The 57,671-nt window shown below is 71.8% G+C and carries 33 protein-coding genes and 2 pseudogenes (1 of these 35 cut by a window edge); 16 read left to right on the plus strand and 19 right to left on the minus strand.

Annotation, left to right across the window (positions count from 1 at the left end; all coding sequences use genetic code 11):
- The 8 genes and pseudogenes from AC5P1B_RS03190 to AC5P1B_RS03225 all read right to left on the minus strand — a co-directional run.
- On the minus strand, positions 1–3,042 hold the 5' portion of the coding sequence (locus tag AC5P1B_RS03190) for a MupA/Atu3671 family FMN-dependent luciferase-like monooxygenase (RefSeq protein WP_493884840.1). The gene continues 105 nt to the left of window position 1, outside the view; 3,042 of the gene's 3,147 nt are visible here — the first part of the coding sequence; its start codon is at positions 3,040–3,042; its stop codon lies beyond the left edge, outside the window.
- A gap of 3 nt (positions 3,043–3,045) precedes the next feature.
- A pseudogene (locus AC5P1B_RS03195) lies at positions 3,046–3,663 on the minus strand (AMP-binding protein); the annotation flags it as partial.
- 39 nt (positions 3,664–3,702) lie between these two features.
- Positions 3,703–5,247 (minus strand): annotated as a pseudogene (locus AC5P1B_RS03200) (condensation domain-containing protein); the annotation flags it as partial.
- Entirely contained in the window at positions 5,244–8,711 is a 3,468-nt protein-coding gene (locus tag AC5P1B_RS03205) for a non-ribosomal peptide synthetase (RefSeq protein WP_493884620.1), read from the minus strand. The gene AC5P1B_RS03205 and the pseudogene AC5P1B_RS03200, both read right to left, overlap by 4 nt.
- Positions 8,708–12,160 carry a bifunctional LLM class flavin-dependent oxidoreductase/SDR family oxidoreductase gene (locus AC5P1B_RS03210; protein WP_493884621.1) on the minus strand — a complete coding sequence of 1,151 codons (3,453 nt, stop codon included), beginning with the start codon at positions 12,158–12,160 and terminating at the stop codon, positions 8,708–8,710. Before AC5P1B_RS03210 ends, AC5P1B_RS03205 begins: the two co-directional genes overlap by 4 nt.
- The gene (locus AC5P1B_RS03215; protein WP_493884622.1) at positions 12,157–17,472 is read right to left on the minus strand and encodes a beta-ketoacyl synthase N-terminal-like domain-containing protein; all 5,316 of its coding nucleotides are present in this window, start codon (positions 17,470–17,472) and stop codon (positions 12,157–12,159) included. The genes AC5P1B_RS03210 and AC5P1B_RS03215 overlap by 4 nt, the downstream gene beginning before the upstream one ends.
- Before the next feature lie 160 nt (positions 17,473–17,632).
- The gene (locus tag AC5P1B_RS03220; RefSeq protein WP_493884623.1) at positions 17,633–17,995 is read right to left on the minus strand and encodes a GYD domain-containing protein; all 363 of its coding nucleotides are present in this window, start codon (positions 17,993–17,995) and stop codon (positions 17,633–17,635) included.
- 559 nt (positions 17,996–18,554) lie between these two features.
- The gene (locus tag AC5P1B_RS03225; protein ID WP_493884624.1) at positions 18,555–19,499 is read right to left on the minus strand and encodes a LysR family transcriptional regulator; all 945 of its coding nucleotides are present in this window, start codon (positions 19,497–19,499) and stop codon (positions 18,555–18,557) included.
- 84 nt (positions 19,500–19,583) lie between these two features.
- Between AC5P1B_RS03225 and AC5P1B_RS03230 the strand changes: the two genes are divergently transcribed.
- From AC5P1B_RS03230 to AC5P1B_RS03240, 3 genes are read left to right on the plus strand one after another with little or no spacing between them, the layout of a single operon-like run.
- On the plus strand, positions 19,584–20,288 hold the full coding sequence (locus AC5P1B_RS03230; protein ID WP_493884625.1) for a succinate dehydrogenase cytochrome b subunit: 705 nt from the start codon (positions 19,584–19,586) through the stop codon (positions 20,286–20,288).
- A gap of 58 nt (positions 20,289–20,346) precedes the next feature.
- Positions 20,347–22,323, plus strand: a complete 1,977-nt coding sequence (locus AC5P1B_RS03235; protein ID WP_493884841.1) for a fumarate reductase/succinate dehydrogenase flavoprotein subunit — start codon at positions 20,347–20,349, stop codon at positions 22,321–22,323.
- The gene (locus AC5P1B_RS03240) at positions 22,320–23,078 is read left to right on the plus strand and encodes a succinate dehydrogenase/fumarate reductase iron-sulfur subunit (RefSeq protein ID WP_493884626.1); all 759 of its coding nucleotides are present in this window, start codon (positions 22,320–22,322) and stop codon (positions 23,076–23,078) included. Before AC5P1B_RS03235 ends, AC5P1B_RS03240 begins: the two co-directional genes overlap by 4 nt.
- A gap of 389 nt (positions 23,079–23,467) precedes the next feature.
- On the opposite strand, the gene AC5P1B_RS03245 is transcribed toward AC5P1B_RS03240, so the two are convergent.
- Positions 23,468–25,714 (minus strand): FUSC family protein, encoded by a 2,247-nt coding sequence (locus AC5P1B_RS03245; RefSeq protein ID WP_493884627.1) that lies wholly within the window; start codon positions 25,712–25,714, stop codon positions 23,468–23,470.
- A 402-nt stretch (positions 25,715–26,116) separates the two neighbouring features.
- On the minus strand, positions 26,117–26,590 hold the full coding sequence (locus AC5P1B_RS03250) for a hypothetical protein (RefSeq protein WP_493884628.1): 474 nt from the start codon (positions 26,588–26,590) through the stop codon (positions 26,117–26,119).
- 446 nt (positions 26,591–27,036) lie between these two features.
- Here AC5P1B_RS03250 and AC5P1B_RS03255 point away from each other — a divergent pair, with 446 nt between their 5' ends.
- Both AC5P1B_RS03255 and AC5P1B_RS03260 read left to right on the plus strand, forming a co-directional pair.
- Complete coding sequence (locus AC5P1B_RS03255) at positions 27,037–27,192, plus strand: hypothetical protein (RefSeq protein WP_493884629.1); 156 nt, start codon at positions 27,037–27,039, stop codon at positions 27,190–27,192.
- 287 nt (positions 27,193–27,479) lie between these two features.
- On the plus strand, positions 27,480–28,988 hold the full coding sequence (locus AC5P1B_RS03260) for a UDP-N-acetylmuramoyl-L-alanyl-D-glutamate--2,6-diaminopimelate ligase (protein WP_493884630.1): 1,509 nt from the start codon (positions 27,480–27,482) through the stop codon (positions 28,986–28,988).
- Between the two features lie 172 nt (positions 28,989–29,160).
- Here the strand turns inward: AC5P1B_RS03260 and AC5P1B_RS03265 are convergent, their stop codons facing one another.
- From AC5P1B_RS03265 to iolC, 5 genes are all read right to left on the minus strand, one after another.
- Entirely contained in the window at positions 29,161–30,654 is a 1,494-nt protein-coding gene (locus AC5P1B_RS03265) for a CoA-acylating methylmalonate-semialdehyde dehydrogenase (RefSeq protein ID WP_493884631.1), read from the minus strand.
- Positions 30,655–30,849: 195 nt separating this feature from the next.
- The gene (iolD, locus tag AC5P1B_RS03270; protein WP_493884632.1) at positions 30,850–32,727 is read right to left on the minus strand and encodes a 3D-(3,5/4)-trihydroxycyclohexane-1,2-dione acylhydrolase (decyclizing); all 1,878 of its coding nucleotides are present in this window, start codon (positions 32,725–32,727) and stop codon (positions 30,850–30,852) included.
- Positions 32,724–33,653 (minus strand): 5-deoxy-glucuronate isomerase, encoded by a 930-nt coding sequence (gene iolB, locus AC5P1B_RS03275; protein ID WP_493884633.1) that lies wholly within the window; start codon positions 33,651–33,653, stop codon positions 32,724–32,726. Before iolB ends, iolD begins: the two co-directional genes overlap by 4 nt.
- Before the next feature lie 29 nt (positions 33,654–33,682).
- Positions 33,683–34,561 carry a Cgl0159 family (beta/alpha)8-fold protein gene (locus AC5P1B_RS03280; RefSeq protein WP_493884634.1) on the minus strand — a complete coding sequence of 293 codons (879 nt, stop codon included), beginning with the start codon at positions 34,559–34,561 and terminating at the stop codon, positions 33,683–33,685.
- Between the two features lie 222 nt (positions 34,562–34,783).
- Positions 34,784–35,740 carry a 5-dehydro-2-deoxygluconokinase gene (gene iolC, locus AC5P1B_RS03285; RefSeq protein ID WP_493884635.1) on the minus strand — a complete coding sequence of 319 codons (957 nt, stop codon included), beginning with the start codon at positions 35,738–35,740 and terminating at the stop codon, positions 34,784–34,786.
- Positions 35,741–36,002: 262 nt separating this feature from the next.
- Here iolC and AC5P1B_RS03290 point away from each other — a divergent pair, with 262 nt between their 5' ends.
- The 5 genes from AC5P1B_RS03290 to AC5P1B_RS03310 all read left to right on the plus strand — a co-directional run bounded on the left by AC5P1B_RS03290 (position 36,003) and on the right by AC5P1B_RS03310 (position 41,674).
- Entirely contained in the window at positions 36,003–36,929 is a 927-nt protein-coding gene (locus tag AC5P1B_RS03290; protein WP_493884636.1) for a sugar phosphate isomerase/epimerase family protein, read from the plus strand.
- 156 nt (positions 36,930–37,085) lie between these two features.
- Complete coding sequence (locus AC5P1B_RS03295) at positions 37,086–38,105, plus strand: Gfo/Idh/MocA family protein (protein ID WP_493884637.1); 1,020 nt, start codon at positions 37,086–37,088, stop codon at positions 38,103–38,105.
- 528 nt (positions 38,106–38,633) lie between these two features.
- Positions 38,634–40,115 carry a sugar porter family MFS transporter gene (locus AC5P1B_RS03300; RefSeq protein ID WP_493884638.1) on the plus strand — a complete coding sequence of 494 codons (1,482 nt, stop codon included), beginning with the start codon at positions 38,634–38,636 and terminating at the stop codon, positions 40,113–40,115.
- Positions 40,116–40,262: 147 nt separating this feature from the next.
- Positions 40,263–41,282 carry a Gfo/Idh/MocA family protein gene (locus AC5P1B_RS03305; RefSeq protein WP_493884639.1) on the plus strand — a complete coding sequence of 340 codons (1,020 nt, stop codon included), beginning with the start codon at positions 40,263–40,265 and terminating at the stop codon, positions 41,280–41,282.
- Positions 41,283–41,473: 191 nt separating this feature from the next.
- On the plus strand, positions 41,474–41,674 hold the full coding sequence (locus AC5P1B_RS03310) for a helix-turn-helix transcriptional regulator (RefSeq protein ID WP_493884640.1): 201 nt from the start codon (positions 41,474–41,476) through the stop codon (positions 41,672–41,674).
- 221 nt (positions 41,675–41,895) lie between these two features.
- Here the strand turns inward: AC5P1B_RS03310 and AC5P1B_RS03315 are convergent, their stop codons facing one another.
- Positions 41,896–44,340 carry an MMPL family transporter gene (locus AC5P1B_RS03315; RefSeq protein WP_493884842.1) on the minus strand — a complete coding sequence of 815 codons (2,445 nt, stop codon included), beginning with the start codon at positions 44,338–44,340 and terminating at the stop codon, positions 41,896–41,898.
- A gap of 245 nt (positions 44,341–44,585) precedes the next feature.
- Here AC5P1B_RS03315 and AC5P1B_RS03320 point away from each other — a divergent pair, with 245 nt between their 5' ends.
- The 4 genes from AC5P1B_RS03320 (at position 44,586) to AC5P1B_RS03335 (ending at position 49,567) form a co-directional block, all read left to right on the plus strand.
- The gene (locus AC5P1B_RS03320) at positions 44,586–45,386 is read left to right on the plus strand and encodes a TetR/AcrR family transcriptional regulator (protein WP_493884641.1); all 801 of its coding nucleotides are present in this window, start codon (positions 44,586–44,588) and stop codon (positions 45,384–45,386) included.
- A gap of 543 nt (positions 45,387–45,929) precedes the next feature.
- A complete protein-coding gene (locus tag AC5P1B_RS03325; RefSeq protein WP_493884642.1) occupies positions 45,930–46,220 on the plus strand; it encodes a heavy-metal-associated domain-containing protein in 291 nt (96 codons plus the stop codon).
- Between the two features lie 1,188 nt (positions 46,221–47,408).
- Positions 47,409–48,851: an MFS transporter gene (locus AC5P1B_RS03330; protein ID WP_493884643.1), complete on the plus strand. Its 1,443-nt coding sequence runs from the start codon at positions 47,409–47,411 to the stop codon at positions 48,849–48,851.
- A 203-nt stretch (positions 48,852–49,054) separates the two neighbouring features.
- Positions 49,055–49,567 (plus strand): TetR/AcrR family transcriptional regulator, encoded by a 513-nt coding sequence (locus AC5P1B_RS03335; protein WP_493884644.1) that lies wholly within the window; start codon positions 49,055–49,057, stop codon positions 49,565–49,567.
- Between the two features lie 164 nt (positions 49,568–49,731).
- Here the strand turns inward: AC5P1B_RS03335 and AC5P1B_RS03340 are convergent, their stop codons facing one another.
- Positions 49,732–51,021 (minus strand): citrate synthase, encoded by a 1,290-nt coding sequence (locus tag AC5P1B_RS03340; protein WP_493884645.1) that lies wholly within the window; start codon positions 51,019–51,021, stop codon positions 49,732–49,734.
- 147 nt (positions 51,022–51,168) lie between these two features.
- Positions 51,169–53,403, minus strand: coding sequence for an SF1B family DNA helicase RecD2 (gene recD2, locus AC5P1B_RS03345; protein WP_493884646.1), 2,235 nt, complete (start codon positions 53,401–53,403; stop codon positions 51,169–51,171).
- 680 nt (positions 53,404–54,083) lie between these two features.
- On the opposite strand from recD2, the gene AC5P1B_RS03350 reads away from it, so the two are divergent.
- Both AC5P1B_RS03350 and AC5P1B_RS03355 read left to right on the plus strand, forming a co-directional pair.
- Positions 54,084–55,385 (plus strand): LacI family DNA-binding transcriptional regulator, encoded by a 1,302-nt coding sequence (locus AC5P1B_RS03350; protein WP_493884647.1) that lies wholly within the window; start codon positions 54,084–54,086, stop codon positions 55,383–55,385.
- Positions 55,386–55,710: 325 nt separating this feature from the next.
- The gene (locus AC5P1B_RS03355) at positions 55,711–56,568 is read left to right on the plus strand and encodes a sugar phosphate isomerase/epimerase family protein (RefSeq protein WP_493884648.1); all 858 of its coding nucleotides are present in this window, start codon (positions 55,711–55,713) and stop codon (positions 56,566–56,568) included.
- Here AC5P1B_RS03355 and AC5P1B_RS03360 read toward each other — a convergent pair.
- The gene (locus AC5P1B_RS03360; protein WP_493884649.1) at positions 56,534–57,625 is read right to left on the minus strand and encodes an EamA family transporter; all 1,092 of its coding nucleotides are present in this window, start codon (positions 57,623–57,625) and stop codon (positions 56,534–56,536) included. The two genes, AC5P1B_RS03355 and AC5P1B_RS03360, sit on opposite strands and share 35 nt — an antisense overlap.
- Between the last annotated feature and the right edge of the window lie 46 nt (positions 57,626–57,671).

The following is a 57,671-nucleotide window of genomic DNA, read 5'->3' on the forward strand; positions in this document are numbered from 1 at the left end:
GCGCACCTCGACGGGGCGTGCCGAGAACCGGCCCCAGCCGCGTGCCGGGTCGTCCAGCGTCCAGGCCAGGTCCGCGGGCGGCACGTTGTCCTGGTGCAGGTCGGCGGCGCGGAAGAAGGTCAGGGTGCCCTCGTAGGGCTTGCTGGGCGTGTAGAGGCTGCGCTGGTCGGCGATGTAGGCGCGGATGAAACCGCGCAGCTGGGTGTCGTCGTATTCGGGCGGCAGCACCCCGTGGGCGGCGAGGACCCGGCGCAGGTACGGGATCTGCTCGTCCTCGGGGAGCGCGGCGATCTCCGCTCCCGCGTCACCCAGGTCCCGCTTGAAGATCCGCTCGAAGACGCGCACCAAGGTGGCGAGCCAGCTGGCCTGCTCCCAGTCGTCGGTGTGCTTCTGCCGCTCGGGCAGCGGCGCTGTGGTGTCGAGCAGCCCGACCAGGTCCACCCGGTGGCCCAGCTTCCGCAGCCGCGCGGCGAGTTCCATGGCGATGTGGCCGCCGAAGGAGTGGCCGACGAAGCGGTACGGGCCTTCGGGCTGGGTTTCCAGCAGTGTGTCGAGGTAGCGGTCGGCCAGCTCGGAGACGAGTGTCTCGGCCGCGATGTCGTCGGTGAACAGCGGTTGCAGGCCGTAGACGGCCAGCTCCTGGGGCAGCCTGCTGACGAGCTCGTGGAAGTAGACCAGGTTGCCGCCCGCGCCGGGCAGCAGGAACAGCGGGAACTCGCCGCCAGGCCGCAGCCGGATCAGCGACTCGCGCGCGGTGTCCACGTCGTTGACGAGGAGCCGGCCGAGCTGGGCGATGGTCGGTCCCTGGAACAGTGCGGCCAGCGAGAGCCTGCGGCCGAACTGCCGCTCCACCTCGGCCAGCAGCATCACCGCGAGCACCGAGTTGCCGCCCAACTGGAAGAAGCTGTCGTGGACGCCGATGGACTTCTGGCCAAGCACCTCCTCCCACAGCACGGCGAGCCGCATCTCGGTGACGCCGCGCGGCGCCGTCCACTCGGTGCCGGGACGGTCCGCCAGCGACGGCTCGGGCAGTGCCTTGCGGTCCACCTTGCCGTTGGGGGTGTACGGCAGTTCGGTGAGCACCTGCGTGGACGCCGGGAGCATGTAGCCGGGCAGTCGCCGGGCGAGGTGGTCGCGCAGCGCGGCGGGATCGAGCTCGGCGCCGGGGCGGGCGACCACGTAGCCGGAGATGCGCCGGTCGACGCCGTCGCCGTGCACGGTGGCCGCGGCCTGCGCCACGTCCGGGTGGGAGCCGAGCGCCGCTTCGATCTCGCCGAGCTCGATGCGGTAGCCGCGCACCTTGACCTGGTGGTCGGTGCGGCCGATGAACTCCAGGCTGCCGTCGGGGCGGTAGCGGACGAGGTCGCCGGTGCGGTACATGCGGGCACCGGTGGTGTCCGGCGCGGCGAACGGGTCGGTGACGAAGCGTTCCGCCGTCAGCTCGTCGCGGCCGAGGTATCCACGGGCGACACCGGCTCCGGCGATGTGGAGTTCGCCGGGCACACCGACGGGCACGGGGTGGCCCACCGGGTCGAGAACGTACAGCGCGGTGTTGGCGATGGGGCGGCCGATGAGCGCCGTTCCCCCGGGGTCGACGCGGTGGGTGGAGGACCAGATGGTGGTCTCGGTCGGCCCGTACATGTTCTGCACCCGGGCACCGGTCAGTTCGGTGAGCCGGGCGGCGAGTGTCGCGGGCAGTTCCTCGCCGCCGAGCAGCAGCAGCCGCAGCCGGGCCAGCGCCTCCTCGCCACCGGGCTCGGCCATGATCATGGCGGCCTGGGACGGGGTGCACTGGAGGCTGGTGACCTGGTGCTTGCCGATGAGTTCGGCGACGGAGAGCCCGGCGTCCCCACCGGCCACCGCGCCCCGCGCCGCGTCCTGGGGGCGGGTGGCGTGCTCGTCGCGCGCCTCGGCCAGCAGCGGCAGGGCGTCGAGCACCATGTCGTCGGCGACGCCGAAGTCGATGAGGCAGGCCACCTCGTCCACGCCCGCGTCGGCGATGGTGTCCAGCGTCCGCGCCACCCGCTCGGCGGTGCCGAACAGCGCGGCCGTCTCGTGGTAGCGGTCGAAGGCGTGGTCGAGGAGGGTGCGCATGTCGTCCTCGGGCAGCGCCTTGAGGTCGTCGCCGAAGCCCAGCGTCTTCGCCAGGTTGCCGATCAGGCCCAGGGACGACGCCAGGTACTCCTGGAACGGGCCCCGGACGGTCTCGCGTACGGTCTCGGGGTCGTGGCCGAGGAAGGTGTGCGCCATCAGCGTCACCCGCCCGGGTCCCTCGTGTCCGGCCTCGGCCCTGGCCTGCCGGTAGATCCCGATCTTCTCGGCGAGCTGGCCGAGGTCCTGGCCGAGCAGGTGGGTGAGGATGTTGCTGCCGGACTCGCCCGCCGCCCGGAAGGTGTCGGGGCTGCCCGCGGCCGTCACCCATATGGGCAGGTGCGGCTGGACGGGCCGGGGCAGCGGGCGGACGGTGACCGGGTCGCCGACGCCGTTGGGGCGTTCGACGCAGCCGCCCGCCCACAGCGAGCGCAGCGTCTCCACGCCGGAGAGCATGACCTCCTTGCGCTCCGCGTAGTTGTCCGGCGCGAGGACGAAGTCGTCCGCCTGCCAGCCGGAGGCGACGGAGATGCCGACCCGGCCGCCGGAGATGTTGTCGACGACGGACCACTCCTCGACCACCCGCAGCGGGTCGTGCAGCGGGAGGACCACACTGCCCGCGCGGATCGCGACGCGTTCGGTGACGGCCGCGATGGCGGCCCCGGCCACGGAGGGGTTGGGGTAGATGCCACCGAAGGCGTGGAAGTGCCGCTCGGGGGTCCACACCGCCTCGAAGCCGTTCCTGTCGGCGAACTTGGCGCCCTCAAGCAGCAGCCGGTAGGCGCCCCGGGCGGACAGCCCCTCGGTGACGGTGGCGCTGGAGAAGTAGAACAGGCTCAGATCGGCGACCTTGCCGGGCCGCCGGTCGGTGGAGGGCCCGGTAGTGGGCTCGGGGTCGGCCTGGAGCACGACCGTCGAGCCGTGGGTGAGCGTCCAGATCAGTTCGAGCACGGAGATGTCGAAGGAGACGGTGGTGACGCCCAGCCAGGTCCCGGCCGCCTCGGCGCCGAACTCCTCGGTCATCGCGGCGCAGAAGTTGACCACGTTGCGGTGCTCGACCATGACGCCCTTGGGGCGGCCGGTCGATCCTGAGGTGTAGATGACGTACGCGAGGTCCGCCGCACCGGCGGCGGGCACGTCGGCGGAGGCGGTGACGGGCTCGGTGGGGCGCTCGGTCTCAAGGTCGAGGTCGTCCAGCCGGACGACGTCCGTGCCCGGCGGGAAACCGGTCGTGGCGGCCGTGGCCGAGTCGGTGAGGACCAGCGGCGCACCGGCGTCGCGGAGGATGAAGTCGTTGCGGTCCGCGGGCGCCGCCGGGTCCAGCGGTACGTAGGCGGCACCGGACTTCAGGACCGCGAGCAGCGCGACCACCAGGTCGGGGGTGCGCGGCAGGCACAGCCCGACGAGCGTGCCCGGGCCCGCGCCGCGGGCGCGCAGCATCGCGGCGAGGCGGGTCGCGGCCGTGTCGAGCGCGGCGTAGCTGAGGGTGCGCTCGCCCTGGATGACCGCCGCCAGGTCCGGGGCGGCCGCGGTCTGCCGCTCCACGAGGGCGTGCACCGTGGACTCGGGCACCGGCAGCGCGGTGGCGTTCCACTCGGTCAGCAGCCGTTCGCGTTCGGCGCCGGTGAGCAGCGGCAGCTGGGCCAGGGCGGTCCCGGGCGCGGCGAGGGCCGCTTCGAGCAGGGTGTGCCAGTGGCCGACGAGGCGCCGGGCGGTGGCCGCGTCGAACAGGTCGGTGGCGTACTCCAGGCCGCCGTGCAGCCCGTCCTCGTCCTCTTCGGCGATGAGGGTCGTGTCGAACTTCGCGGTGCCGGTGTGCACTTCCTCCAGTTCGCTGGTCAGCCCCGGCAGGGTGAAGATGTCGTCGGCCGCGTTCTGGAAGATGAACATGTGCTGGAACAGCGGGCTGTAGCTGAGCGCGCGTTCCGGCTGGAGCACCTCGACCAGCTGCTCGAACGGCAGGTCCTGGTGGTCGAAGGCGGCCAGTGAGGTGGCGCGCACCCGGTCGACGAGGTCCCCGAACGTGGGGTCCTGGCCGGTCCCCACGCGCAGCACGACGGTGTTCACGAAGAACCCGATGAGCGGTTCGACCTCGGGCCTGGCCCGCCCCGCGACGGGTGAGCCCACCGCGAAGTCGGTGCTGCCGCTGAGCCGGGACAGCACCGCCGACCACGCGGCGAGCAGCACCATGAACGGGGTGACCCCGCGTTCCCTGGCGAACGCGCGCACCGCGTCGCGCAGTCCGACGGGCAGCCGGTACGGCTCGACCGCGCCCCGGTAGGACTGCGTGGTGGGCCGGGGCCGGTCGGCGGGCAGGTCGAGCAGCGCGGGCAGGCCCGCCAGCTCGCGCTCCCAGAACGTCACCTCGTCACCCAGCGCGGCGGGCGCCAGGTGGGTGCGCTGCCAGGCCGCGTAGTCGGCGTACTGCACCGGGAGTTCGGCGAGCCGGCCGGCTTCCGCGCCGTCCGCCTGGTCTGCTGTGGTGTACGTGCCGTACAGCGCGCACAGCTCGCGGTACAGGACGCCGAGTGACCAGCCGTCGGCGCAGATGTGGTGGACGGACAGCAGGAGATGGGCGCGGCCGGGTGTCTCGGGGACGAGGGTGGCGCGCAGCAGGGGGCCGCTGTCCAGCGCGAAGGGGCGCCTGGATTCCGCACGGGCCAGTGCCTCGACGCTCTCGCCGGGGGCGAGCCGGTGTTCCGGCAGGGGGACCTCGGACGCGTCGAGGATCTCGGCGTACGGCTGTTCGCCGCCGGAGCGCACCACGGTGCGCAGCGCCTCGTGGCGGCGTACCACCTCGGTCAGCGCGCGGCGCAGCGCGGCCACGTCCAGGTCGCCGTCCAGGGTGACGCGGCCGGAGAGCACATAGGCCGCCGCGCCCGACTCGGGCAGCATCTCGGCCATCACCCACATGCGCTGCTGGCCGTAGGACAGGGGAAGCTTGCCGGTGCGCTCGATACGGCTGACGGGCGGCCGCTCCTTGCCCCGGCCCGCGCCGAGCAGGGAGATCAGGGCGTCGCGGTGGGCCTTGAGCTCGGCGCGCAGCGCGTCGTCCAGGGCGCCGGGCGGGGCGCTGAAGCGCAGCCGCCCGCCGTCCTCCCAGAGCCGGATGTCGCGGGCCCGCAGCTCAGCGAGCAGTTCGACGGGCGTTGTCACAGCTCTCCCTCTTCCCTGGCTTCGGCGGTGCCGGAAGCGTGCGCGGTGTCGGTGGGGGCGGCGGCCCAGGTCAGCGCGTCCACGGTGCGTGCGATCCCGGCCACGGTCGGGTGGGCGAACAGCAGCTGTGCGGTGAGTTCGACGCCGTGTTCCTCGCTGAGGCGCAGCGCGGCGCGGGTCGCCGCCAGCGAGTGGCCGCCCAGGTCGAAGAAGTTGGTGTCGGCGCCGACACGTGCGATGTCGATACCGAGGACGTCGGCGACCGCGGTGGCCACCGACTTCTCGGTGGGCGTGGTGGGTGGTGCGGTGGCGGCGGCGCGCTGCTCGGGTACGGGGAGTTCCCTGCGGGCCACCTTGCCGGTGCTGGTGGTGGGCAGGGCGCTCATCGGCACGACGGTGGCGGGGACCATGTACTCGGGGAGCGTCTCCGCGCACGCCCTGCGCAGTTCCTCGGCGTCGAACCGGTCGGCGTCCGCGGGCACCACCCAGGCGATCAGCCGCCGCTGGGCGGCGTCGTCGCCGCGTGGCTCGGCGACGGCGGCGGTGACACCGGGGTGGCGCAGCAGGGCGGCCTCGATCTCGCCGAGTTCGACGCGGAACCCGCGGATCTTGACCTGGTTGTCGGTGCGGCCCAGGTACTCGATCTCGCCGTCGGCGCGGTAGCGGGCGAGGTCACCGGTGCGGTACATCCGCTCGCCCGGCCGGAACGGGTCGTCCACGAACCGCTCCGCGGTCAGATCGTCCCGGCCCAGGTAGCCGCGGGCCAGGCAGTCGCCCGCCGCGTACAGCTCGCCCGTAACCCCCGCGGGGACGGGTTCGCCGTGCGCGTCGAGCAGGTAGATCCGGGTGTTGTCGACGGGGCGGCCGATGGGTGGCAGCCGGGGCCAGCCGGAGGGCGGCCCTGTGAGGGTGTGGGCGGTGACCACGTGGGTCTCGGCGGGGCCGTACTGGTTGTGCAGCCTCGCCCCGGTGTGCTCGAAGAAGGCCCGCACCTCGTCGGTGACGTGGAGCTGCTCCCCGGCGGTGAACACGTCGCGCAGTCCGGTCGGCCAGCTGCCGCGTGCGGCGGCGACCTCGGCGAGCTGCTGGAGCGCCACGTACGGCAGGAACAGCCGGGTGACGCGCTGGTCGCGCAGGAGCGGCAGCAGCCGGGTGGCGTCGCGGCGCAGCTCGTCGTCGACGAGGACGAGGGTGGCGCCCGCCGTCCACGTGGCGAACGTCTCCTGCACGCTGACGTCGAAGTGCGGCGGCGTGAACTGGAGTACGCGGTCGTCAGCGGTGAACGGGGTGGTGCGGGCCTGCCAGGCGAGGAGGTTCGCGAGCGCGCCGTGGCGCATGGCGACGCCCTTGGGGCGGCCGGTGGAGCCCGAGGTGTGGATGGTGTACATCAGGTCGTCGCGGCCGGTCGCCGCGTCGGCGGTGGCCGTTTCCCCGGCCCACTCCAGCTCGTCGAGCCGCAGCGCCTTCGTGCCCGGGGGCGCGGCCACCTCGGTGTCGCTGAGCAGCACCTGGCAGGCGGCTTCGGTGAGGATGCCGGCGACCCGCTCGGCGGGCTGGCCCGGGTCCAGCGGTACGTAGCAGGCCCCGGCCTTGAGGATGGCCAGCATGGCCACGCAGGCGCGCGGTGAGCGCCGCGCGTGCAGGGCGACGAGTGCGCCGGGGCCCACGCCGTGGCCGCGCAGCAGCTGGGCGAGCTGCCCGGCCTGGGTGTGGAGCTCGGCGTAGCTGAGCGCGTGGTCACCCGCGACGACGGCGACCGCGTCGAGGGTCGCGGCGGCCTGCTCGGCGACGCACTGGTGCGGCGGCCGGTCCAGGTCGGTGTCCCTGGCGGTGGCGTTGCGGCCTTCCACCAGCTCGGCACGCTGCTCGGGGGCCAGGAGCGGCAGCCGGGAGACGGCGGTGCCGGGCCCGGCGAGTGCGGCGTGCGTCAACTGCTGGAAGGAGTCGGCTATGCGGCGCGCCGTTGCGGCGTCGAACAGGTCACTGGCGTACTCCAGCTGGCACGCCAGGCGGTCGCCCTGGTCCTCCACGAACAGGGTCAGGTCGAACTTGGAGGTGCCGCTGTGCAGGTCCTCCGGGGTCGCCGTGACGTCTCCCATCCGGATGTCGCGGTACGGCGTCTCGTAGTACGTGAGCATGTTCTGGAAGACGGGCGCGTGGCTGAGGGAGCGTTCCGGCTGGAGTTCGGCGACGATCCGCTGGAACGGCACGGCCCGCTGCTCGAACCCTTCGAGGAAGGTGTGCTGCACCCGGTCGAGGAGCTCGGCGAACGTGGGGTCGCCGGACAGGTCGACCCGCAGCGGCAGGGTCCCGATGAGGAAACCGACGACGGACTTCGCCTCGGGGCGCTCCCGGTCGCTGACCGGCGTGCCGATCACGAGGTCCTCGGCGTGCGCGTACCGGCCGAGGACCGCCGCCCAGCAGGCGAGCAGCACGACGTACGGGGTGACCCGGTGCGCCGTGGCCACCTCGGCGAGCCGTGCGGTGTCCCGCTCGCCGAACGTGAACCGCTCGACGGCGCCCTGGAAGGACTGCCGGGCGGGCCTGGTGCGGTCGGTGGGCAGTTCGAGCAGCGGGGGCGCGTCGGCGAGCCGCTGCCGCCAGTACGCGTTCTGCCGGTGCGCGGTGACCGGTGACAGCGCCTCGCGCTGCCACCCGGCGACGTCGGCGAACTGCACGGACAGCGGCGGCAGCGCGGCGAGTCCGGCGTCCGCCTCGTACAGCCGGAACAGTTCCTTGAAGACGACGGCCAGTGATCCGGCGTCGGCGATGATGTGGTGCACGGTGAGCACCAGGTAGGCCGAGTCAGGGCCTGTGGTGAGCAGCGTGGCGCGCAGCAGGCGGCCCTTGGACAGGTCGAACGGGGTCCGCGCCGACTCGACGGCGACCCGGGCCAGTTCGGCCTCGCGCTCCGCTTCGGGCAGGCCGCTGAGGTCGGCCCGCGTGACGGCGAGTGGCTGCGCGGGCAGTACGACCTGCTCGGGGGTGCCGTCCGCACCGGTACGGAAGGCGGTACGCAGCGCCTCGTGCCGTTCGGTGAGGCGGGTCAGGCAGGCGACGAGCAGGTCGGGCTTCAGCGGCCCTTCGAGTCGTACGCCGCCGCTGAGCACATACGTCGGCTGGTGCCCCTCCAGCTCGTCCAGCAGCCACAGCGCCTCCTGACTGGCGGCGAGCGGGAAGGCCCGCCCGTCGCGGGGCAGCGGCGTGATGGCGGTCGCTGCGTTCCGCTCGGCGCGCAGATGCGCCAGCAGCTCCGGCTTGGCCGCGCGCAGCGCGTCCCGCAGCGCGGGGGTGAGGGCGCCGCCGGGGGCGGAGACCTTCAGCTCCTCGCCTTCGAGGGTGACCCGGACGCGGGCGGCGGTGAGGGTGTCGAGGAGGGCGGCCAGTTCCGCGGCCGGTCCCCCGGGGCCCGCCGGTGGCGGCCCGGCGGGTGGGGTCTGGGTGGGGTCGGGCGTGACGGTCACAGGGTGAATTCCTCTCGCTCCTCGGCGGCGTCGTCCAACTCGTCGGCGAGCAGGGTGAGGACGTGCCCCGCGAGTTCCTCGACGGTGGGGCCCTGGAGCAGCCGTACCAGCGGGACGACGATGCCGAGTCCGGCCTTGATGCGGTTGCGCAGGTCGAGCGACATCAGCGAGTCCATGCCCATCTCGACGATGGGCTGCTGCCGGTCGATGTCCTCGGCGTTCGCGCGCAGCACGTGGGCGAGGCGCCCGGTGAGGTAGTCGGCGACGATGGCCGTCCGCTCCTCGGCGGACGCCTGCGCGCACCGCTCCAGCAGTTCCGACGCGGCGCCGTCCCCGGCGTCCGAGGCGAACTCGGCGAACTGCGCGGTCTGCTGGGCCTGCGGGAACGCGGCGAGGAGGCCGGGCCAGTCGAGCCTGGCCACGGTCACCTGCGCCGGGTCCTGGTCCAGCACCCGGTCGAAGACCTCCAGGCCCTCGGTGGGCGTCATGCTGCCGACGCCCACCCGGCTGAGCTGGTCGAGGCCGTCTTCGCGTACGGCGAGTCCGATCTCGTTCCACGGGCCGTAGCCCAAGGCGACGGCGGCCCGGCCCGCTGCCCGCCGGTGGTGGGCGAGCGCGTCGAGGAAGGAGTTGGCGGCGGCGTAGTTGGCCGCGCCGACCCCGACCGGGCCGACGACGGCCGGGAGCGCGGAGATCAGGAGGAACAGCCGCGCGTCACCGAAGACCCGGTGCAGGTTCCAGCCGCCGGACACCTTGGGCGCTGCCACGGCACGCAGCCGCTCCGGCTCCAGGCCGCTGAGCATCGAGCCCTCCACGACACCGGCGAGGTGGATGACGCCGGTGACCGGGGGCAGCCCGGCCTCGGTGAGCCCTGTGCGCAGCCTGGCCACCTCCTGGGGGCTGGCCACGTCGGCGGGCGCGACATGTACGCGTGCGCCGAGCGCGGTCAGCTCCTCGACCGCGGCGCGCTGCGTCTCGTTCACGATCCCCCGCCTGCCGGTGAGCAGCAGGAACCTGGCTCCCCTGGCCACGGCCTGGCGGGCCAGCGCGAGGCCGATGTCACCGAGGCCGCCGGTGAGGAGGTACGTGCCGTGCGGGTCCAGCCGGGGCGGCAGTTCGACGGCCTTGGACAGTTCGGTGGCGCGCACCAGGCGGGGGGCGAGCGCGCGCGGGCCGCGCAGGGCGAGCTGGTCCTCGGACCGGTCGCCGGTGAGGATCGCGGCCAGCAGTTCGGCGGGGCACTCGGCGACCGGGTCGAGGTCGACCAGGCCACCGGACAGCTCGGGGTGCTCGGCGGCCAGCACCCGGCCGAGCCCCCATACCGGCGACTGGAACACGCCGGAGGCGGTCACCGCCGTGTCCGCGGCGGGCTGGGCGCCCCGGGTCAGCAGCCAGATCCGGCCGCAGCGGGTGGGGTCGTCCAGCTCAAGGGCGCCGCGTACGAGTTCGAGGACGGACTCGGTGGCGGCCTGCCCGGCGGCCTCGACCTGGCTGGTCTCGGCGTCGGGCAGGTCGGGGGCGGCCAGCGGCGCCAGCATCGCCACGCCGCTGAGCGGGCCCTCGGCGAGGGCCGTGTACAGCGCCCGGCGCACCTGCCCGGCGTCGCTGCCGTCGGCCACGGCGGTCTCGGGCCGGTGTCCCGCCGCGGTCAGCGCGGCCGCCAGCGTGTGACCGGGGCCCGCCGGGTCGGCGGAGTCGGCGACGATGAGCCAGCGGCCTGCCTCCGCCGCCTCGGGGTCCGGCTCCGGCACGGGGACGCCGACCCAGTCGGTGCGGTAGCACAGCTCGCCCACGTCACCGCGCTCGCCGCCCACCTCCACCATGCGCATGCGCAGCGACTGCGCCTCGGCGACCAGGCCCTCGGCGTCGAACAGCCGGACGTCGGCGACGAGTTCGCCCTCGGGCTCCACCGCCGGTGTCCTGATGACGTGGGAGTAGAAGACGCCGCTGGGCCTGCGGTGCAGCCGCAGCCCGCGCACGCCGATCGGCAGTGCGAGCGTGCCTCCCCCGTCGAGCGCGCCCGGGGCGAGCGCGCCGAGCAGCAGGAACGCGTTGTCCAGCAGCGCCGGGTGGAACTCGTAGCGCTCGGCGTCCGCCTCCTGCGGGAAGTGCAGCCGCCCCAGGACCTCGCCGGGGCCCACCCACAGCTCGTCCAGGCAGCGCATCGCCGGTCCGTACTCGGCGCCCGCCGTCTCCACCCGGTCGAAGAAGCCCCCGGCGTCGACCGGCGTCACACACCGGGTCCTGATCAGTTCGGGGTCGTCGTCCCAGGCCGGGGCGGGCGCGGCGGTGCCGTCTCCGGTGGTGCCTTCCCCATCGCCGTCGGTGCCACCGGTGACATCGCGTACGGACCGCACCGGCACGAACGGCCGCAGCCCGGCCGCGCCGCGCACCTCCGGGTCGTTCTCGGCGAGTTCGCGCAGCTGGTTGAGGTACGGGAGGGCCGCGAGCACCTGTTCGGTGGGCGGGCCGAAGTCCAGCAGGCAGGCGACCTCGTCCACGCCGATCGCCGCGAGACGCCTGGTCAGCGGCAGGCACGACTCGGGCGAGCCGATCAGCGAGCGCGAGGTGGCGAACCGCTCGTAGAGGAAGCCGACGAACTGCGTCAGCTCCTCCTCGGGCAGTGTCGTGATGTCCACGTCCTGGTCGCGGCTGCGCGCCAGGCCCTTGAGCAGGCCCAGGTTGCCCTTGAGGTAGGTGCAGTAGGGGTCGCGCGCCAGTTCCTGGGTGTGCTCGGGGTCCTCGCCGACGAAGGTGTGCATCATGACGGTGACCTGGCCGGCCTCGGGGTCGAACCCGGCGTCGGCACGCGCCTTGCGGTAGATCGCGATGCGCTCGGCGAGACCTTCCACACCCTGGTCGAGCAGGTGGGTGAGGAGGTTGACGCCGTTGCGGCCCGCCTTGGCGAAGCTCGCCGGTGAGCTGGCGGCGGTCAGCCACACCGGCAGCTCGGGCTGGAGCGGCCTGGGGTAGGTGCGGGCCCTGATCGTCTTGCCGGTGCCGCTGGTGACGGGTATCTGCTCACCGCGCCACAGCGCGCGGACCATCGGCACGGCCTCGTCCATGTGGTCGTTGCGCGCGCCGTACCGGTCGGGGAAGAAGGCGAAGTCGTCCGGGTTCCAGCCGGAGGCGAAGGAGATCCCGGCCCGGCCGCCGGACAGGTTGTCCACGACCGCCCATTCCTCGGCGACCCGCAGCACGTTGTGCAGTGGAAGCACCACGCTTCCCGCCCGCAGACCGATCTTGCTGGTCTCCCTGGCGAGCGCGGCCGACAGCACTGCCGGGTTGGGGTAGAGCGAGCCCAGCTGGGTGAAGTGGCGCTCGGGCACCCAGATGTTGAGGAAGTCGTTCTCGTCGCCGTACCGCGCGCTCTTGACGAGCAGGTCGTAACGGTCGGCCCCGCTCAGTGAGTTCTCGTCGCTGGCGAAGAACATCAGGCTGAACCTCATGACGTGCTTCCCCCGTTCTCCGCGTGAATCGCCGGTTGTCGGCTTCTGACCAGTCGTGCGGTGGCGTGCCGGGTCCAGCCGGACCCGTCGTCCTCGCCCCGGCTGTGGACGCTGAAGGCCAGCGCCTCACCGGGATCGCCGTGCAGCGCGACCTGGACGACGCGCCCGCTGTCCGGTGGCACGCCGAGGACGCTGTGGTACTCGATGTCCCGCAGGTGGTAGCGGGCGTCGGGCGTGAGATCACGGGCCGCCGCCAGCGCCATCTCGATGTAACTGGTGCCGGGGGCGACGACCTGGCCCTGGATGCGGTGGTCGTCGAGGACGGAGACCTGCGACCTGGACAGCACCCGCTGCCACAGCCGGCGGTCCGGATCGTCGGCGATCTCCGGCAGCCGCCGGCCGAGCAGCGGATGGCGCCCGGCGCCGCCCGCCGCCGCGTCCGGGTGGGCGCGGGCCTTCGGCGCGGCTCCGCTGGCGAGCGTCGGCAGCTCGTCGGGCAGCCAGAGCCTGCGGCGCTGGAACGGGTAGCCCGGCAGGGTGACGCACCGGACCTGTCCCGCCCCGTCGGCCGGGGTACGGCCCCGCTGTGCGGCGGTGAGGTCCACCGCCACTCCGGCCGTCCACAGCGCGCCGAACGCCTGCGCCAGCGTGCGCGGGGCGGGCCGGGCTCGGCGCATGGAGCTGACCCACAGGCCCGTCTCCGCGACCCGCTTGCCGCCTCCGGCCGCCTCCTTCGCGATCCGCTTGGCCAGCGGCGCGAGGACCGCGTCGGGCCCGATCTCGATCCCGGCGGCGCAGCCCTCGGCGAGCAGGGTGCCGACGCTGTCGCCGAACCGCACCGTCTGCCGCAGCTGGTCCACCCAGTAGTCGGCGGTGGCCATCCGGGGCCCGGCGAGCCTGCCGGTGAGCGAGGACACCAGGGGCAGCTGCGGCGCGCGCGGCGTCAGCGTCTCGGCGACCTCGCGGAACGCGTCGAGTACGGGGTCCATCAGGGGTGAGTGGAAGGCGTGCGAGACCTGCAACTCGTTGGAGAGGTGGCCCTGTGCGGCCAGCGCGTCGCTGACCGCGGCGACCGCCTTGGCGGTACCGGAGACCACCACGTCGTCGGGCCCGTTGACGGCCGCGAGCGACGCCTGGTCCTCGTATCCGGCGAGCGCGGCGAGCACCAGCTCCTCCCCGGCCCGCACCGCGCGCATCGCGCCGCCCGGGGGCAGCCGCTGCATGAGCCGGGCGCGGGTGCCGAGCAGTGTCAGCGCGTCCTCAAGGGTGAAGACCCCGGCGAGGCAGGCGGCGACGTACTCACCCACGCTGTGTCCGGCCAGGCACGTCGGCTCCACGCCCACCGAGCGCCACAGCGCCGCCAGCGCGTACTCCACCGCGAAGATCGCGGGCTGGGCGAACTCGGTCTTCGCGAGGGCGTACGCGTCGTCGATGACCTCGTGCAGGTCGAAGCCGAACCGCTGGCGCAGCACGTCGGCGCAGCGGTCGAACGCCTCCCGGTACACCGGCCAGGCGCGGTAGAGCGCGCCGCCCATGCCCGGGTGGTGGGAGCCCTGCCCGGTGAAGAGGAAGGCGGTGGCGGGGGCGCCGCGCCCGGCCTTGCCGCGCGCGGCGTCGGCGCGCGGCCTGCCCTGCTCGGCGTACTTGCGCAGGGTCCGGCCCGCCTCGTCGAGGCTGGCCGCCGTGACGGCCAGCCGGTGGGTCAGCGCGCTGCGTCCGGTGTGGGTGGTGTACGCGATGTCGGCCAGTGAAGCACCGCCCAACGGGCCGCCCACGGCTTCGGCTTGGGTGGGTTGGGTGGCGCGACCGAGCCAGTCGGCGTAGCGGCCCGCCAGTTCCTGGAGCGCCTGCGGGGTACGCGCCGACAGGGCCAGCAGCTCGGGGTCGGCGTCCCCGTCCTCCGGCGCGGCAGCGGTGCCGCCCCCGGCGGACCCGGCGGCGGTGGCGGGCGCGGCGGCGGTGGCGGGCGCGGCGGACAGCACCACGTGCGCGTTGGTGCCGCCGAAGCCGAAGCCGCTGACGCCCGCGGTCCGCCGGTGCTCCGGCCAGGGCGTGGCCTGGCTCGGGATCTCCAGCGGCGAATCAAGGTCGGCGATATGCGGGTTGAGCCTGGTCAGGTGCAGATGCGCGGGGATGGTGCCGTGCCGCAGGGCGAGGACGACCTTGATGAAGCCGGCGATCCCGGCGGCCGACTCCAGGTGCCCGATGTTCGTCTTGACCGAACCGAGCAGGCACGGCTCCGCGTCGGCGGCGGCCTCGCCACGGGTCAGTTCGGCGGTCAGCGCCTCGTACTCGATGGGGTCGCCGAGCCCGGTGCCGGTGCCGTGCGCCTCGACGTAGCCGATGTCGCGGGGCGCGACGCCCGCCGCCGACCAGGCGGCGCGCAGCACGTCCTGCTGTGCCTGGCCGTGCGGGGCGGTGAGCCCGTTGGACCGGCCGTCCTGGTTGACGGCGGAGCCACGGACGACGGCCAGCACCTGGTCACCGTCGGCCAGGGCCAGGGACAGCGGCTTGAGCACGGCGACGCCGCAGCCCTCGGCGCGTACGTAACCGTCGGCGCACTCGTCGAACGCCTTGCAGCGGCCGTCGGCGGCCATCATCTGGGCGCGGGAGAACACCGAGGTGAGGTCGGGCGACAGGATGAGGTTCACCCCGGCGGCCAGCGCCATGGAGGATTCGCCTCGGCGCAGCGTCTCGCACGCCTGGTGCAGCGCGACCAGAGACGAGGAGCAGGCGGTGTCCAGGGAGAGGCTGGGGCCGCGCAGGTCCCACAGGTAGGAGAGGCGGTTGGCGGCGATGCTCAGCGCGTTGCCGGTGCCGTAGTGGGCGTCGAGCGCGTCGGCGGCCCCGGCCGTCAGCCGCTGGTAGTCGTTGTTGCTGATGCCGACGAAGACGCCCGTGTCGCTGCCCGCGAGCGACTGGGGGGCGATCGCCGCGTTCTCCAGCGCCTCCCACGCGACCTCCATCAGCAGGCGCTGCTGCGGGTCGATGCCGATTGCCTCGGCCGGGGAGATGCCGAAGAACTCCGGCTCGAAGTCGGTGACGTTGTCGAGGAAGCCGCCCCAGCGGGTGGCGAGGCTCCCGGGCCGCTTCAGCTCGGGGTCGTAGTGCGCCTCGTTGTCCCAGCGATCGGCGGGCGCCTCGGTGATGGCGTCGTCGCCGCGCATGAGCAGGTCCCAGTACGCCTGGGCGTCGGGCGCGCCGGGGAAGCGGCAGGCGACGCCGACGACGGCGATCGGCTCGTCGGCGGCCGTCGGCGCGGGGCGCTCCGGTGCCGCTGCCCGGTCATCGGCGCGGGCTCCGGCGAGGAAGCGTGCGACGTCGGCCGCCGTGCTGTGCTGGTACAGCAGCGCGGCGGGCAGTCGGCGGCCGAGCGACCGTTGCAGCGCGCCGGAGATGGCGACGGCTCCGGCCGAGTCCACGCCGTAGGAGACGAAGGGGGCGGCCGGGTCGATGGTGTCGGCGGCGATGCCCAGGTGCGCGGCGACGGCGTCGGTGACCTCGCGGACGAGCGCGGCCTGCCGGCCGGAGTCGCCGGAACCGGCCACCTCCGCCGGTCGGGGCACGGCCTGCGGGCGGGTCCACGTCGCCACCACGTCCAGCGAGCCGTCGAGGTAGCCCTGCTGGGTGGCGCGCCTGGCGATCTTGCCGCTTGAGGTCTTGGGCACCGCGCGGGTGCGCAGCAGCAGCAGTTCGTGCAGCGTCACCTCGTACTCGGCGGCGAGCGCCGCGGCGACGGCGGCGCCGAGCGCGGCGGCGTCCACGTCGTCGTGGCGTACTTCCTGGGCCACCACGACGCGCTCTTCGCCGTCGGTGTCCACCGCGAAGGCGGCGGTGCAGCCGGGCCGGAAGACCGGGTCGGCGCCTTCCACGGTGCGTTCGAGGTCCTGCGGGTACAGGTTGCGCCCGCGCACGATGATCATGTCCTTGATGCGTCCGGTGACGCACACCTGGCCGTCGGCGGTGAGGAAGCCCTTGTCTCCGGTGCGGACCCAGGACTGCGCGCCGGGTCCCGAGTCCCCGGCGAGCCGGGCTCCGAAGGTCTCGGCGGTCTGCTCGGCGCGTTCCCAGTAGCCGCGCCCGGCGCTGGGGCCGCTCAGCCAGATCTCGCCGACGGTGCCGACGGCCAGCTCGCGGCGGGAGTCGGGGTCGACGATGGCCAGGCGCTGGTCGAGGTGGACGGTGCCGCAGGCGAGGACGGTGCGCGAGCCCGGCGTGCCGGGGGCGACCTCGACGACACGGTCCTGTTCCAGCTCGGCGCCTGCCAGGTGCAGCACCGTGGCGCCGTCCCCGGGGCGTCCGGCGCTGACGAACACGGTGTTCTCGGCGAGTCCGTACGCCGGGTACCACGTGCCGGGCTCGAAGCCGTGCGCGGCGTAGGTCTCCTGGAACCGGTCCAGGGTCTCCGCCCGGATCGGCTCGGCGGCGTTGAGCGCGACCCGCCAGGTGCTGAGGTCGAGGTCGGCGCGGTCCTCGGGGCGGGTGCGCCGGACGCAGAGCTCGTACGCGAAGTTCGGTGCTGTGCTGAACGTGCCGCCGAACCGGGTGACGGCCCGCAGCCAGCGGATCGGGTCCTGGAGGAACGCCTCGGGCGGCATGTAGACCAACTCGGACTGCCAGTACAGGGACTGGAGCAGGTTGGCGATCAGGCCCATGTCATGGAACAGCGGCAGCCAGGACACATAGACCGGGCGCTCGCTGTGCGCCATGGCGTGCGCCATCATCGAGCAGTTGTGCAGCAGGTTCCGGTGGCTGAGCATCACGCCCTTGGGCGTGCCGGTGGAGCCCGAGGTGTACTGGAGGAACGCCAGGTCGTCCGAGGCGACTTCGGGGCGGCGCCAGTCGTCGGCCGCGCTGAGCGCGACGCGGTCGGTGGCGACCCAGTGCGCGTCCGGGTAGTACTTCTGGGCCAGTTGGTCGTGCAGCCAGCCGGGCACGGCGACGATCGCGGCGCCGCAGTCCTCGGCGACGGCGTTGAGCCGGGCGGCGTGCTTGTCCGAACGCGGGGGATAGGCGGGCACCGCGATCATTCCGGCATAAAGGCAGCCGTAAAACGCGGCGACAAATTCTGGACCCGAGGGATAAAGCATCAGGACCCGGTCACCGGGCGAACCGATACTTCTCAGGTGAGCGCCGATAGCACGCGCCCTCAGATCGAGGTCGGCGAAGGTCAGCCTTTCCGTTACTTCCTCACCCTCGGCAAGAAAGGTGAAGGCGGGCTGCTGCCCTCCTTCCGCGCTCCGCAACCGAAGGAGATCCACCAGATTAGTGGCCTGGGGATCGGGCGGCACTATGCGGGAATTACTACTCACGTCTCCCTCTCACAAACAATTCCGGGTTGCATGCCAGAAAAGCCGGGCGTACCGCCCTCGGCCGAGGCAGAGCAAGGTCTACGCCAAAAGGTCTACGCCAATGAGAAAACGGGCGGAGCCGCCGGGCCGCGGGCGCGGCGGCTCCATCCGTCAGAAACCGTCAGGCGTCAGCGTCGGCGTTCTCGGCGGCCGGCGGGTAGAAGATGTCCAGCGCGGGCTTGGCGCGCTCAAGAGTGCTCACCATCTCCTCGGCCGTCGCCAGCGGGATGATCTTGCCCTCTTCGAACGCACCGGTCGAGTAGCCGGTCAGCACGGCGGCATGGGCGGCCTCGGGGTCCGGGAAGTCCACGACGATAACGAAGTTGTACTCGACATCACGGGTGAACCACCAGTTGATGACCTTGCCGCCGAGAGCACCGTAGAACTTGAAGGCGTGCTCGTCACGCACACCCATCGCCTTGGGCTCCTGAAGGACGGTCTTCACGACCTCCTGCGAATAACGAGCGAGAATCATGTATTGCATGTCACTACCCTTTCCAGGCACGACTGCCGAACATCTCTGACCGGTCGACTGTCCGGAATCGCATGTCACCCGGCCCGCTCATCCCGGCGGCCGGGGCGAGGCGTCACAGCACGCGACCCGATTCCAAGCAAGTCTGCATGATTCCGCAATCAGTGGCCAGCAAACCCACTAACAACATCCTGTCAGGACCGGGCGCGGCTATCGATTCCTGCCTGCATCGAGGGGTACGAGAAAGCTGTTCCCGATTCCCTTGGCAGGAACCGGACAGCCTCTTTCATGGAATCCAGTAATTCGCCCGAGTTGCCCATGATCGCCGACGGTTACCCATGATCACGAACAAAATCGCCAGTTATGGCCCGCCTGTTCCTGCCACGGACCCGCCGCGGGGAGCCGATCGCCCGGGCCGACTGGCAGCAGGCGGACGCCAATAATCAATTGACAGGCGGCGGCCGACCGGCATGACCGTCACGGGGAGCCCGGCACGGCGGCGCCGTCGCCGACGCCGCCAACTCCGCGCCGCCGCACACCACGGCGCCACCCCCCGCCGCGCGCCGGAAGTTCACCCCTGGCGCCCGCCCGCGGCCCCCGGCGCCACCACGGCCGCCTCGCCGAGGTCGGCCGTGCGCAGATAGTCGAGGAGCACCCGCCGCAGCTCGCGCGCGGCCCTGGGCGGCGCCACGTCCTTGCGGTGCGCGACGGCGATCGTGCGGTCCATGCCGCGACCGGCGAACGGGGTGACCCGCAACCCCGAGCGGGCGGCGACCATGCCGGGGACGACGGCGATGCCAAGTCCCGCCCGCACGAAGCCGAGTACGGCGTCCATCTCGCCGCCCTCGACGGTGAGAGTGGGCTCGAAACCGGCCGTCCGGCAGGCCGCCATGGTGAACTCCCGCACGTCGTAGCCGCGTCGGAACATCGCGAGCGGACGGCTCCGCAGGTCGTCGACCCGGATACGGGGGCGGGCACCCGCCGGGGGCGGCGACGACGGCGAGGAGACGACGACCAGCTCCTCGTGCAGCAGCTCGGTGATCGCGAGCGCCGGGCCCTGGCTCGGCTGCGGGCTGATGATCAGCGCGAGGTCCAGTTCCCCGGCGGCCAGGGTGCGCACCAGGTCCTGCGAGCCCCCCTCGTCCACGAGGAGATCGACGCCCGGGAACTCATCGTGGAAGCGGCGCAGCACGTCGGGCACCAGGCTGGCGCACAGGCTCGGCGGCGCGCCCAGCCGCACCCTGCCGCGCCGCAGCTGGGCCACCTCCTGCACCTCGCGGCGCGCTGTCTCGGTGTCGGCGAGGATCTGCCGGGCGAGCGGGAGCAGCGCCGCCCCCGCGTCGGTGAGCGTGATGTTGCCGCGCGCCCGGTGGAACAGGTCGGCGCCCAGCTCCCGCTCCAGCGCCCGGATTTGCTGCGACAGCGAGGGCTGCGCCACGTGCAGCGCCTCGGCGGCCCGGGTGAAGTGGCGGAGGTCCGCTACGGACGCGAAATAACGGAGCTGTTGCAGCTGCATCCACCGATGATAGTCAGCCCCTATGGAAACGAGCCTGTTCATGTCTTGGACTGATGGCACCGCGTGTCTCTAGCGTCGGGTGACATGGCACTGGCAACCCGGACGGACCGCGCCCCGTCCCTCATCGGATCGGTGTGGCGCTCGACCGTCGGCAAGAAGGCGATCATGGCCGTGTCCGGCCTGATCATGCTGAGCTATCTGATCGCCCACCTGGCGGGCAACCTGAAGGTGTTCTTCGGCGCGGACGAGTTCAACCACTACGGGCACTGGCTGCGGACCATCGGCGAACCCGTCCTGCACTACGGCTGGTTCCTGTGGATCGTCCGGCCGGTGCTGCTCGCGGCCGTGGTCCTGCACGGCGTCACCGCGTACCAGCTCAGCCGCCGCGACCGTGCCGCCCGCCCGCAGAAGTACGCGCACCAGCGGCAACGCCAGAGCTACGCGACCCGCACGATGCGCTGGGGCGGCGTCATCCTCACCCTGTTCATCGTGTGGCACATCCTCGACTTCACCACGCTCACCGTGAACGAGCGGGCCGAGTCCGGCCACCCGTACGAGAACCTCGTGGCGAGCTTCAGCACCTGGTACGGCAACACCATCTACATCACGGCGATGCTCGCCGTCGGACTGCACATCCGGCACGGGCTGTGGAGCGCCGCCCAGACCCTCGGGGTGAACAGCGCCCGCGGGGACCGTGCCCTGAAGGCCACGGCCAATGGCCTCGCACTGGCGATGACCTGCGGGTTCATCTCCATACCTGTGAGCGTGATGCTCGGATTGGTGGACTGACATGACGCGACGCGAGACGGAGCCGAGCGAGACGGAACTCAGCGGGACGGAGCCGGGCATGGTGGAGGAGTCCGTGGACACGGCGCAGGTGCACGACTCCGCCCACTACACCGTCGGCGAACCCGTCGCCGACACCAAGGCCCCGGCAGGCCCGATCGAGGAGCGCTGGAACCAGCGCCGCTTCGAGGCCAAGCTGGTCAATCCGGCCAACCGGCGCAAGTACACGGTCATCGTCGTCGGGACCGGGCTCGCGGGCGGCGCGGCCGGTGCCACCCTGGCCGAACAGGGCTACCACGTCGTGCAGTTCTGCTACCAGGACTCGCCGCGCCGCGCCCACTCCATCGCCGCGCAGGGCGGCATCAACGCCGCCAAGAACTACCACAACGACGGCGACTCCATCCGGCGGCTGTTCTACGACACCGTCAAGGGCGGCGACTTCCGCGCCCGCGAATCCAACGTGCACCGCCTCGCCGAGGTCTCGGTCGAGATCATCGACCAGTGCGTGGCCCAGGGCGTGCCGTTCGCGCGCGAGTACGGCGGGCTGCTCGACACCCGCTCCTTCGGCGGCGTACAGGTCTCGCGGACCTTCTACGCCCGGGGGCAGACCGGCCAGCAGCTGCTGCTCGGCGCGTACCAGGCGCTGACAAAGGAGATCGCCGCCGGGCATGTCGAGATGCGACCGCGCACCGAGATGCTCGACCTGATCGTCATCGACGGGCGGGCGCGCGGCATCGTCGCCCGCGACCTGATCTCCGGCAAGGTCTCCACGTACCTCGCCGACGCGGTGGTGCTGGCTTCCGGCGGCTACGGCAACGTCTTCTACCTGTCCACCAACGCCAAGAACTCCAACGCGACGGCGATCTGGCGGGCCCACCGCAGGGGCGCCTACTTCGCCAACCCCTGCTTCACCCAGATCCACCCGACGTGCATCCCGCGCTCCGGCGACCACCAGTCGAAGCTGACGCTGATGAGCGAGTCGCTGCGCAACGACGGGCGCATCTGGGTGCCGAAGGCGAAGGACGACCGGCGCCCGCCCGCCGATATCCCGGAGGACGAGCGGGACTACTACCTGGAGCGGATCTACCCGGCGTTCGGCAACCTCGTGCCACGCGACATCGCCTCGCGCGCCGCGAAGACCGTCTGCGACGAGGGACGCGGCGTCGGACCCGGCGGCCAGGGCGTCTACCTGGACTTCGCCGACGCCATCGCGCGCATGGGCCGCAAGGCGGTCGAGGAGAAGTACGGCAACCTCTTCGAGATGTACGAGCGGATCACCGCGGAGAATCCGTATGAGGTGCCGATGCGCATCTACCCGGCCATCCACTACACGATGGGCGGCCTGTGGGTCGACTACGACCTCCAGACCACGATCCCCGGTCTCTTCGCGGTCGGCGAGGCCAACTTCTCCGACCACGGCGCCAACCGGCTCGGCGCCTCCGCACTCATGCAGGGGCTGGCCGACGGCTACTTCGTCCTGCCCGCCACCATCAACGACTACCTCGCCAGGCACCCGCACGACGAGGTCCCCAGGGACCACCCGGCGATCACCGAAGCGGTGTCCGCCGTCACCGACCGGCTCTACGCCCTGCTGTCCAACAACGGCGACCGCACCCCCGACTCCTTCCACCGGGAGCTGGGCGAACTGCTGTGGGACGAGTGTGGCATGGCGCGCACGGAGCCCGGACTGCGCAAGGCGCTGGAACGCATCCCGTCGCTGCGCGAGGAGTTCTGGCGCCGGATCAAGGTGCCGGGCAGCGGCATGGACCTGAACCAGTCGCTGGAGAAGGCCAACCGCGTCTCCGACTACCTGGAGCTGGCCGAGCTGATGTGCCTGGACGCGCTGCACCGGGCCGAGTCCTGCGGCGGTCACTTCCGCGAGGAGAGCCAGACCGAGGGCGGCGAGGCGGAACGCAGGGACGAGGCGTTCTCGTACGCCGCGGCCTGGGAGTTCACCGGCACCGGACGACCCCCCGTACTCCACCGCGAAGCACTCGGCTTCGAGTACGTCCACCCCACCCAGCGGAGTTACGCATGAGGCTCACCCTGCGCATCTGGCGCCAGCACGGCCCCGACGAGCCGGGCGCCATGACCACGTACGACGTGGACGGCATCAGCGAGGACATGTCGTTCCTCGAAATGCTCGACCACCTCAACGAGGAGCTGATCCTCGGCGGTGACGAGCCCGTCGCCTTCGACCACGACTGCCGCGAGGGCATCTGCGGCGCGTGCGGCATGGTCATCAACGGCCAGGCGCACGGCCCCGAGCGCACCACCACCTGCCAGCTGCACATGCGGCACTTCTCCGACGGCGACACCATCGACATCGAGCCCTGGCGCGCCTCCGCCTTCCCGGTCATCAAGGACCTGGTCGTGGACCGGTCCTCGTTCGACCGGATCATCGGCTCCGGTGGCTTCATCTCGGCGCCGACGGGCAGCGCCCCGGACGCACACGCCACTCCGGTACCGAAGGCCGCCGCCGACCTGGCCTTCGAACACGCCGAGTGCATCGGCTGCGGCGCGTGCGTGGCGGCCTGCCCCAACGGCTCGGCGATGCTCTTCACGTCGGCGAAGGTCGTCCACCTCAACGTGCTGCCGCAGGGCGGCCCCGAGCGGGAGAGCCGGGTCCTGGACATGGTCGGCACGATGGACGCGGAGGGCTTCGGCGGCTGCACGAACACCGGCGAGTGCGCCACCGCGTGCCCCAAGGGCATTCCGCTGCAATCCATCGCCACGATGAACCGCGAATACCTGCGCGCCAGCTTCCGCGGCGGCACCCGCCGCAGCACCTGACCCCAGCCGGCCGCCCGGCCCGTCGGGCTGCCTGCCACCGTGCCTCGTGCGGTCTCCCCCCGTCCTCCCCCCGTGGGGCGGGGTGAGGCGGCACGAGGCACGGACACAGCGCGGTACGCCGTACCGCCCACCATCGCGGGGCCCGCGCGGCGAGGCGCGGGCCCCGCCCGGCCCGGGGCCAGGGGGTACTGACCCCGGGCCACCTTCTGTATTCCGCTACTCCGCTGCTTGTCGGCATCCGGATCTCGGCTCCCGGTGGTCCGCCGACGCTGGCCGGCACCACGGGCGGGCACCACGGGCGGGCACCACGGGCGGGCACCACGGGCGGGCACCACGGGCGGGCACCACGGGCGGCGACGGCGGCACGCCGCGCGACCGCCCGCCGCTCGCTACGGCCGGCGCGCCGCCCGGTTGTGGCCGCCCGGGCCACGGGAGAGCGCGCCCGCGAGTTCGTCCAGCGCGTCGACGAGCAGTTCCGCGCAGCGCACGGGCAGTCCGTCCGCGCCCTGCCGGTCGCGCCACGCGTCCAGCGCCTGATGGACGGCGGACCAGTCCAGCGGCCGGCGCTCCCGTACGGCGACGGCCGCGTCCGGCAGCGCGTCCCGCAAGGCCGCGGCGAAGTCCGCCGCCTCCGGCGAGCTGGGGGCGGCGCGGTCCGGCGGGTGCGCCTCAAGCAGCATCGTCACCCGCCCCATCGTGGCCAGCGCCGTCTGGGCCGCGCCCGCCGAGCGGCGTGAGATCCCCCGGTGCCGTACGGGTTCCGCCTGAGCGCGCGACTCGCTCTGCTCCCAGCCCATGCGCGCCGCCCGGGCGTCGAGAAGCGCCTCGCGCACGTGCCGGGGCCTGCGTTCGGCGGGGTTGGCGTGACCGGCGTACACAGCGACCGCGTACCGGCCGCCTGCCAGCAGCCAGTCGGCGAGCCTGTCGCGCAACTTGGGCGTCTCCCAGGCGGGGAAGAGCGCGTACGCGGCCATGGCCAGCAGCCCGCCGAGCAGCGTCAGGCCCACGCGGTCCTGCACGGTCTGCGACCAGCCCTCCCCCGCGATGCCGAGGAGGAAGACGACGTAGGCGCTGATGCACGCCGAGGCCACGGTGAAGCCGGTGCGCAGCAGCAGGTACAGCAGGCCGACACACAGCACGGCGAGGCCCGCGCTCACCTGCGGGCCCGGATGGGCGAGGGCCATGACCGCGCCGCCGAGAAGCACCCCCACCAGCGTTCCGGCGAAACGGGCGACGCCACGCGCGTACGTCTGCTCGAAGTCGGGCCGCATCACCATCACCGACGCCATGGGCGCCCAGTAGCCGTGCCCCAGGGGCATCACCGTGCCCAGCAGATAACCCGCGCAGGAGACCGTCGCCAGCCGCATGGCGTGCCGGAGCACCGGCGACGTCCAGCACGCCTCGCGGCGCAGCGAACGGAGGGCGACGGGCACGAGCCGGGGCACGGTCGGCCGCAGCGTATGCGGCTTGCCCGTGCCGATCGCGAGGGTGCCCGTGGTCTCGCTCATGGAAGGAGGTGAGGGCGCCGGGGCGGCGGCGGGCCGACGAGGTCCGGCGCGCTGGGCGGTGGCCTGGCCCGCGGCCCCGTCCGGGGTGCCCGGACCGGTACCGGTCCGGGCAGCGGACGGTGTGACGGGCCGCAGGGTCTCCAGAGGCGCGTCGGTGGATTCCACGGCGTCGGCCAGGAGGGCCATCAGGCGCAGCGCGGAGCGGCGGGCCGCACCCTTGAGCATCGGACCGGCCGCGGGGACCTCCAGCACGGTCATCGCCTCGGACGGCAGCAGCACCGGCTTTCCGCGCCGGATGGCGTGCGCGACCGCGTCGAGCACCGTCGCCGACGCGCCCAGCAGGTCCCGTACGCGCTCGCGCTCGGGGCCCTCGGCGGGCGCTCCGATCACCGGGTCGGCGAGCGAGGCGAGCACGGGCCGGATGCGTTCGGCCAGGGCGCGGTAGCCGCGCAGCTGGCGCGGGCGGCGGCGGGCTTGACGCGGAGTCATGGAGGCGGCCTGCCGGGCGTCCATCAGCGGCTGCGGGTCGAAGGGGGCCACCGGGTCGTGCCGCAACCGGCGCGCGTAGTCGGCCTCCGCGGCGAACGCGTCGGCCAGCGCGTCGCGCTGCGCACCCCACGGCCGGATCGGGATGAGCACGATGAGCGCCGCCTGCACGAGACCGCCGAAGGCGATCAGCGCGGTGTGGCCCAGGGCCCCCAGCACCGAGGTGGGCAGGGTGACGGTGACCAGCATGACCGCGACCATCTGCGTCGCGACCAGGCCGGACACCGGCCCGACCGCCCAGGCCATGCCGGCGAGCAGGGTCCAGACGCCGAGCAGGACGACGAAGGCGAGGGTGTGGGCCGCGGCCAGATAGCCGAAAAAGGTGCTCACCGCGAGCCCACCGGCGGCAGCGAGGGCCAGCACGGGGCGCGGCCGCCAACTGCGCTGGAAGGTCGCGATTCCCGACGCGAAGGCACCGAAGGCGGAGGAGACCGCCAGCATCGGCGAACCGAGCCACATGAGGAGCCCGACGACGATGGCGACGCCGCACGCGCCGCGCAGCGCGACGAGCGGTTCCAGCCTGGTGCGTTCGATGGTCAGCCCGGTTCGGGCGGTGTCCTTGAGGGCGCGCGACCAGGTCATACCGCGAGAATACGGCGCTGATCAGCGGTGACCGGAAACCGGCCACCGTGCGCCTTCCCACAGCTTTCCCACAGCGTTGAAGGCCCGCCCGCCGGGTACCGGTGCTCCGGAGGGTCGCCCACTGGGCAACTCCGCGGTCGCTCAGGGGGCTTCCGGGGCCGCAGCGGAAGGCACCGCTCCAGCGCCCGTCCTCGGCTGTCCGCGCCGGGCCCGTCCGCGCCCCGGTGTCCGCGCCACGAGTCCGGCTCCCTGGCGGCTCCTCCCGACTCCCGCGCAGCTGCTCCCGGCTTGCGGCCTCTGACCCGCGAACCCTTCCCCGCCCCGGGTCCGGAGGCCACGAACCCCGGCCTCCGAAGTCAGCGCCCCGGGGCCGGGTCCGGCACCCGGGGCGCCCCTGCCGGATCAGGCCTCGGGCGGGGCGCAGTTGACGTCCGCCAGCTTCATGGGCTGGTTTCTGTCGAGCCCGACGTACGCGGTGAACGCGGTGATGTTGTCCCCGCCCGACCAGGTGGTCGTGACCGTGGCCCAGCCCATGCCCGCCGACTGGGCGGTGGTGACGGGGCCGACCTCCACATCCTTGGGCACGTTCCGCGAGCAGAGGAGCAGGTCGTGATCGGGGGTCTCACTCACCTTCTTCCTCAGCTCGTCGGTGACCAGGTGCTGGCGCTCCCAGTCACGGGGGCCGTGGTTTCCGTAGAACCCCTCAAGGAAGTGGTGCACCTCCTCGGCCTCGTACTGCTGAGGGGCCGATTCGGGCGTGACGGTGTCGGCCGCCGCCGGTACGGAACCGGCGAGGCTGAGCCCCAGGACGAGAGCGGACGCGGAGGCGGCGGCCAGCACGGCCGGACGGCGATACGAGGAACGGAGACGGAACATAGCTATTCCTCCCACTTGTCATATGTTGTGCTGATTTACACTGCTATGACGCTATTACCAAGGAAGACTCCGAAGGGGCCGGAAGGGTTGCACGGACACTCCGGCGTACCTGCGCATGGTCACGCGATCAGCCCACCCCGGCCTGATGCCGTCACTCACTCCTCAGCCACCGTCCTCGGCCCTCAGTCGTCGGCACGGCGACGGCGGGCGTCCAGCGGTGGCCCGGCCACCCACCGGCCGCGGTCTCAGCCATTCACGGTTGCCGAACCGGCCTGGGCCGCCGACGTCGCGCACGGGCGCGCGGGCCCCCGGCACGGCGTGACCAGCCATGTCGGAACAGGCCGGGCAGCCCCGGCGCCCGGCCCCACGGGCCGGGGCCAGGCCCCCGCACCACGAGTCCCCGCAGCACGGACCGTTCCGGCCGCCACCGGCCGTAGACTGGGCCCATGAGTCGCACACGTTTCGCAGAGGGATGCCCGCCCAGGGCCTCCCTCGGCGTGTGCTCGCCCACCGCCCAGTCGGCGGCGAGGCTCGGTCCGGCGACGGCGGTCGACGCCGAGACGCCGAAGGCCGGCCGGGGCGCCCTGCACGGCCACGGCTAGCGATTCCGTCGCAGCGGCCCTCTTCCTCCGGGGCCTTCGCCTGAGGCCCACGCCTCTTCCCGCACCACCTCCGATCGCTCTTCCCTCCGCTGGCAGCACGCCGAACAACCCGATCACCGCATGCCGCCCTAACCGGGCCGGGCTGCCGTGTCCGGCGCCCGCCACGGCCGCGCCGAGCGGCCCCGCCGTCCCCGCTCCACCTCACCACCGCAGCCCGGCACGCCGTCGGCGCTGCCCCCAGGCGACCGCCGCCGCGACCGGGCGTAGCCACCTTCGAAGGGATCACCGTGAAGCTGAGCGAACTGCTGGCCGGCCATGACCACCAGGTACTCCAGGGCGACCCGGAGACGCGGATCACCGCGGGCGCCAGCTTCGACGCCCACCGGGTCACCCCGGGCTCACTGTTCATCGCGGTGCCCGGTCACCAGGCGGGCGGCCCCGAGTCCGTCGGCCCGGCACTCGCGCGCGGCGCGGTCGCGGTACTCGTCGACGGTGGAGCCCCACCTCTTCCCGCCTCCGTGTGGGCCTCTGCCGCCGACATGTGCGTCGTGCGGGTGCCGGACACCCGGGCGGCCGCCGCCGTCATCGCTTCCCGCTACCACCGCGAGCCGGGCCGCGAGATGAGCATGATCGCGATCACCGGCACCAACGGGAAGACGTCCGTGTCGTACATGGTCGAATCGGTGCTGCGGATCTCGGCGGGCGCGCGGATGGGCGTCATCGGGACGGCGGGCAGCCGCATCGGCGACGAGCTGATCCCCATGCCGAGGTCGGTACTGACGACACCCGAGTCGCCGGACCTCCAGTATCTGCTGGGGCACATGCGCGACCGGGGGGCGACCGGCGTGGTGCTTGAGGCGACGTCGATGGGGCTGCTCACGCACCGCGTCGACCGTGCGTTCGTCAACGTCGGCGTCTTCACGAACCTGACGCAGGACCACCTGGACGACCACGGGACGATGGCGAACTACCGGGACGCCAAGCTGCGCCTGTTCCAGGGCCTTTGCGAGCACGCGGTGGTCAACGCCGACGACCCGGTCGGCGCCACCATCCAGGCGATGATGCCCGGCGAGGTCACCACGTACGCCCTTGACACGGAGGCGGACTACCGGGCCACCGATCTGACCGTCAGCGCCTCCGGCACCCGCTTCACCCTGCATCACGCCGGACACGCGTACCCGGCGGCCGTCCCGCTGCCGGGCCGGTTCTCCGTGGCCAACGCGCTGGCCACGATCGCCGCCGCCCACCACCTCGGGCACGACCTGGCAGGGCTGATCACCGCGCTGGAGCAGATGCCCCCGATCCCCGGCCGGTTCGAACGGTTCGAGACCCCCGAAGGCGTCTCGGTCATCGTGGACTACGCCCACTCCCCCGACTCCCTGGACAAGGTCCTCAGCACGATCAGGAGCTTCGCCACCCGCCAGGTCATCACCGTCTTCGGCTGCGGAGGCGACCGGGACATCACCAAGCGGGCCGAGATGGGCGAGATCGCCGGAACCCACTCCGACCTGTGCGTCCTCACCTCTGACAACCCCCGGTACGAGGACCCCACGACGATCCTGGACCACATCACCCCGGGGCTCGTGGCCAGCGGCACCCGCTATGAGCGGTTCACCGACCGCCACAAGGCCATCGCCTTCGCGATGTCGGCCGCCGAGCCGGGCGACATCGTCCTGATCGCGGGCAAGGGCAGCGAGCCGTACCAGATCGTCGGCGACGCGCTGCTGCCCTTCAGCGACATGGCGACGGTGCGCGAGCTCGCCGGGCCGGAGGGCGCGGTTCCGCTGCCGCGGTGACGCGTCGGCAGCGGGCCCTGGCCCCTCGGGCCCCCGCTCCTCCCGGTCCGCCGGCCCCGGGGCCCCTGGCCCCTCGTACGCGAGGCAGCGGACCGCGGGGCCAGGCGTTCCAGTCAGCGGTACCGGCTACGGCTACGGCTACGACTGCCGGTTACCAGCTACCGGCAACCCGTCAGCGATTGCTCGGGAAGCCCAGGTCCACGCCCGCGTCCTCCGGGTTGGGCCAGCGGGTGGTGACGACCTTGCCGCGCGTGTAGAAGTGCACGCCGTCGTTGCCGTAGATGTGGTGGTCCCCGAAGATCGAGTCCTTCCAGCCGCCGAACGAGTGGTAGCCCACCGGGACCGGGATCGGCACGTTCACGCCGACCATTCCCGCCTGGACCTCCATCTGGAACCGGCGGGCGATGCCGCCGTCCCGGGTGAAGATGGCGGTGCCGTTGCCGTACGGCGAGTCGTTGATGAGGCTGACACCCTCCTCGTACGTGTCGACGCGCAGCACCGAGAGCACCGGCCCGAAGATCTCGTCACGGTAGGCATCCGTGTCGGTGGAGACCTTGTCGAGGAGGGACAGGCCGATCCAGTGGCCGTCCTCCAGGCCGTCGACCGTGTAGCCCGTCCCGTCCAGGACCACCTCGGCGCCCTGCGCGCTCGCACCGTGTACGTACGAGGCGACCTTGTCGCGGTGCGCCCTGGTGATGAGCGGGCCCATCTCGGACGCGGGGTCGTCGCCGGGGCCGATCTTGATCTTCGCGGCGCGTTCGGTGATCTTCGCGATCAGCGGGTCGGCGGTGGCGCCGACGGCGACGATCGCGGAGATCGCCATGCACCGCTCACCCGCCGAGCCGTACGCCGCTGAGACGGCGGCGTCGGCCGCCGCGTCGAGGTCGGCGTCGGGGAGCACCAGCATGTGGTTCTTGGCACCGCCGAGCGCCTGCACGCGCTTGCCGTTGGCGGTACCCGTGGTGAAGATGTGGCGGGCGATCGGGGTGGAGCCGACAAAGCTGACGGCGGCGATGTCCGGGTGCTCCAGAATGCGGTCGACGGCCACCTTGTCGCCGTTGACGACGTTGAGGACACCGTCGAGCAGCCCCGCCCGCCCGGCCAGCTCGGCGAGCTTGTACGCGGCGGACGGCACCTTCTCGCTGGGCTTGAGCACGAAGGTGTTACCGCAGGCGATGGCCAGCGGGAACATCCACATCGGCACCATGGCGGGGAAGTTGAACGGCACGATCCCGGCGACGACGCCGAGCGGCTGGCGGATCGCGGCGACATCCACGCGCGTCGAGACCTGGGTGGACAGCTCGCCCTTGAGCAGTTGCGGGATGCCACAGGCCAGTTCGACGATCTCCAGGCCGCGCGCCACCTCGCCGAGCGCGTCGGAGTGCACCTTGCCGTGTTCGGCGGTGATGAGCAGCGCGATCTCGTCGCGGTGCGCGTCAAGCAGCTCGCGGTACTTGAAGAGGACGGAGGTGCGCTGGGCGAGCGAGGACGTGCCCCAGGTGGCGTACGCGGCCTTCGCGGCGGCGACAGCCGCGTCCACCTCGTCCGCGAAGGCGAGGGCGACCTGGGTGGTCTGCACACCGGTCGCCGGGTCGGTGACCGGGCCGTAGTTGCCGGACACGCCCTCGACGGGCTTGCCGCCGATCCAGTGGTCGATGGTCTTCATGGGTGCGGGACCTTTCTCGCGAGGCGGTGCGGGGCGGTGCGGGTGGTCCGGTACGAACCGGGAGGTGCGGGTCGGGCGGGGTGTACCGGACGGCGGCGGTCGGGGGCGGGGACGAGATGACGGGTGCGGGCGGCGGGGCGGCTGCCGTGCGACCGGTCGGGGCCTGGCGGCGAGCGGTGAAGGCGGGCGGGAGCGTCAGAGGTGGCGGCGGCGGGCGGCGGCCTGGCGGGCGTACTCGGCCCGCGCCTTGACCGCCGCGGGGCGGGTCGCCGCCTCGGCGACCGGAACATCCCACCACGCCTGTGCGCCCGGCGCGCTGGACACTGTGTCGGCTGTTTCCGTCTCCACATAGACACATGTGGGCTGATCCGAGGCTCTGGCGGTGGCCAGCGCCGCCTTCAGCTCGCCGACCGTGGAGGCGCGCAGCACCTCGATGCCCAGACTCGCCGCGTTGGCGGCCAGATCGACGGGCAGCGGCTCACCCGTGTACGTACGGTCGGCGGCACGGTAGCGGTACGCGGTGCCGAAGCGTTCGCCGCCGGTCGCCTCGGAGAGGCCGCCGATGGAGGCGTAGCCGTGGTTCTGGATGAGGACGAGGTTGATGTTGACGCCCTCCTGGACCGCCGTGACGATCTCGGTGGGCATCATCAGATACGTGCCGTCGCCGACCAGTGCCCAAACCGGCCGGTCGGGAGCCGCGAGGCGGACGCCGATCGCGGCCGGGATCTCGTACCCCATGCAGGAGTAGCCGTACTCCAGGTGGTACTGGCGCGGCGACCGCGCGCGCCACAGCTTGTGCAGGTCGCCGGGGAGCGAACCGGCCGCGTTGATGACCACGTCCGTGTCGCCGACGGTCGCGTCGAGCGCGCCGAGCACCTGCGTCTGCGAGGGGCGCGCGTCGTCGTCGGGCGCCGCGTACGCCCGCTCGACGGCCTCCTCCCATCGGGTCTTGCCCACCCCGTACCCGGCCTCGTACGCCGCGTCGACGCGGTAGCCGCGCAGCACGTCGGTGAGCGCTTCAAGACCCGCGCGGGCGTCGGCGACGACCGAGAGGGCGGCCATCTTGTGGGCGTCGAACGAGGCGACGTTGAGGTTGACGAAGCGGACTGCCGGGTCGGCGAAGAGGGTCGCCGACGCGGTGGTGAAGTCCGAGTAGCGGGTGCCGACACCGATGACGAGGTCGGCGCCTCGGGCCAGGTCGTCGGCGACGGCGGTACCGGTGTGGCCGATGCCGCCGACGTCGGCCGGGTGGTCGTGGCGCAGGGACCCCTTGCCCGCCTGCGTGGAGGCCACGGGGATGCCCGTCGCTTCGGCGAAGGTGCGGAGCGCGTCCTCGGCCTCGCTGTGGTGGACGCCGCCACCCGCGATGAGCAGCGGGCGGCGGGCGGCCCGTACCGCTTGTGCGGCGTCGGCCAGCGCGGCCGGGTCGGGCGCGGCGCGGCGCACGTGCCACACCCGGTCGGCGAAGAACTCCACCGGCCAGTCGTACGCCTCGGCCTGCACGTCCTGCGGCAGCGCCAGCGTCACGGCGCCGGTCTCCACCGGGTCGGCCAGCACCCGCATCGCCTGGAGGGCGGCGGGGATCAGCGCCTCGGGGCGGGTGACCCGGTCGAAGTAGCGGGAGACGGGGCGCAGCACGTCGTTGACGGAGATGTCGCCCGCGTACGGCACTTCGAGCTGCTGGAGCACGGGCTCGGCGGGGCGGGTGGCGAAGCTGTCGCCGGGCAGCAGGAGGACCGGGAGGCGGTTGATGGTGGCGAGCGCGGCGCCGGTGACGAGGTTGGTGGCGCCGGGGCCGATGGAGGTGGTGACGGCTTGCGCGGCGAGCCGGTTGGACTGCCGGGCGTAGCCGACGGCGGCGTGGACCATCGCCTGTTCGTTGCGGCCCTGGAGATACGGCATGGCCGCGTCACCGGTTTCCAGCAGGGCCTGCCCGAGCCCGGCGACGTTGCCGTGGCCGAAGATGCCCCAACAGGCGTTGATCAGGCGGTGGCGCTGTCCGTCGCGCTCGGTGTACTGCACGGCCAGGAACTCCACGAGGGCCTGTGCCACGGTCAGGCGTCGGGTGCTCATCGGGCGTCTCCTGTGGGCTGGGGGCCGGACTTCGGCGGGCCCGCGGTGTAGAGGGGGAGGCGCGGGTCGACGGGCTGGCCGGGCCAGGTCCCGCGAATCCACGCGTGGTCGGGGTGGTCGCAGATCAGCCAGTCGCGCTCGGCGCCCGGACCCGCCATGACGTTGAGGTAGTACATGTCGTGGCCGGGCGCCGCGATGGACGGGCCGTGCCAGCCGTCGGGGATGAGGACGGCGTCACCGGTGCGGACCTCGGCGAGGACGTCGGTCTTCTTGCCGGGCCCTGAAGGGGTCACGCGCTGGTAGCCGAGTCCGGGTGACCCGTGGGCTTCGGCGATTTCGAAGTAGTAGATCTCTTCGAGCTCGGACTCTTCGCCGGGGCGGCACTCGTCGTGCTTGTGCGGCGGATAGGAGGACCAGTTGCCGCCGGGGGTCAGCACCTCCACGGCGATGAGCTTGTCGCACTCGAAGACCCCGGCGGCGCCGAAGTTGTTGACCTGCCGGGAGCAGTTGCCGGTGCCGCGCAGCTCCACGGGGACGTCGGAGGCCGGTACGTGGCGGGCGGGCAGGCGGCGCTCGCAGCGCGCGCCGGTCAGTGCGAACCGGCCGCCGGCGTCGGTGGTGACCCGCGCGTGGGCGTCACGCGGCAGGTAGACGAAGTCGGTGACGCCGCTGAACACGCTGGCGCGCCCGGGCAGCTCGAAGGTCTCGTCCCCGTCGGTGGCGACGGTGCAGCCGCCGGACAGGGGCAGCACGATCCACTCGCTGTCGCCGGTGGCGAACGCGTGCGAGCCTCCGGCCGGCAGGTCGAGCACGCGGAGCGAGGAGTAGCCCCAGCCCGCCCGCTCGGGGTCGATATCGAGGGCGTACGGGCCGTCGGCCGCGCTGCCCGCCGGTAGGTGGAAGCTCTGCGGTGTCGTAGCAGTCATACGGTCAAGTCTCCTGCGGAAGGCGGTGGTTACAGCAGTCCTACGGCGGTGTCCACGGCGGCGGCGACATCCCCGTCCGCCGGATAGAGCAGCGAACGGCCGACGACGAGGCCCTGCACGGTGGGCAGCTTCAGCGCGTGCCGCCATTTCTCGTAGGCCGCTTCCTGATCCCCGCCGACCTCTCCGCCGAGGAGCACAGCGGGCAGCGTGGACGTTTCCATGACGCGTGCCATGTCGTCCGGGTCGTCGGTCACCGGGACCTTCAGCCAGGTGTACGCGGAGGTCCCCGCGAGGCCGGAGGCGATGGCGATGGACTTGGTGACGGCCTCGGCGCTCAGGTCGTTTCTTATCTGCCCTTCCGCCCGGCGGGAGATGAACGGCTCGACGAACACGGGCAGCCGCTCGGCCGCCATGTCGTCGATGGCGCGGGCGGCGGAGAGCATGGTGGTGAGCGACCCGGCGTCGTCGTAGTCGATGCGCAGCAGCAGCTTTCCGGCGTCGAAGCCGAGCCGGGCCAGATCCTGGGCACGGTGCCCGGTGAACCGGTCGTCCATCTCGAAGGACGCCCCGGCGAGCCCGCCCCTGTTCATGGAGCCGATGACGACCTTGCCCTCCAGCGCGCCGAGGAGGAGCAGGTCGTCGAGGATGTCGGCGGTGCCGAGCACGCCGTCGACGCCGGGCCGGGAGAGCGCGAGACAGAGCCGTTCCAGCAGGTCGGCCCGGTTGGCCATGGCGAGCTGCCGGCTGCCGACGGCGAGCGCGCCACGCGCGGGGTGGTCCGCGGCGATGATCATCAGTCGGCCGCCGGCACCGATGAGCGGGCGGCGGACCCGGCGTCCCGCGGCCTCCTCGATGGCCTCTGGGTGCTGGGTCCGCACCTTCACGAGGTCGGAGATACGGATAGTCAAGGGATCGCTCTCTCTCGGTGGTCACGACGGTCACAGGGTGCCCGGTGGGCACGGCTTCCGGGGTGGTGCCGACCGGCCACGGCGGCGGTCGTGTCGGCGGTCTTGCCGGCGGTCTTGCCGGTGGTGGTGCGGGCGGTGGTGTCGACGGCCGGGCCGACACGCCCAGGCCCGGTGTCGGCCGCTGAGCAAGCGCCCAGCGGGCGAGGGCTGGAGCCCGGCACCTCATGCGCGCCGGAGCAGGTCCTCCACTTCCTGCGGCGTGGGCATCGCGGAGGAGCACGCCAGCCGGGAGGCGACGAGGGCCCCCGCCGTGTTGGCGTACCGCATGATCCGCTCCACGTCCCAGCCCGCGAGCAGACCGTGGCAGAGCGAGCCGCCGAACGCGTCGCCCGCGCCCAGCCCGTTGACGACCTCCACCGGGACGGGCGGGACCTCGGCTGCCGTCCCGTCGCGGTGTACGGCGAGGACTCCGGCCGGTCCCCGCTTGACGATGGCCAGTTCCACCCCGGCGTCGAGCAGCGCGCGGGCGGCCGCGTGTGGTTCGCGTTCGCCGGTGGCGATCTCGCACTCGTCGATGTTCCCCACGGCGACGGTGGCGTGCTTGAGCGCCTCGGCGTAATGCGGCCTGGCCTCCTCGGGGTCCCGCCAGAACATCGGCCGCCAGTCGAGGTCGAAGACGGTCACGTCGCCTGCCTGGGCCGCGGAGCGGGCCGCCAGTGCGGTGAGGGTCGCCGCCCGGCTCGGCTCCTCGCAGAGTCCGGTGCCGGTCATCCAGAAGATCCGGGCCGCGCGCACCGCGTCCAGATCCAGTTCCCGCGGGTGGATCTCCAGGTCGGGGGCCTTGGGCTGGCGGTAGAAGTACAAGGGGAAGTCGTCGGGCGGGAAGATCTCGCAGAACGTCACCGGCGTCGGGTACTGGGCGACGCCGGTCACCCACTGGTCGTCCACCCCGAACTCGCGCAGCGCCTCGTGGATGTAGTCGCCGAACGGGTCCCGACCGGTACGGCTGATGACCGCCACCCTGCGGCCCAGCCGGGCGGCCGCGACTGCCACGTTGGTCGCCGAGCCGCCCAGGAACTTTCCGAACGTCTCGACCCGCGACAGCGGCACTCCCGTCTGGAGCGGGTAGATGTCGACTCCGATCCGGCCCATGGTGATCAGGTCGTACGGCTCAGTCATGCTCGCCCCTTCAACTCGGCCCGCCAAACTCAAGAACAGGTCTAACGGCGGCTCCAGCAGCCTGTCAATAGTTTGTCCTGACATACTGACGTGGCGCCTATGGAATTGACGTTACGTCCTTATGTCAGGACGAAGTCTTGACAGTAGTTGAGGCGGCGGGAAAGCTACCCACCAACCCCACCCAACACCGATACGCCCCCGGCCCCCGGCATGGGGAACCCCACGGCCCGGTCAGTGACGACCGGCGAGAGGAGAGCGCGCCATGGCCGCTGCCGCCCAGCCCCTCCCATCCAGCACCCTGGACCGCATCCGGGTCGGGTCAGCGCCCGACTCCTGGGGCGTCTGGTTTCCCGACGACTCCCTGCAGGTGCCCTGGCAGCGCTTTCTCGACGAGGTCACGGAGGCGGGATATGAGTGGATCGAGCTCGGCCCGTACGGCTATCTCCCGACCGATCCCGCCCGCCTCACCGAGGAGACCGGCCGCCGCGGCCTGAAGGTCTCCGCGGGCACCGTCTTCACCGCCCTGCACCGGGGCCCCGCCGTCTGGGACGCGACCTGGGAACACGTCGCACAGGTCGCCGAGCTCACCCAGGCCATGGGCGCCCGGCACCTCGTCGTCATCCCGGCCTTCTGGCGCGACGACAAGACGGCCGAACTGATCGAGAGCCCCGAGATGTCCCCGGCCCAGTGGCGGGACCTGACCACCGGGATGGAACGCCTCGCCCACCAGGTACGGGACCGCTACGGCCTCGACATCGTCGTCCACCCGCACGCCGACACCCACATCGACGGCGAGGAGAACGTGGCCCGCTTCCTCGACGCCACCGACTCCGGCCTCGTCAACCTCTGCCTGGACACCGGGCACTACGCCTACTGCGGCGGCGACAACGTCAAACTCATCGAGACCTACGGCGACCGGATCGGCTACCTGCACCTCAAGCAGGTCGACCCGGAGATCCTCGCCGACGTGGTCAAGAACGGGGTCCCGTTCGGCCCCGCCGTCCAGCGGGGCGTGATGTGCGAACCCCCTCGCGGGGTACCCGCCCTGGAGCCCGTCCTCACTGCCGCCCAGGGCCTGGGCATCGACCTGTTCGCGATCGTGGAACAGGACATGTACCCGTGCCCGCCCGACCAGCCGTTCCCCATCGCCCAGCGCACCCGCCGCTTCCTGCGCGGCTGCGGAGCCTGACCCTCCGCCGCCCCGCCCACGGCAACCTGTCCACCGCCGCGCCCACCCACCGCATCCACCACCCCTGTGACACCCGTCGCATCCGTCTGATCGACTACACCCGCACGCACGCGTACCCCGTACGCCCCCGCACGCATCGAACAGGAGAGACAGCACATGCCGCAGCAGGGAACGCTGGGGGTCGCGGTCATCGGCACCGGCCGCATGGGCGCCGACCACGTCCGCCGCATCGACCAGCTCACCAACGGAGCGCGCATCGCCGCCGTGGTGGACATCGACGCGGAGCGCGCCAAGTCGATCGCTGACACCGTCGACGGCTGTTCGGCCTACACCGAACCAGCCGCCGCCATGGCCTCGGCCGATGTGGACGCGGTACTGATCGCCTCGCCCGGCCCGGCGCACGAGTCGGCGCTGCTTGACGCCTTCGAGCATGACCTGCCCGTCCTCTGCGAGAAGCCGCTGACGCCGGACGCCGCCTCGGCGCTGCGCGTCCTGGAGGCGGAGCAGCGGTTGGGTCACCGGCGCGTCCAGGTCGGCTTCATGCGCCGCTACGACGCCGACTACATGCGCCTGAAGACGCTGCTCGACGCGGGTGAGTTCGGCCGGACCCTGATGCTGCACTGCCAGCACCGCAACGTCTCCACGCCACTCGGCTTCACCAACCAGATGATGATCAACGACTCGGTCGTGCACGAGATCGACACCACCCGCTGGTTGCTCGACCAGGAGATCACCGCGGTCTCCGTGCTCCGGCCCGCCCCCTCCGCCGTGGCCCCAGAGGGCCTGAGCGACCCTCAGCTCGTCCTCTTCGAGACCTCGGGAGGCGTGGTCGTCGATGTCGAGATCTTCGTCAACTGCGGCTTCGGCTACCAGGTGCGCTGCGAGGCGGTGTGCGAATCCGGCAGCGCCCGGGTCGGCGACGACCACGGCCTGCTGGCCAACACCGCTGGGCGCTGGGGCGGGGACATCACGCAGGACTTCGTGACCCGCTTCGCGGAGGCGTACGACCGGCAGGTGCAGCGCTGGGTGAACGCCACCCGGCGCGGCGAGATCGAGGGCCCCAGCTGCTGGGACGGCTACACCGCCGCAGCCGTCTGCGAAGCGGGCGTCCAGGCTCAGGCCACGGGTCAGCGCACCACCGTGGAACTCATCGAACGCCCCGCCCTCTACCGCTGACCTCATCCGCATACCCGCGTTCATCATTCACCCCTTCCCTGCGCTCCCTGCTCCCTGCTCCCTGCTCCCTGCCGTGATGGTCCTGCCCACCCCCGGGCGCCCTGACCTGCCCGCGCACCCAGCCCGCCCGCACCCTGCCGCGGCACCCCCATGCCGTAGCGCTGGTCTGTGCGGCTGAGCTCCGCGGCCGGCCTGTCGCAGCTGAGCTGGTGGGGACAGGACCAGCGCGCCGGTGGACGCGCTCGCCGACCGTGGCTGGGGGCGTGGGCCGCTGGACTGTGACGGGGCTGCGCAGTCGTGCCCAAAGCGGCGGCTCAGCCCCGGCCCAGCAGCCTGCGAACCGCCCCCGCCGCCCGCACGAAAGGCCCGTGCCATGAATGCCGCCTCCGGCCCCGCACCGATCCGCAGGGCCCGCAGAATCCCCCTCCAGTCGGTGTACGCCGCCGGACCGGCCGAGCCCGCGCACGCGCCCATGCCCGCGCCCAGCGACAGTGGCGGCCCGCGCTCCCGGGACAGGGGCTGAAGGCGATGAACCACCAGGCAGCTCCGACTCCACCACCCGGCGACGGCGTCACACCCGCCACCGCACCGGGCACCACCACGAGCCTCGCCCCCAAGCCCTCGCCGGAGGACTCGCCGGACTCGCTGGCGAACTCTCCCGCCCAGGCGCGGCGCGTGATCCTGCTCATCGCGGCCATCGCCGCCACCGGTGGCGCCCTGTTCGGCTACGACACCGGGGTCGTCTCCGGCGCCCTGCCGTTCATGGAGGACCACTTCGGCCTCACCTCGCTCGGCGAGGGGGTCATCACGAGTTCCCTGCTGATCGGCGCGGCCTTCGGCTCGCTGTCCGGCGGGCGGCTGTCGGACACCGTCGGCCGCCGCGACGCACTGCTGTGGGCGGGAGCCGTCTTCGTTCTGGGCGCGCTCGCCGTAGCCCTGGCGCCCACCGTGCCCTTCATGGTCGGCGCCCGCTTCGTCCTCGGACTGGCCGTCGGCAGCGCCTCGGTCATCACCCCGCTCTATCTGGCGGAGATCGCACCGCCGCACATCCGGGGACGGCTCGTCTCCTTCAACTCCCTGATGATCGTCGGTGGTCAGCTGCTCGCCTACGTCGTCAACGCCGTCCTCGCCCAGTGGGACGCCTGGCGCTGGATGCTGGGGCTCGCCGCCGTCCCCGCCGTACTGCTCTTCGTCGGGCTGTTCTTCCTCCCCGACACGCCACGGTGGTACCTCAGCAAGGGCCGCGAGGCAGAGGCCGTCGCCGTGCTCCGCCGGACCCGGGGCCCCGCGGACGTCGCCCAGGAGTTGGCCCGGATCGCCGAGAGCCATGCCATCGAGGAAACCGCCCAGCGCGCCGCCTGGCAGGAGCTGCGCAAGCCCTGGATACGGCGTCTCCTCGGGATCGGCATAGGGCTCGCTGTCGTGCAGCAGATCACCGGCGTCAACGCGGTCATCTACTTCGCGCCGAAGATCCTCAAGTCGACCGGGCTCGGCACCGACACGTCCATCACCGCCACCATCGCCATCGGTGTCGTGTCCGTGGTGGCCACCGGCATCGGGATGTCGCTCATCGACCGCGTCGGCCGCAGGCCTCTGCTCATCGGCGGGCTGACCGGCATGGCAGTCGCCCTGGGCCTGCTCGGCAGCGCCTTCCTCCTGGACCGCTCCACCGTGGTCAGCTACCTCATTCTGGGCCTGATGGTGCTGTACATGGCCTTCATGCAGGCCACATTGAACACGGGAGTCTGGCTGCTGCTCGCTGAGATGTTCCCGCTGCGCGTCCGGGGGATCGCGATGGGAGCGGCTGTCTTCGTGATGTGGATGACCAACTTCACGGTGGCACTGACCTTTCCCCTCCTGATCGACACAGTGGGGGCCAGCTGGACCTTCTGGCTCTTCGGGCTGATGAGCGTCGCGTCGATCGTCTTCTGTGTGAAGTACGCGCCGGAGACCAAGGGCATAGCGCTGGAAGACCTCGAAAAGAACCTGCGCGAGGCCGCCCCCGCCTGACGTGCCTCTGCTCACGTACCCACCCCCGCTCACACCTACGCAAAAACAGACACCCCGTCACCTCGGCCTCACCAACCCAAAGGCCATCCACACCCAGCAGACACGCGGCCCAGCAGCCACCCATCCCTACAGAACAGGAACTCACCCATGAGGATCGGATTTCTCGGCGCGGGACGGATCGGTTCCTTCCACGCCGCCGCGCTGGCGGGAACGGACGGCGTCAGCGAGCTGGTGATCGGCGACGCGGACAGCGCCCGGGCCGGTGAACTCGCCCGTGCCATCGGAGCCCGTGCCGTGCCGACCGTGGACGATGTCTTCGCGGCCGGCCCAGACGCCGTCGTGATCGCCACGGCCACCGCTTCCCACGCCGAGCTGATCAGCCGTGCGGCCCGCGCCGGGCTGCCCACGTACTGCGAGAAGCCCATCGCCCTGGACCTGGCAGGCACCGTCCGCGCCCTGCGTGAGGTGGAAGCGGCGGGGACGATGCTCCAGATGGGCTTCCAGCGGCGGTTCGACGCCGGTTACCAGGCGGCACGGCACGCCCTGCGAGAGGGAAAGCTGGGACGGCTGCACACGATCCGTGCGATCACCTCGGATGCCTCGCCTCCGCCGCCCGCGTTCCTGCCGCTGTCGGGCGGGCTGATCCGGGACTGCCTCGTACACGACTTCGACATCGTGCGCTGGCTGACCGGCCGGGAGGTGACAGAGGTCTTCGCCACCGGATCGGCCGGCGGAGCCGAGTTCTTCCGGGCGGCGGGTGATGTGGACACAGCGGCCGCGATGCTCACCCTGGACGACGGCACGCTGGTCACGGCGACCGCAACCCGCTACAACGGCGCCGGTTACGACGTACGCACGGAACTCTCCGGTGAACGCGAGCAACTCGTCGTCGGCCTGGGCGACCGCACCCCCTTCACATCCGCCGAATCCGACGGGCCCGCGGCGCCACAACGGCCGTGGACCGGCTTCCTGGAACGGTTCGATGGCGCCTACCGGGCCGAACTGGCCGCGTTCGTCCAAGCCGCCCGCGGTGACGCGCCGAACCCCTGCTCTGGCCAGGAGGCGCTCAACGCCCTGCTGGTCGCCGAGGCATGCGAGCTGTCCCGGCTGGAGCACCGCCCCGTACGACTCACCGAGATCAATCAGCGCGTCTCCGACCTTTCGTAACATCCATCGCCTCTCGGTCACAGCTGTCACGTTTACGCGCTCCTTCCGTCACAGGCTTTCAACAGCCGCTCGCCGCTGGTCACTCTGCGTCGTTCACCGGGCACAGGATCAAGTGATCAACGCCAGCCGCGTCGCAGCTCCCCCTACGGCTCCCCCGCCGTCGCTGCGGCGCTCTAGGAGAGGCGCGAGACATGACTGATCGCAGACTCTGGTCGTACAAGGAAATCGCCGCACACATCGGCGTGCAGACCGACACCGTGCGGTCCTACCGCAAGCACGGACTCCTGCCGCACCCCGACCTCGTGGAGGGCGGAAAGCCCTACTGGTTCGCGGACACGATCCGGGCGTGGGTACTGCGCCGCCCTGGCAACCGCTCCCGCCGTGAGTCCTAGGACACCGCGGATGGCAACGCGCACCATACGAGCCGGGCGGCCCGGAAGGTCAGCCGTCGGGCCGGACAGCCACACCGGACCAGGGCCCGGGCGCCGCCCCGGGGGCCGGACCATACTCCTCGCAACCGGCCAGTCCAGCCCCGGAGTCGGCCCACCGCTGAAGCGCACTCGACCCCCGCGAAAGCCACTCGAACTCCGCGCATGGGGCGCCGCCTGAGCGGTCAGCTTCCCGTGCGCACCGGGCCCCGTACCTCGCCCTGCTCGGTGCGGGGCCCGGATATGTCCATGCCGGGGGCGCCGCCTTCACTCAGCCCGATACGGGCATGCAGTCGGCGCAACGGCCCCGGCGCCCACCAGGTCGCCCGGCCCGTCAGCCGCATGACGGCCGGGACCAGCAGACCGCGCACCACCATCGCGTCCATCAGGACGGCCAGGGCGATACCGATACCGAGCATCTTGGTGTTGGTCACCCGTGAGGTGCCGATGGCCACCATCACCACGGCGAGGATCACGGCAGCGGCGGTGATGAGCCCACCCGTCCGCTGGAGCCCGAAGACCACCGAGCTCTGGTGATCACCAGTGCGGTCGTACTCCTCCTTGATCCGTGAGAGCAAGAACACGCCGTAGTCCATGGAGAGGCCGAAGGCGACACAGAACATGAGCACGGGGATGGTCGTCTCGATCTCGCCGGTCGTGGTGAAGCTGAGCGGACCGGACAGATGGCCGTCCTGGAAGATCCACACCATCGCACCGAACATCGCGGTCAGACTGAGGCCGTTGAGCAGGATCGCCTGAACGGGGATCAGTACGCTGCCGGTCAGCAGGAAGACGAGCACCAGCGTGGCGAGGACGATGATGGTCAGCGCCCAGGGCAACTGATCGGCTATGGCGTCCTTGGTGTCCACCAGCACGGCGGCCGTACCGGTGACTGACGCGTCGAACGGCGCACTCTGTTTCCTGACGTCCCGTACGAGATCCTGGGTCTCGATGTCCACGTCCTCGCCCTCGGGAAGCACCGTGAGATAGGCGCCGAGGTCCCCGGCGCGGGCAGTCTCGGCGGGACCCGGCTGCTGGTCCTGCTTCCCTCCCACGTACTGGCCTGCCGGGCCGTCCACGCGGCGCACCCCGGGGAGCGCGGAGATCTTGGCGCTGTAGGCAGCGAGGTCCGCGAGCCGTGGGCCGCCTTCGACACCGCCCGCCTCACCGGCGGGCCGGCCCCCCGCCCCGGCATGGCCATCGGCCTGCGCCAGGATCTCGATCGCTCCGCCTGGCCCGCCGGGGAATCCGTCACGGATGTGCTGCTGGACCACATGGGATTCGGCGCTCGCGGGCAGCTGGCGGTCGTCAGCGGTGCCGAACTCGACGCGGAGGAAAGGAAGTCCGAGCACGATCAGACCGACGGCTGTGACGGAGGCGAAGAGGGGGGCGCGCCGCATCGCCAGCCGGGCGAGCCCCGCCCAACCCTCCCCCGCCTCACCGGCGGTGCCCACTCCGGCTCCGGCCATGGTCTCGGTCCCCCCACCGGGGGCGGTGCCCGGAGGACCGCCCACCGCGCTCCGGGCGTCCGCGCTCCTGCGGCGGAACAGCCGCCGCAGGTCCAGTGCGTTGACGCGGGGCCCGAGGAGGACCAGCGTTGCGGGCAGCACCACCAGAGCGGCCGTCGCCGCGAGGAGCACAACGGCGATGCCCGCGTACGCGAAGGAGCGCAAGAAGTACTGCGGGAACACCAGCATCGCGGCGAGGGAGACAGCGACCGTCAGCGCGGAGAAGAGCACGGTGCGCCCCGCGGTGCGCAGGGTCAGGCCGACGGCACCGAGCGGTGTGGCGCCCGCGGTCAGCTCTTCGCGGAAGCGCCGCACGATGAACAAGGCGTAGTCGATGGCCAATCCGAGACCGAGTGCGGTGGTGAGGTTCTGCGCGAAGACGGACACATCGGTGAACTCGGTGAGGCCGCGCAGGACGGCGTTGGTTCCCAGGACAGCGACAATGCCCACGCCGAGTGGGAGCAGGGCGGCGACCGCACTGCCGAAGACCATGACCAAGAGAATCAGCGTGACCGGCAGGGCGATCAACTCGGCCCGCAGCAGATCCTCCTCGATGGTCTTCTGCAGCTCGTGCCGCACTGCCACCTGCCCACCGACCGACACCTCCACCAGGCCGTGTTGACCCCGGTAGCGCGGGGCGATGCGATCCAGGGCGTCATTCGTCGCACCCTCGTCCCCCTGGATGCGGGCCACGATCATCGCCTCGCGGCTGTCCTTCGACCGGAGTGCCGGGGCGGAGGTGTCCCAGTACGACGTCACGCCCACGACGGAGCGCTCGTCGGCCAGTCGCTCCGCGAGCGCTCGCCCCTCGGCGGCCACGGCAGGGTTGTCGACGGTCGACTCCCCGCTGTCGACGAGGAGCACGAGATTGGGCTGCGAGGAGGGGAAACGCTGCTCCAGCGCGTCAGTCGCGAACGACGACTCGGACGTCGGGTCCTCCCACCCACCGCTGCCCAGCCTCTCGGCGACTCCACTCCCGGCTATCACGGCGAGCGCGGTGAAGAGCAGGGCGAGCAGGAGGGACAGCCGCGGCCGGGCAGTGACCACACGGGTCCAGCCGCCAGGCTGAGCCTCCACCAGGCCTTCGCCCCGCCCCCCGTCCGGAGCGTTGACCTTCACCATCTCGCGCCGTCCTTCCCCCATGCCCGGAACCTCACGGCAGGGCGCACAGGCCGCCCTCTGCCATAGACTGGCAAAGGCGAGCAACTACTCGTGTTCATCAGAATGCGAGCGCCGACTCGCATTTGTCAACTGTCGCTGGAAGATGGGGAAGACGGGGATCACTGGTGACCGAGGCGAGGCGTGGGCGAAAGACGAGCCAAAACGGCATACGCGCATCGAAAGGTGCCGACAGGAGCCACGGGAGCGTGAAGACCGAGGAGAGCGCGGGCGGCGAGACGGGAACGCCTGAGCACCCTCAGCCGGATGCGCGGGCCCGCGGCCAGGCGATGGCCGGAGGTGAGAGCGTGAAGACCGAACACCGGGAGCCGGTGCGGCAGGGCGACGAGGACGGGCCGCAGGCCACCGCGGACGCGTCGGCGGCGGACAAGCCCCGGCGCCGGCAGGCGCGCGGCGAACGGCGCATCGAGCAACTGCTTGAAGCGGCCTCGGCCGTCTTCACGTCCGTGGGCTATTCGGCGGCGAGCACCAACGCCATCGCCCGGGAAGCGGGCGTCTCACCCGGCACGCTCTACCAGTTCTTCCCCAACAAGGAGTCGATCGCGGTCGAGCTCGGGGAACGGCTCATCCACCGCCTCCGGCAGACACACGGCGAAGCCTTCGACCCGGCGAACGCCACGCTCCCACTGGCCGAACTGGTGGACACCGTGCTGGACCCCATGATCGAGTTCAACTGCGTCCACCCCGCCGCGCTCGCCCTGCTCTACGGCCCCGACGTACCAGGCAAGCTCGTATCCGATCACGACGCCCTGCACGCCGCCCTGCTGGATCGCACAGCGGAGCTGATAGCACTGCGGGCCCCCGCCATATCCGCCAGCGAGCGGGCCCGGCTCGCCCACATGACCGTGGCGATATTCAAAGCCGGTCTGGAACTCGTCGTCGCCCATGAGGGAGCCGAGCGCGAGCGGTACGCGGCGGAGTCCAAGGCCGCCGTGTACCGCTACCTGGCCCCGTACATCAGCGCCCCGGCCTCTCCCGTGGACCACTGAGCCCCTCGGTTGTCAGAGGGCGGGCCTACGCTGCCTTCCATGCGCCGAGTCAGGGCGTGGGTCACGGCGCGCGACGCGGCGACGGCCACCGGCGAGTGAGGCGGCGGCCGTTGGCCTGGCGGCGCGCGTCGCCGAGTCAGCGCTGGTGAGCGGCACGACGTCAACGCCGCCCAACCGCATACCGTTGACGCTCCCGCGCGCCGTAGACGGGGAAGGCCGCACGGCCGCAGCGAGCGCGCCTCCGGCTGCGACTGCCGCTACGGCCTGACATCGGCCGCCATCGACGCGAGGCCGCTTCCGTTGTCCGGCTGAGCGGCAGTCAGCCCCCGCAGCGGTCAGCCGACCTGACGCCTGATCCGGGCAGGCATGTCCGGTGGCGGCAGCTCCCCGGCCGGGCACCCTGCCCCCACCCGGCCCCACGCCCCGCCCCAGGCCGGCGCCACACTGGCACCGTACCCCCGGGGGGTATACAGTACTGACAGAGGCGCCGGGAGACTGGGGCCTCACCAGACCGTCACGCCCGCACCTCCACAAGGAGAACTCATGACCTCCGAGGCCAACACCGGTTCCTGCCGCACCACCGAAGGCTCCTGCGGCACGACCTCCGATGCCGCCACCGACGGGATCACCACCGTCTACCAGGTGACTGGCATGACGTGCGGCCACTGCGAGGGCGCGGTCACCGAGGAGGTCTCCGCCCTGGAGGGTGTGACGTCCGTCAAGGCCGTGGCCGCGACCGGCCAGGTCACCGTCGTATCGACCGGCGAACTGGACGACGAGGCAGTCCGCGCCGCCGTCGACGAGGCCGGTTACGAGCTCACCGGCCGGGCCTGACCACCTCCCGGCCCCACCACGGCGGCCCGTAGCCAACCCGCACGACGGCGCCTGAACCGCCCGTGCGGCACCTCACCCGACACCCCGAACAGCGCCGAAACGTCACCGCGGGCCCGCGCCGGAAGCAGTCCGATCACATCGGGGGCGCCACCGGCCGCCACGCACGCCACCCATGGAGACGGCGAAAGCCACCTTCTCCATGGGTGGCGTTTTCCCATCCCGCCGCGCTCACCGCCAGCGGTCGCCGTGCGCAGCCACCCGGGCCGGCGACCCAGCCGCGAGGCCACCAGGTCACGAGGCCACCGGCCCGCCCAGCCGCCGCACCAGACACCCCGGGCCGCTCCGCCACCGGCCCACGCGAACCACGCGATCGCACAGCGCACCACCGGATCACCCGAGCCCCCGAATCACCCGGCCACCGATCGCCCAACCAGAACGCGAGGCCGCCGTGGAGCGCCGCCGAAGAAAAGTTGCGGCGCATCATCGACCCCTGACACCTTCACGTAATCCCCATAAGGCACACAACACCCATACGCGAAACACTGGATCTCCAGATCGAGGCTCTTGCCCTTTTACGTGCCCATATGGCAGGAGACGCAGATCACACTCATTGGGGGGTAACCATTGGGGAGGGTCGCGAGTCTAACTGTGTGGTGCTGAAACGTCTTGGGGGACGTTTCCAGACTGCGCGTAGCCGGGGCGACGTACCGGGGAGCTTTGAGCGGCCCTCCCGCATGTACGCGTCCCGGCAGATCGCGGGCGCATGGCCCTCGTGGCCAGCAAAGCTCCCGGCCGGATCCCGTGGGGGGAATCCGAACCGGGGAACGGGAAGCGCCCCGCTCCGACCCGTGGGGGGATCGGCAGCGGGGCGCTTTCGTGTACCACGCCCGCCCACGCCAGCACTCCCGACACGCCCACCCCAGCCGTGACGGCGGGGCGCGTCCACGCGCGAGGCTCCGCCGGGCGCGCGCCCGCACCCCCCGCGTGCTCCGGTTTCATTTTCTTCACCCCGCCTCCGCCACCGAGTGCGCCCCAGCCACCCCCGCCCCGCCGCCGCCCCACCTCTCGCCGCCCCACCTCGCCCCGCCTTTCGCGCATCGTCCAGACCCACCCACCCGCGACCACGGGCGCGCCCGCACGCCCCGTGATAGAAAGTGGCACGACCGTCCCACTTTCTGAGGAGTCGCGATGGCCAACCCCTACGGAGCGCTGTTCGCCGCGCCCGGAGCCACGGCGTTCACCGCTGCGGGCTTCGTCTCACGGATGCCGCTGTCCATGACCGGCATCGGACTCATCACGATGCTGTCCCAGCTACGCGGTCAGTACGGGCTCGCCGGTGCCGTCGCCGCCACGTTCACGCTCTCCATGGCCTTCTTCGGCCCTCAGGTCTCACGGCTGGTCGACCGTTTCGGGCAGCGTCGGGTACTGCTCCCCGTGACCGGCGTGAGCGTGTCCTCGCTCGGGTTACTGCTGCTCTGCGCCCACTTCGGCGCCCCGGTCTGGACCCTGTTCCTCTTCGCGATACCGGCGGGCTCCATGCCCAGCATGGCCGCGATGGTCCGGTCCCGCTGGACCGAACTCTTCCGCGACTCACCGAAGCTGCACACGGCCTACGCCCTGGAGGCGGTGGTGGAAGACGTCACCTTCATCGCCGGGCCCGCGCTGTCGGTGATGCTGTGCACCGCGCTCTTCCCCGAGGCCGGGCCCCTGGTCGCCGCCGCGCTGCTGGCGATCGGCGTAGCGCTGTTCGTCATGCAGCGGGGGACCGAGCCGCCGGTGCGGCCGGAGGCTCGTAGCGGCGCCGGTTCGGCACTGCGCGACGGATCGCTGCGGGTCCTGGTCCTCACCCTGGTCGCGGGCGGGGCCATCGTGGGCACGGTGGACGTCGTGAGCGTGGCGTTCGCGGACGAGCAGGGGCAGCCGGGCGCCACCGGGCTGGTCCTGGGCGTCTACGCCCTGGGCTCCTGCCTGTCCGGGCTGGCATTCGGGGCTGTCACGTTCACCGTTCCGCTGCCCCGGCTGCTGCTCGTGGGCGTGCTGGGCACCGCCGCCACCACGCTGCCTTTCCTGCTGGTGAACAGCGTCGCGGCGCTGACAGCCGCGGTGTTCGTCGCGGGCGTCTTCTTCTCCCCCACCATGATCACGATCATGAACCTGATCGAGCGCATCGTCCCCGCGCACCGGCTTACCGAGGGCATGACGTGGGCGACCACCGGGCTGGCCGTCGGCGTGGCTCTCGGCTCCTCCACGTCCGGCGCCCTGGTCGACGCCTTCGGGCCGCGCGGCGGGTTCGCCGTGGCCATCACGGCGGGCGCGCTGGCCGTGGCCGTGGCCGTGCTCGGCCACCGACTCCTGGGCCCCGCCCTGCGGACCGGGGAAGGTACCGTCACGGTGACCGCCGGCCCGGACCGTACCGACGCCGCACTCCGGACGGGCCCCGCGGACGGCGGGGAGCCGCCGAAGGGCGACGATCGTGCGGAGCACGCGGTCGGCCGGGGCCGTAGGGACCACACAGGTCCGGACGCCGCCGCGCCGGACGCGCAGCCCGTTTCGCCGGCGCCCGCCGCCGCGGAGCACGGGCGTCAGGAACCGGGCGCCGAACGGCGGGAGACCTTTGTCGACTGCGGCTGAGCGAGACCGTTCAGGCCGCCGGAAGCCGGGAGTACGCCCTGAACGCGCTTGAACCGCCGAACGAGCCCGGGACCAGCCGGTCCGGCGAGTCCGGGACCGAGACCCAGTCCGAGTCCGGGACCGAGACCAAGCCCGGGACCGACGGCCGACGGGCCAAGGGCGAACGCCGCCGCCGCGCCCTGATCGAGGCGGCCCTCCGGATCGTGGAGCGGGACGGCGCCAACGGAGTCAGCCACCGGTCGGTGGCCCGCGAGGCCGGGCTGCCGACCACCTCGGCGACGTACTACTTCCGAGGCATCGACGACCTGCTGTGCGCGGCGCTGACGAGTGTGATGACCGAGGACGCGGCCCGGATGCGGGACCTCGCCGCCGAGACCGACGGCGGGGCCGACAGCCGTCGCACCCTCGCGCGGCTCATGGCCGAGGTGGCGGCCGCTCCCGGGCGGCTGCTCGCCGAGTACGAGCTGTATCTCCAGGCGGCCAGGCGGCCCGAGCTGCGCGAGGTCACCCAGGTGTGGCTGGACGCCGCCGCGGACTTCGCGCGCGGTTACACCGATGATCCGGTACGCGTACGGGTCGTCGTCGGAGCCATCGACGGGCTGCTGCTCCAGGCCCTGCTCACCGACCAGCCGCCAGCCGAGGCGGAATTCGAGGCGATGCTGCGTGATCTGCTGCCGTGCCCAGAGGACGATCCGAGGGGACAGGCGAGGGGATAGGCGAGGGGATAGGCACCCCGCTGGAGCGGCGCCCGCGGAAGCGGGCGGCGAGGTGGCGCACCGGCCCCGTAGGCCCCGTACGCAACATGGCCCCGGCCGTTTCGGGGATGCCCATGGGCATCCCCGTGCGGCGGGGGCCATCGTGGCGCTTGCGCGCGGTGACGCTAGCGCTGCTCCACCGGGACGAAGTCACGCTCCACGACGCCGGTGTAGATCTGGCGCGGGCGGCCGATGCGCGAACCCGGCTCCTTGATCATCTCGTGCCACTGGGCGATCCAGCCGGGGAGTCGACCGATCGCGAACAGCACGGTGAACATCTCGGTCGGGAAGCCCATCGCGCGGTAGATGAGGCCGGTGTAGAAGTCGACATTCGGGTAGAGCTTGCGCTCCACGAAGTACTCGTCGGCCAGCGCACGCTCCTCAAGCTTGAGGGCGATGTCCAACAGCTCGTCGGACTTGCCGAGCGCCGAGAGCACATCATGCGCCGCAGACTTGATGATCTGCGCCCGGGGGTCGAAATTCTTGTAGACGCGGTGCCCGAAGCCCATGAGCTTCACGCCGTCTTCCTTGTTCTTCACCTTGCGGATGAAGGTCTCGACGTCGCCGCCGGACTGCTTGATGCTCTCCAGCATCTCCAGCACCGACTGGTTGGCGCCGCCGTGCAACGGGCCCCACAGCGCGCTGATACCGGCCGAGATCGACGCGAACATGTTCGCCTGCGACGAGCCGACGAGGCGGACCGTCGAGGTGGAACAGTTCTGCTCGTGGTCGGCGTGCAGGATCAGCAGCTTGTCGAGAGCGTTGACCACGACCGGGTCCAGGTCGTACTCGGCTGCGGGCACGGAGAACGTCATACGCAGGAAGTTCTCGACGTAGCCAAGGTCGTTACGCGGGTAGACCACGGGGTGGCCGACCGACTTCTTGAACGCGTACGCGGCGATGGTGGGCAGCTTCGCGAGCAGCCGGATCGTCGACAGGTGGCGCTGCTGCTCGTCGAACGGGTTGTGGCTGTCCTGGTAGAACGTCGACAGCGCGCTGACCACGGAGGACAGCATCGCCATCGGATGCGCGTCGCGCGGGAAGCCGTCGTAGAAGCGCTTGACGTCCTCGTGGAGCAAGGTGTGCTGGGTGATCTCGTTACGGAAGGTCGCCAGCTCGTCGACGGTCGGCAGATCACCGTTGATCAGCAGGAAGGCGGTCTCCACGAACGTGCTGCGCTCCGCCAGCTGCTCGATGGGGTAGCCGCGGTACCGCAGGATGCCGTTCTCGCCATCGAGGTAGGTGACCGCGGATTTATACGCTGCGGTGTTGCCGTAACCAGAGTCCAGGGTCACCAGACCGGTCTGGGCGCGGAGCTTGCCGATATCGAAGCCGCTGTCGCCGACGGTGCTCTCGATCACCGGGTAGGTGTATTCGCCGTCCCCGTACCGCAGTACTACAGAGTTGTCGCTCACGTCATCCCTCACCGACGTTGTGCCTCTTCTTCGAGGTGCCCTGACTAGCTCTACCTTCCCCCATTTGGACGATGAACGTGCACTCGGGGTCGGCCATAGGGCCTAACTGCGGCACTCAGTGCCGCCAACGGACCCATCCTGCCCCCTTCAGCCCGGTTCCGGAAACCCGGAGGTGCGCGCCCCGGCACCAAGCCGGTGGTCGAGCGCGGTGAAGCGCCGACCGGCACTCACCGTGCGTACGGCCTGGGCCAATGCCTTGCGAGACCCGACCAGCACCACCAGGCGCTTTGCCCGCGTTACGGCCGTATAGAGTAGATTGCGCTGAAGCATCATCCACGCTCCGGTTGTCACCGGAATCACCACAGCCGGATACTCGCTGCCCTGCGAGCGGTGAATCGTCACGGCGTACGCATGGGCCAGCTCGTCCAGCTCATCGAAGTCGTACCCCACCTCCTCGTCCTCATCCGTGAGGACCGTGAGCCGCTGCTCCTCGTTGTTGAGCGCGGTGACGACGCCGACCGTGCCGTTGAAGACACCATTAGCGCCTTTGTCATAATTGTTCCGAATTTGAGTTACCTTGTCACCTACGCGGAAGATCCGGCCGCCGAAGCGCCGCTCCGGGAGGTCCGGTCTGGCGGGCGTCACGGCCTGCTGCAACAGGCCGTTGAGGGTCCCCGCCCCCGCGGGGCCACGGTGCATGGGCGCGAGCACCTGCACATCACGCCGTGGATCAAGCCCGAACTTCGCCGGGATGCGGCGCGCCACCACATCGACCGTCAGCCGCCCCGCTTCCTCGGTGTCCTCCTCGGCGAAGAGGAAGAAGTCCGCGAGCCCCTGAGTGATCGGCGGCACACCGGAGTTGATGCGGTGCGCGTTGGTCACCACACCCGACTGCTGCGCCTGCCGGAAGATCCGGGTCAGCCGGACGGCCGGGACCGGGCTGCCGGGGGCGAGCAGGTCCCGCAGCACCTCGCCCGCGCCCACCGAAGGCAGCTGGTCCACGTCGCCGACCAGCAGCAGATGAGCGCCGGGAGGGACCGCCTTCACCAGCTTGTTGGCGAGCAGCAGGTCCAGCATGGACGCCTCGTCGACGACCACCAGGTCGGCGTCGAGCGGGCGCTCCTTGTCATACGCGGCGTCGCCGCCGGGCCTGAGCTCAAGCAGCCGGTGCACCGTGGACGCCTCGGCGCCCGTCAGCTCGGACAGCCGCTTGGCCGCGCGCCCCGTCGGCGCCGCGAGCACGACCTTCGCCTTCTTCGCGCGGGCCAGCTCCACCACGGAACGCACGGTGAACGACTTTCCGCAGCCAGGCCCGCCGGTCAGCACAGCGACCCGCTCCGAGAGCGCGAGCCGGACCGCTTGCTGCTGCTCGGGGGCGAGCTCGGCACCCGTGCGCTGCGCCAGCCAGGCGAGGGCCTTCGGCCAGTCGACGGCCTGGAACGCGGGCATCCGGTCCTCGTCGCAGCGCAGCAGCCGCCGCAACTGTCCGGCGAGGGAGAGCTCGGCGCGATGGAAGGGGACGAGATAGACGGCGGTGATCGGCTCGCCGTCCACACCGGGGACCGTCTCCCGCACCACGCCTTCCTCCTCCCCCGCCAGCTCCGCCAGGCAGTCGATGACCAGGCCCGTATCGACCTGGAGCAACTTCACCGCGTCGGCGATCAGTTGGTCCTCGGGGAGGAAGCAGTGGCCGTTGTCGGTGGACTGCGACAGCGCGTACTGCAATCCGGCCTTCACGCGCTCCGGGCTGTCGTGCGGGATGCCGACGGCCTGAGCGATCCGGTCGGCCGTGAGGAAGCCGATGCCCCAGACGTCCGCCGCCAGCCGATAGGGCTGGTTGCGTACGACGGAGATCGAGGCGTCGCCGTACTTCTTGTAAATGCGGACGGCGATGGAGGTGGACACGCCGACGCCCTGGAGGAAGATCATGACCTCCTTGATGGCCTTCTGCTCCTCCCAGGCGGCGCCGATCATCTTGGTCCGCTTCGGGCCAAGACCCGGGACCTCGATCAGCCGCTCCGGCCGCTGCTCGATGACGTCGAGCGTCTCCACGCCGAAGTGCTCGGTGATCCGGTCGGCGATTCTCGGACCGATGCCCTTGATCAGTCCGGAGCCGAGATAGCGGCGGATGCCCTGGACGGTGGCGGGCAGCACCGTCGTGTAGTTCTCCACCGTGAACTGCTTGCCGTACTGCGGATGCGAGCCCCAATGGCCCTCCATGCGCAGGGACTCACCCGGCTGCGCACCGAGCAGGGAACCGACCACGGTCAGCAGGTCGCCCGCGCCGCGCCCGGTGTCGACGCGCGCGACCGTGTAACCGTTCTCCTCATTGGCGTAGGTGATCCGCTCCAGGACCCCTTCGACCACCGCGAGCTTGAGCATGGACAGACCGTACCGCCGGGGTCGGACACGCCGTCCAGGGCTGTGGACAACCCGCGGGCTGTCCCTGTCACCGGGCGTGCGGGCGGCTTCTCAGCGCCTGTCGCGACCCGCCGGGGAACGCGCTGAAACAACAGCGGAACAACGGCGAGAGCCCCGAAACCGGCCCCGGAAAACCTACGAGGGGCCCGGTCCGTCGACCGGGCCCCTCAGGTTTCCCCCTCCACTGGCTCCGCATGAATCCCCCCAGATTCCCCTCCGCGAGAGCCTGATGACACATACGACCCGCCGAAGCCGTGAAGGGTTGCACGGTTTCCTGGAGTTATTCATCCGTTACGTGCGGTCAGTTCTCCGAGTTGATCCAAGTGAAGGGAAGGATGATGCCAGCTGGCCGTGAGACCAACAGTGCGCCAATGGCTGTCAGATCGGCCCCCGCGGCGCCACCCCCGGGAGTCACCGACCCGACCTGGGCGGATGAGGTGGGCACAGCTACTCTTCCGCTGGCCGCCGCCCGCGTAATCTGCGCACTGGCCATGACAACCGGCACGGCGGCCATGGCGGGTACGCGGCGCACGGCGGTGAGCGGCGGCACGCGGCCGACGCGCTACGGCGGGCGGCGGCAGGCGACCACGCACGGCGACACACCAGCAGCGGGACGAAGGACAGCGGATGGAGCGGCAGCCATGACGGTGACCCTGGCCGATGTAGCGGCACGCGCCCGCGTCTCAGCGGCCACTGTCTCGCGCGTACTGAGCGGGAACTATCCCGTAGCCGAGGCCACGCGGGCGCGCGTGCTGCGCGCGGTCCAAGAACTGGACTACGTGGTCAACGGCCCGGCCAGCGCGCTCGCCGCCGCCAACTCCGACCTCGTCGGCGTCCTCGTCAACGACATCGCCGACCCGTTCTTCGGCATCATGGCCGGGGCCATCCAGGCCGAGATGTGCGGCCCGGCCGCCGGTGGCGCCAAGGCCGGAAGCGGCAGCAGACCCGGTCTCGGACGTCCCGAAACGGGCCAGTCCGGCGCGGGCCGGGCCGGTGGGGGCCGGGCCGGTGGGGGCCGGGCCGGTGGGGGCCGGGCCGGTGGGGGAAGAGGCGGTCCTGTCGCGGGCAGCGGCGAGAAGCTGGCCGTGATCTGCAATACGAACGGTTCGCCCGAACGCGAACTGACCTACCTCACCCTCCTGCAACGGCAGCGCGCCGCCGCCGTCGTCCTCACCGGAGGCGCCGTGGAGGACCCCGAGCACGCCGCCCTGCTGGCCGCGAAGGTGACGCGGCTGGCCGCTGCGGGAACCCGCGTCGTGCTGTGCGGGCGCCCTCCGGTGCCCGACGCCCTCACCCTCGCCTTCGACAACCGGGGCGGGGCGCGGCGGCTGACCGAGTACCTGCTGACGCTGGGGCACCGCCGGATCGGCTATATCGCCGGACCGGCCGACCGCACCACCACCAGGCACCGGCTTGAGGGCCACCAGGCGGCCCTGGCCGCGCACGGGCTCGCCGAACCCCCCGCAGCCCCCGCAAGCCCCGCGGACCCGGCAGCAGCGGACCTGGCAGCCTCGGCCTCGCCGTCCGGCCGACGCGGGCCGCTCACCGTGCACGGGGCGTACGACCGCGCTTCCGGGTACGACGCGGCCTGCGAACTCCTCCGCCGCGAACCGCGCGTCACCGCACTGGTCGCCGCCAACGACACGGTCGCGCTGGGCGCCTGCGCCGCTCTGCGCGACCTGGGGCTGCGCGTTCCCCGCGATGTGTCTGTCACCGGATTCGACGACCTGCCGTTCAGCGCCGACGCGTCTCCGTCCCTCAGCACGGTGCGGCTGCCGCTGTACGAGGCGGGCGCGCGGGCGGGCAGGCTGGCGCTCGGCTGTGAGGAGCCGCCGCCGGGAGGCGTCGCCATGATCCGTGCGGAGTTGATGGTCCGCGAGTCGACCGCCCCGGCGTCGGCCGACGCGGAAGCCCGCCGGGCCGGCCACCACGACCGCCCCTGATCCGGCGCCCTGACCGACGCCCCCGTACGGGCACCTCAGTCCCGGACGCCTTGGACCAGACAGCCCACACGGACACCGCAGACGGCTCAGGCGGTTCCGGCGGCTGAGACAGCTCAGATCATTCGGACAACCGGAGTTTCGGACAACGGCCGTTCGGACAGCCACAACTGATCAGACACCGTCGACGACACGTCGCCGGTCGGACACTTTCGACCAGAAACGACAGTTTCGGTCGCCGTTGACCCGGGCATCGTCGCTCCCTAGCGTCCGCAGTGCCGACGGGTAGCTATCCGTCGCCTTACCGTCCGTCTTCTCTGGAGCCCGCATGAAGCTCGCCTTTTCGACCCTCGGCGTGCCCGGTCTGCCGATCCCTGATGTCGTCAGGCTCGCCGTCGAGCACGGCTATCAGGGCGTCGAACTACGCGCCCACCCCGAGGAACAGGTGCACAGCGGACTGGGCGCGACGGAACGCGCCGACGTGGCCGAGGAGTTTCGCGCGGCCAATGTGGAGGTCCTGGCGGTAGCGGGCTATGTGCGGGTCGCGGAGGCGGGCGAGGACGGCCCGGTCCTGGCCCAGCTGCGGGAACTCCTCGCGCTGGCACGCGACCTCGGCGCCCGCTACGTCCGGGTCTTTCCCGGCGGCGGTGAGCAGGACCCGGAAGAGGCCGACGCGGCTGCCGCCCGGCGGCTCGCCGCAGCCGCCCCGTACGCCTATGACCTCGGCGTCCGGGTGCTGCTTGAGACGCATGACTCGCACCGCACCGGGGCTGCCGCCAGCCGTGTGCTCGGCCTTGTCGGGCACCACAGCATCGGGGCCATCTGGGACGTACTGCACACCTGGCTGGGCGGCGAGGAACCGGTCGCTTCGCACGCGGCGCTCTCCCCCTACCTCGGGTACGTGCAGGTCAAGGATGTCGCTTCGGCGGAGGACACCACTCCGCTCCCGCTCGGCTCGGGCGTACTCCCGCTGGGCCAGTGCCTGACCACGCTGGTCCACGAGGGGTACGTGGACACCTCGCATGCGGAGCCCAGCGAGGGCTGGCTGTGCTGGGAGTACGAGAAGCGCTGGTACCCGGACGCCGCTGAGCTGCCGCAGCTGCTGGGGCCCGGCCGGGACCAGTTGCTGAGCCTGCTGGCCGCCGCGTCGGTCACCGGTCCGTCCGGTTCGTCACCGCGACCGTAGCCGCCGCCACGGATGGCGTAGCCCCCGGTTCCATCAGGCCACCCGGCCCCGACGCACCAGTCGCCCCGGTCGCGCCAGCCGCCCCGGTCACGCCGGCCGGCCCCGTCACGCCGCTCGGCTTCGTCATGTCCGTCCGCTTCGCCATGCCCCTCGGCCCGGACGTGACCGTCGGCTCGGCGGACGCCCCGGACCGAGAGCCCGAGCGGGCGCCCGAGAAGGTGGTCAGGGCGACGCCGCCGACCAGTAGTACGGCCGCGAGCCAGCGCAGCGGGCTCACGCCCTCGCCGAGCAGCAGCGCCGCCGAGGACATCCCGAAGACGGGCACCAGCAGGGAGAAGGGCGCGACAGCGGACGCGTCGTACGTACGGAGCAGGAAGCCCCAGGCGCCGAAGCCGAACAAAGTGGTGAACCACGCGACGTAGACGATCGTGCCGACGCCGCTCCAGTCGAGGGCACCCAGCGCGTCCAGGTCCGCCCGCGGTCCCTCGAACAGCAGCGAAAGGAGGAGGAGAGGCAGCACCGGCACCACGCTGACCCACACCATGAAGCGCAGCGCGTCGGGCGGCGCGGCCTTGCGGGTCAGGACATTGGAGACACCCCAGAAGGCCGCCGCCGCGATGAGCAGCACGAAACCGAGCACCGGGCCCGAGGTGCCCTCGTCGATCGCCGCGACCGCGATCCCGGCGAGTGCGACGGCCATGCCCACCACGCGGCCACGGCTCGGCCGCTCACCGAGCACGATGGCGGCGAACACGGCGGTGAACACCGCTTGGACCTGGAGAACCAGTGAGGACAGGCCGGCCGGTGCGCCCTGCCGCATGCCGATGAAGAGCAGCCCGAACTTGGCGACTCCCAGCACGAGACCCACCCCGATGATCCAGCGCCAGGCGACCTGCGGCCTCCCGACGAAGAAGACGGCGGGGAGCGCGGCGGCGGCGAAGCGCAGTGCGCAGAAGAGCAGCGGCGGGAAGTGGTCGAGACCGACCTCGATGACGACGAAGTTGATGCCCCAGACAGCGGTGACGCACACGGCAAGGGCGATATGAGCGGGACGCATGTGTTCGAGGATCACGCCAGTCGGCCATGTAGCACCAGCACGGATT

The sequence above is a fragment of the Streptomyces sp. A01 genome, assembly GCF_059026195.1.

Bases quoted from the DNA above. Each gene is read 5' to 3' on its own strand.
- recD2 (WP_493884646.1), bottom strand. From the start codon at position 53,403: ATGCTCAAGCTCGCGGTGGTCGAAGGGGTCCTGGAGCGGATCACCTAC.
- AC5P1B_RS03355 (WP_493884648.1), top strand. From the start codon at position 55,711: ATGAAGCTCGCCTTTTCGACCCTCGGCGTGCCCGGTCTGCCGATCCCT.
- AC5P1B_RS03245 (WP_493884627.1), bottom strand. From the start codon at position 25,714: ATGACCTGGTCGCGCGCCCTCAAGGACACCGCCCGAACCGGGCTGACC.
- AC5P1B_RS03210 (WP_493884621.1), bottom strand. From the start codon at position 12,160: ATGAGGTTCAGCCTGATGTTCTTCGCCAGCGACGAGAACTCACTGAGC.
- AC5P1B_RS03325 (WP_493884642.1), top strand. From the start codon at position 45,930: ATGACCTCCGAGGCCAACACCGGTTCCTGCCGCACCACCGAAGGCTCC.
- AC5P1B_RS03310 (WP_493884640.1), top strand. From the start codon at position 41,474: ATGACTGATCGCAGACTCTGGTCGTACAAGGAAATCGCCGCACACATC.
- AC5P1B_RS03295 (WP_493884637.1), top strand. From the start codon at position 37,086: ATGCCGCAGCAGGGAACGCTGGGGGTCGCGGTCATCGGCACCGGCCGC.
- AC5P1B_RS03250 (WP_493884628.1), bottom strand. From the start codon at position 26,590: ATGTTCCGTCTCCGTTCCTCGTATCGCCGTCCGGCCGTGCTGGCCGCC.
- AC5P1B_RS03230 (WP_493884625.1), top strand. From the start codon at position 19,584: ATGGCACTGGCAACCCGGACGGACCGCGCCCCGTCCCTCATCGGATCG.
- AC5P1B_RS03330 (WP_493884643.1), top strand. From the start codon at position 47,409: ATGGCCAACCCCTACGGAGCGCTGTTCGCCGCGCCCGGAGCCACGGCG.
- AC5P1B_RS03225 (WP_493884624.1), bottom strand. From the start codon at position 19,499: ATGCAGCTGCAACAGCTCCGTTATTTCGCGTCCGTAGCGGACCTCCGC.
- AC5P1B_RS03255 (WP_493884629.1), top strand. From the start codon at position 27,037: ATGAGTCGCACACGTTTCGCAGAGGGATGCCCGCCCAGGGCCTCCCTC.
- AC5P1B_RS03315 (WP_493884842.1), bottom strand. From the start codon at position 44,340: ATGGTGAAGGTCAACGCTCCGGACGGGGGGCGGGGCGAAGGCCTGGTG.
- AC5P1B_RS03220 (WP_493884623.1), bottom strand. From the start codon at position 17,995: ATGCAATACATGATTCTCGCTCGTTATTCGCAGGAGGTCGTGAAGACC.
- AC5P1B_RS03350 (WP_493884647.1), top strand. From the start codon at position 54,084: ATGACGGTGACCCTGGCCGATGTAGCGGCACGCGCCCGCGTCTCAGCG.
- AC5P1B_RS03235 (WP_493884841.1), top strand. From the start codon at position 20,347: ATGGTGGAGGAGTCCGTGGACACGGCGCAGGTGCACGACTCCGCCCAC.
- AC5P1B_RS03290 (WP_493884636.1), top strand. From the start codon at position 36,003: ATGGCCGCTGCCGCCCAGCCCCTCCCATCCAGCACCCTGGACCGCATC.
- AC5P1B_RS03240 (WP_493884626.1), top strand. From the start codon at position 22,320: ATGAGGCTCACCCTGCGCATCTGGCGCCAGCACGGCCCCGACGAGCCG.
- AC5P1B_RS03265 (WP_493884631.1), bottom strand. From the start codon at position 30,654: ATGAAGACCATCGACCACTGGATCGGCGGCAAGCCCGTCGAGGGCGTG.
- iolD (WP_493884632.1), bottom strand. From the start codon at position 32,727: ATGAGCACCCGACGCCTGACCGTGGCACAGGCCCTCGTGGAGTTCCTG.
- AC5P1B_RS03300 (WP_493884638.1), top strand. From the start codon at position 38,634: ATGAACCACCAGGCAGCTCCGACTCCACCACCCGGCGACGGCGTCACA.
- AC5P1B_RS03305 (WP_493884639.1), top strand. From the start codon at position 40,263: ATGAGGATCGGATTTCTCGGCGCGGGACGGATCGGTTCCTTCCACGCC.
- iolC (WP_493884635.1), bottom strand. From the start codon at position 35,740: ATGACTGAGCCGTACGACCTGATCACCATGGGCCGGATCGGAGTCGAC.
- iolB (WP_493884633.1), bottom strand. From the start codon at position 33,653: ATGACTGCTACGACACCGCAGAGCTTCCACCTACCGGCGGGCAGCGCG.
- AC5P1B_RS03360 (WP_493884649.1), bottom strand. From the start codon at position 57,625: ATGCGTCCCGCTCATATCGCCCTTGCCGTGTGCGTCACCGCTGTCTGG.